57 protein-coding genes and 1 tRNA gene (2 of these 58 cut by a window edge) are annotated in these 56,570 nt (G+C 58.2%); 30 read left to right on the top strand and 28 right to left on the bottom strand.

The features are described from left to right. Positions 1-232: the 3' portion of a PfkB family carbohydrate kinase gene (locus G5193_RS15445; RefSeq protein ID WP_421206312.1), read on the top strand. 608 nt of this gene lie to the left of the window's left edge; 232 of the gene's 840 nt are visible here — the last part of the coding sequence; its start codon lies off the left edge, out of view; the stop codon is at positions 230-232. A gap of 333 nt (positions 233-565) precedes the next feature. Then, positions 566-1,018 (top strand): Rrf2 family transcriptional regulator, encoded by a 453-nt coding sequence (locus tag G5193_RS15450; protein WP_033114760.1) that lies wholly within the window; start codon positions 566-568, stop codon positions 1,016-1,018. A gap of 53 nt (positions 1,019-1,071) precedes the next feature. Here G5193_RS15450 and G5193_RS15455 read toward each other — a convergent pair whose 3' ends face one another. Then, the gene (locus tag G5193_RS15455; RefSeq protein ID WP_216952305.1) at positions 1,072-1,593 is read right to left on the bottom strand and encodes a ferredoxin-type protein NapF; all 522 of its coding nucleotides are present in this window, start codon (positions 1,591-1,593) and stop codon (positions 1,072-1,074) included. A 140-nt stretch (positions 1,594-1,733) separates the two neighbouring features. On the opposite strand from G5193_RS15455, the gene G5193_RS15460 reads away from it, so the two are divergent. Both G5193_RS15460 and rmuC read left to right on the top strand, forming a co-directional pair. Continuing rightward, complete coding sequence (locus G5193_RS15460; protein ID WP_033114762.1) at positions 1,734-1,949, top strand: hypothetical protein; 216 nt, start codon at positions 1,734-1,736, stop codon at positions 1,947-1,949. Further along, the gene (rmuC, locus tag G5193_RS15465; protein ID WP_236095644.1) at positions 1,946-3,286 is read left to right on the top strand and encodes a DNA recombination protein RmuC; all 1,341 of its coding nucleotides are present in this window, start codon (positions 1,946-1,948) and stop codon (positions 3,284-3,286) included. Before G5193_RS15460 ends, rmuC begins: the two co-directional genes overlap by 4 nt. Before the next feature lie 66 nt (positions 3,287-3,352). Here rmuC and G5193_RS15470 read toward each other — a convergent pair whose 3' ends face one another. The 6 genes from G5193_RS15470 to glnA form a co-directional block, all read right to left on the bottom strand. Beyond that, positions 3,353-3,649, bottom strand: coding sequence for a hypothetical protein (locus G5193_RS15470; RefSeq protein WP_421206314.1), 297 nt, complete (start codon positions 3,647-3,649; stop codon positions 3,353-3,355). Between the two features lie 204 nt (positions 3,650-3,853). Beyond that, positions 3,854-4,855 carry an adenosine deaminase gene (add, locus tag G5193_RS15475; protein ID WP_236095642.1) on the bottom strand — a complete coding sequence of 334 codons (1,002 nt, stop codon included), beginning with the start codon at positions 4,853-4,855 and terminating at the stop codon, positions 3,854-3,856. Between the two features lie 141 nt (positions 4,856-4,996). After that, entirely contained in the window at positions 4,997-6,415 is a 1,419-nt protein-coding gene (gene glnG / locus G5193_RS15480) for a nitrogen regulation protein NR(I) (protein WP_005339666.1), read from the bottom strand. 9 nt (positions 6,416-6,424) lie between these two features. Beyond that, positions 6,425-7,480, bottom strand: a complete 1,056-nt coding sequence (gene glnL, locus G5193_RS15485) for a nitrogen regulation protein NR(II) (RefSeq protein ID WP_005356202.1) — start codon at positions 7,478-7,480, stop codon at positions 6,425-6,427. Positions 7,481-7,560: 80 nt separating this feature from the next. Next, the gene (locus G5193_RS15490) at positions 7,561-8,142 is read right to left on the bottom strand and encodes a DUF4124 domain-containing protein (RefSeq protein WP_100647086.1); all 582 of its coding nucleotides are present in this window, start codon (positions 8,140-8,142) and stop codon (positions 7,561-7,563) included. Between the two features lie 115 nt (positions 8,143-8,257). Then, entirely contained in the window at positions 8,258-9,667 is a 1,410-nt protein-coding gene (gene glnA / locus G5193_RS15495; protein ID WP_005339672.1) for a glutamate--ammonia ligase, read from the bottom strand. A 351-nt stretch (positions 9,668-10,018) separates the two neighbouring features. Here glnA and typA point away from each other — a divergent pair, with 351 nt between their 5' ends. Beyond that, complete coding sequence (gene typA, locus G5193_RS15500) at positions 10,019-11,830, top strand: translational GTPase TypA (RefSeq protein WP_005339679.1); 1,812 nt, start codon at positions 10,019-10,021, stop codon at positions 11,828-11,830. Positions 11,831-12,069: 239 nt separating this feature from the next. Here typA and G5193_RS15505 read toward each other — a convergent pair whose 3' ends face one another. From G5193_RS15505 to def, 5 genes are all read right to left on the bottom strand, one after another. Beyond that, positions 12,070-13,512, bottom strand: coding sequence for a TrkH family potassium uptake protein (locus G5193_RS15505; RefSeq protein ID WP_421206315.1), 1,443 nt, complete (start codon positions 13,510-13,512; stop codon positions 12,070-12,072). 96 nt (positions 13,513-13,608) lie between these two features. Then, complete coding sequence (trkA, locus tag G5193_RS15510; RefSeq protein WP_005339689.1) at positions 13,609-14,985, bottom strand: Trk system potassium transporter TrkA; 1,377 nt, start codon at positions 14,983-14,985, stop codon at positions 13,609-13,611. Between the two features lie 87 nt (positions 14,986-15,072). Then, positions 15,073-16,365: a 16S rRNA (cytosine(967)-C(5))-methyltransferase RsmB gene (gene rsmB / locus G5193_RS15515; RefSeq protein ID WP_421206317.1), complete on the bottom strand. Its 1,293-nt coding sequence runs from the start codon at positions 16,363-16,365 to the stop codon at positions 15,073-15,075. A gap of 60 nt (positions 16,366-16,425) precedes the next feature. Beyond that, positions 16,426-17,370: a methionyl-tRNA formyltransferase gene (gene fmt / locus G5193_RS15520; protein ID WP_421206319.1), complete on the bottom strand. Its 945-nt coding sequence runs from the start codon at positions 17,368-17,370 to the stop codon at positions 16,426-16,428. 12 nt (positions 17,371-17,382) lie between these two features. Then, on the bottom strand, positions 17,383-17,895 hold the full coding sequence (def, locus tag G5193_RS15525; protein ID WP_216952294.1) for a peptide deformylase: 513 nt from the start codon (positions 17,893-17,895) through the stop codon (positions 17,383-17,385). A gap of 108 nt (positions 17,896-18,003) precedes the next feature. On the opposite strand from def, the gene G5193_RS15530 reads away from it, so the two are divergent. The 9 genes from G5193_RS15530 (at position 18,004) to G5193_RS15570 (ending at position 24,770) form a co-directional block, all read left to right on the top strand. After that, positions 18,004-19,098, top strand: coding sequence for a LysM peptidoglycan-binding domain-containing protein (locus tag G5193_RS15530; RefSeq protein WP_421206321.1), 1,095 nt, complete (start codon positions 18,004-18,006; stop codon positions 19,096-19,098). Position 19,099: 1 nt separating this feature from the next. Continuing rightward, on the top strand, positions 19,100-20,215 hold the full coding sequence (dprA, locus tag G5193_RS15535) for a DNA-processing protein DprA (RefSeq protein ID WP_227341764.1): 1,116 nt from the start codon (positions 19,100-19,102) through the stop codon (positions 20,213-20,215). Beyond that, positions 20,208-20,681, top strand: a complete 474-nt coding sequence (locus G5193_RS15540) for a DUF494 family protein (RefSeq protein ID WP_227341765.1) — start codon at positions 20,208-20,210, stop codon at positions 20,679-20,681. The genes dprA and G5193_RS15540 overlap by 8 nt, the downstream gene beginning before the upstream one ends. Before the next feature lie 55 nt (positions 20,682-20,736). Next, a complete protein-coding gene (locus G5193_RS15545) occupies positions 20,737-21,294 on the top strand; it encodes a type I DNA topoisomerase (protein WP_042054851.1) in 558 nt (185 codons plus the stop codon). A gap of 74 nt (positions 21,295-21,368) precedes the next feature. Then, the gene (gene purE / locus G5193_RS15550) at positions 21,369-21,872 is read left to right on the top strand and encodes a 5-(carboxyamino)imidazole ribonucleotide mutase (RefSeq protein ID WP_005339704.1); all 504 of its coding nucleotides are present in this window, start codon (positions 21,369-21,371) and stop codon (positions 21,870-21,872) included. A gap of 134 nt (positions 21,873-22,006) precedes the next feature. Further along, entirely contained in the window at positions 22,007-22,567 is a 561-nt protein-coding gene (locus G5193_RS15555; protein WP_421206323.1) for a Sua5/YciO/YrdC/YwlC family protein, read from the top strand. Positions 22,568-22,679: 112 nt separating this feature from the next. Next, complete coding sequence (gene hemF, locus G5193_RS15560; protein ID WP_005357520.1) at positions 22,680-23,588, top strand: oxygen-dependent coproporphyrinogen oxidase; 909 nt, start codon at positions 22,680-22,682, stop codon at positions 23,586-23,588. Between the two features lie 103 nt (positions 23,589-23,691). Further along, on the top strand, positions 23,692-24,513 hold the full coding sequence (gene aroE, locus G5193_RS15565; RefSeq protein WP_421206325.1) for a shikimate dehydrogenase: 822 nt from the start codon (positions 23,692-23,694) through the stop codon (positions 24,511-24,513). Then, positions 24,510-24,770, top strand: a complete 261-nt coding sequence (locus tag G5193_RS15570) for a DUF1488 domain-containing protein (protein ID WP_019445781.1) — start codon at positions 24,510-24,512, stop codon at positions 24,768-24,770. The genes aroE and G5193_RS15570 overlap by 4 nt, the downstream gene beginning before the upstream one ends. Before the next feature lie 775 nt (positions 24,771-25,545). On the opposite strand, the gene yihA is transcribed toward G5193_RS15570, so the two are convergent. Next, positions 25,546-26,202 (bottom strand): ribosome biogenesis GTP-binding protein YihA/YsxC, encoded by a 657-nt coding sequence (gene yihA / locus G5193_RS15575; protein WP_026034975.1) that lies wholly within the window; start codon positions 26,200-26,202, stop codon positions 25,546-25,548. 142 nt (positions 26,203-26,344) lie between these two features. On the opposite strand from yihA, the gene G5193_RS15580 reads away from it, so the two are divergent. The 4 genes from G5193_RS15580 to hemN all read left to right on the top strand — a co-directional run bounded on the left by G5193_RS15580 (position 26,345) and on the right by hemN (position 30,243). Continuing rightward, on the top strand, positions 26,345-26,962 hold the full coding sequence (locus tag G5193_RS15580; protein WP_005339710.1) for a c-type cytochrome: 618 nt from the start codon (positions 26,345-26,347) through the stop codon (positions 26,960-26,962). 836 nt (positions 26,963-27,798) lie between these two features. After that, positions 27,799-28,386 (top strand): Der GTPase-activating protein YihI, encoded by a 588-nt coding sequence (gene yihI, locus G5193_RS15585; protein WP_421206328.1) that lies wholly within the window; start codon positions 27,799-27,801, stop codon positions 28,384-28,386. An 11-nt stretch (positions 28,387-28,397) separates the two neighbouring features. Next, positions 28,398-28,838, top strand: a complete 441-nt coding sequence (locus G5193_RS15590) for a DUF2489 domain-containing protein (RefSeq protein WP_216954465.1) — start codon at positions 28,398-28,400, stop codon at positions 28,836-28,838. A gap of 31 nt (positions 28,839-28,869) precedes the next feature. Beyond that, positions 28,870-30,243, top strand: a complete 1,374-nt coding sequence (gene hemN, locus G5193_RS15595) for an oxygen-independent coproporphyrinogen III oxidase (RefSeq protein ID WP_204384669.1) — start codon at positions 28,870-28,872, stop codon at positions 30,241-30,243. Between the two features lie 734 nt (positions 30,244-30,977). Here the strand turns inward: hemN and G5193_RS15600 are convergent. From G5193_RS15600 to G5193_RS15610, 3 genes are all read right to left on the bottom strand, one after another. Next, the gene (locus G5193_RS15600) at positions 30,978-31,346 is read right to left on the bottom strand and encodes a CopG family transcriptional regulator (RefSeq protein WP_421206330.1); all 369 of its coding nucleotides are present in this window, start codon (positions 31,344-31,346) and stop codon (positions 30,978-30,980) included. Position 31,347: 1 nt separating this feature from the next. After that, positions 31,348-31,995 carry an AAA family ATPase gene (locus G5193_RS15605; protein ID WP_216952274.1) on the bottom strand — a complete coding sequence of 216 codons (648 nt, stop codon included), beginning with the start codon at positions 31,993-31,995 and terminating at the stop codon, positions 31,348-31,350. A gap of 97 nt (positions 31,996-32,092) precedes the next feature. Beyond that, a complete protein-coding gene (locus tag G5193_RS15610; protein WP_216952272.1) occupies positions 32,093-32,269 on the bottom strand; it encodes a hypothetical protein in 177 nt (58 codons plus the stop codon). Between the two features lie 747 nt (positions 32,270-33,016). Here G5193_RS15610 and arcA point away from each other — a divergent pair. The 4 genes from arcA (at position 33,017) to G5193_RS15630 (ending at position 37,840) form a co-directional block, all read left to right on the top strand. Next, the gene (gene arcA / locus G5193_RS15615; RefSeq protein WP_043850716.1) at positions 33,017-34,237 is read left to right on the top strand and encodes an arginine deiminase; all 1,221 of its coding nucleotides are present in this window, start codon (positions 33,017-33,019) and stop codon (positions 34,235-34,237) included. A 62-nt stretch (positions 34,238-34,299) separates the two neighbouring features. Then, a complete protein-coding gene (gene arcC / locus G5193_RS15620; protein ID WP_005339719.1) occupies positions 34,300-35,226 on the top strand; it encodes a carbamate kinase in 927 nt (308 codons plus the stop codon). A gap of 79 nt (positions 35,227-35,305) precedes the next feature. Beyond that, entirely contained in the window at positions 35,306-36,310 is a 1,005-nt protein-coding gene (gene argF, locus G5193_RS15625; RefSeq protein WP_040095168.1) for an ornithine carbamoyltransferase, read from the top strand. Between the two features lie 123 nt (positions 36,311-36,433). Then, entirely contained in the window at positions 36,434-37,840 is a 1,407-nt protein-coding gene (locus G5193_RS15630; RefSeq protein WP_120416203.1) for a YfcC family protein, read from the top strand. A 131-nt stretch (positions 37,841-37,971) separates the two neighbouring features. Here G5193_RS15630 and G5193_RS15635 read toward each other — a convergent pair whose 3' ends face one another. The 5 genes from G5193_RS15635 to G5193_RS15655 form a co-directional block, all read right to left on the bottom strand. Beyond that, positions 37,972-38,463 (bottom strand): arginine repressor, encoded by a 492-nt coding sequence (locus G5193_RS15635; protein ID WP_005339728.1) that lies wholly within the window; start codon positions 38,461-38,463, stop codon positions 37,972-37,974. 200 nt (positions 38,464-38,663) lie between these two features. Then, complete coding sequence (gene pyrI, locus G5193_RS15640) at positions 38,664-39,128, bottom strand: aspartate carbamoyltransferase regulatory subunit (protein WP_005339730.1); 465 nt, start codon at positions 39,126-39,128, stop codon at positions 38,664-38,666. A 15-nt stretch (positions 39,129-39,143) separates the two neighbouring features. After that, positions 39,144-40,064 (bottom strand): aspartate carbamoyltransferase, encoded by a 921-nt coding sequence (pyrB, locus tag G5193_RS15645; protein ID WP_005339735.1) that lies wholly within the window; start codon positions 40,062-40,064, stop codon positions 39,144-39,146. Next, the gene (locus G5193_RS15650) at positions 40,045-40,239 is read right to left on the bottom strand and encodes a hypothetical protein (RefSeq protein ID WP_133249581.1); all 195 of its coding nucleotides are present in this window, start codon (positions 40,237-40,239) and stop codon (positions 40,045-40,047) included. Before G5193_RS15650 ends, pyrB begins: the two co-directional genes overlap by 20 nt. Before the next feature lie 99 nt (positions 40,240-40,338). Further along, positions 40,339-40,881: a hypothetical protein gene (locus tag G5193_RS15655; protein ID WP_335865244.1), complete on the bottom strand. Its 543-nt coding sequence runs from the start codon at positions 40,879-40,881 to the stop codon at positions 40,339-40,341. Between the two features lie 201 nt (positions 40,882-41,082). Here G5193_RS15655 and G5193_RS15660 point away from each other — a divergent pair. After that, a tRNA-Trp gene (locus tag G5193_RS15660) sits at positions 41,083-41,159 on the top strand. 144 nt (positions 41,160-41,303) lie between these two features. Here the strand turns inward: G5193_RS15660 and G5193_RS15665 are convergent. Further along, a complete protein-coding gene (locus G5193_RS15665; protein ID WP_421206333.1) occupies positions 41,304-42,176 on the bottom strand; it encodes a LysR family transcriptional regulator in 873 nt (290 codons plus the stop codon). Positions 42,177-42,276: 100 nt separating this feature from the next. Here G5193_RS15665 and G5193_RS15670 point away from each other — a divergent pair, with 100 nt between their 5' ends. Together G5193_RS15670 and G5193_RS15675 are read left to right on the top strand one after the other, a co-directional pair. Next, entirely contained in the window at positions 42,277-42,774 is a 498-nt protein-coding gene (locus G5193_RS15670) for a lactoylglutathione lyase family protein (RefSeq protein ID WP_005339743.1), read from the top strand. A 207-nt stretch (positions 42,775-42,981) separates the two neighbouring features. Then, on the top strand, positions 42,982-44,874 hold the full coding sequence (locus G5193_RS15675; RefSeq protein WP_421206335.1) for a methyl-accepting chemotaxis protein: 1,893 nt from the start codon (positions 42,982-42,984) through the stop codon (positions 44,872-44,874). Between the two features lie 65 nt (positions 44,875-44,939). On the opposite strand, the gene G5193_RS15680 is transcribed toward G5193_RS15675, so the two are convergent. The 6 genes from G5193_RS15680 to G5193_RS15705 form a co-directional block, all read right to left on the bottom strand. Beyond that, a complete protein-coding gene (locus G5193_RS15680) occupies positions 44,940-45,404 on the bottom strand; it encodes a gamma-glutamylcyclotransferase family protein (RefSeq protein WP_042031904.1) in 465 nt (154 codons plus the stop codon). Beyond that, positions 45,401-46,048 (bottom strand): pyroglutamyl-peptidase I, encoded by a 648-nt coding sequence (gene pcp / locus G5193_RS15685; RefSeq protein WP_421206337.1) that lies wholly within the window; start codon positions 46,046-46,048, stop codon positions 45,401-45,403. Before pcp ends, G5193_RS15680 begins: the two co-directional genes overlap by 4 nt. Positions 46,049-46,062: 14 nt before the next feature. Next, positions 46,063-46,986, bottom strand: a complete 924-nt coding sequence (locus tag G5193_RS15690) for a DUF979 domain-containing protein (RefSeq protein ID WP_216952266.1) — start codon at positions 46,984-46,986, stop codon at positions 46,063-46,065. Next, positions 46,986-47,681 (bottom strand): DUF969 domain-containing protein, encoded by a 696-nt coding sequence (locus G5193_RS15695; protein WP_005341931.1) that lies wholly within the window; start codon positions 47,679-47,681, stop codon positions 46,986-46,988. Before G5193_RS15695 ends, G5193_RS15690 begins: the two co-directional genes overlap by 1 nt. A 417-nt stretch (positions 47,682-48,098) precedes the next feature. Beyond that, a complete protein-coding gene (locus G5193_RS15700; protein ID WP_005356301.1) occupies positions 48,099-48,611 on the bottom strand; it encodes a lipocalin family protein in 513 nt (170 codons plus the stop codon). Between the two features lie 17 nt (positions 48,612-48,628). Next, the gene (locus G5193_RS15705) at positions 48,629-49,531 is read right to left on the bottom strand and encodes an AraC family transcriptional regulator (protein ID WP_421206339.1); all 903 of its coding nucleotides are present in this window, start codon (positions 49,529-49,531) and stop codon (positions 48,629-48,631) included. A 157-nt stretch (positions 49,532-49,688) separates the two neighbouring features. Between G5193_RS15705 and yqhD the strand changes: the two genes are divergently transcribed. The 5 genes from yqhD to G5193_RS15730 all read left to right on the top strand — a co-directional run. After that, positions 49,689-50,852: an alcohol dehydrogenase gene (gene yqhD / locus G5193_RS15710; protein ID WP_040070066.1), complete on the top strand. Its 1,164-nt coding sequence runs from the start codon at positions 49,689-49,691 to the stop codon at positions 50,850-50,852. 507 nt (positions 50,853-51,359) lie between these two features. Continuing rightward, entirely contained in the window at positions 51,360-52,886 is a 1,527-nt protein-coding gene (pntA, locus tag G5193_RS15715) for a Re/Si-specific NAD(P)(+) transhydrogenase subunit alpha (protein ID WP_040070064.1), read from the top strand. Positions 52,887-52,897: 11 nt separating this feature from the next. Then, complete coding sequence (gene pntB / locus G5193_RS15720) at positions 52,898-54,382, top strand: Re/Si-specific NAD(P)(+) transhydrogenase subunit beta (protein WP_005339759.1); 1,485 nt, start codon at positions 52,898-52,900, stop codon at positions 54,380-54,382. 98 nt (positions 54,383-54,480) lie between these two features. Continuing rightward, entirely contained in the window at positions 54,481-55,260 is a 780-nt protein-coding gene (locus tag G5193_RS15725) for a substrate-binding periplasmic protein (RefSeq protein WP_421206341.1), read from the top strand. A 279-nt stretch (positions 55,261-55,539) separates the two neighbouring features. Continuing rightward, positions 55,540-56,570 carry the 5' portion of a serine dehydratase subunit alpha family protein gene (locus tag G5193_RS15730; RefSeq protein WP_421206343.1) on the top strand. It continues 256 nt past the right edge of the window, so the window shows 1,031 of its 1,287 coding nt (coding positions 1-1,031); it begins with the start codon at positions 55,540-55,542; the stop codon falls past the right edge of the window.

The raw sequence follows: 56,570 nt of genomic DNA on the forward strand, positions 1-56,570 counted from the left end.
GGTGGCCATCCACGGCGATGAGCAGATCCGGGTTGCCGCGCGGCCAGTCTCGGTGGTCGATACCACGGGAGCAGGGGATGCTTTCGCTGGCGGATTGATCCATGGCCTGGCGCGCGGCATGGCGATCAAGGATGCGCTACAGTGCGCGGTGGACTGGGGGGCGTTTGCCGTCGCCTCCGAGAGCTCCATCCCATCGGTCGCGCTGAAAAACTGGCTGAAACAGCCGCACTGACGCCCCGTTTATTCACTGTTCGAAGGGAGATTTCCCCTCTTGTCTGTTGGGTGCGGCGGTGAGGAATTTCGGGAAATTTAGCCGCCAGAATGGAGGTAAACGCCGGGCTAACCCGGCAAGTTTGCGATCAATCAAAGAAAGTGTCGATTTATGTGCATCTTCATCGACACCCGGTTGTGCTGCTCTTAACCTTGTCACTCCGCAACTCAGATTAAGAGACAGGCCCCTCCTCTGGCGAACCAATGGCGAACAGAGGCAAACCGGTTGTCTCCTGCCTCTTAGCTCAATGTTGTCGTCCTGATTCCTGGCTTGTAGTAAGAGGCAAGTGCGACCATGCAACTGACACGATTTACCGACTACGCCCTGCGTACCCTGACCTTCCTGGCGGTGCAGCCGGGCGATCGCCTGTCGACCATTACCGAAGTGGCCGATACCTTCGGCATCTCTCGCAACCACGTGGTCAAGATAGTGCACCAGCTCGGCATCAAGGGGTACATCGAGACGGTACGTGGCAAGCATGGCGGTATCCGCCTCGGTCGCTCCGCGGTCTCCATCAACCTGCGCGATGTGGTGATGGATATGGAGCACGTGCTCTGTCCGGTCGACTGCAAGCGCGAGAACTGCCGTCTCTCCGGTGGCTGCCGCATTCAGGGCATTTTGCGCCGCGCCATGAACGCCTTCCTCGAAGTGCTGGGTGAGTACACCCTGGCCGATGCGGTGCGCGATCCGAACCGTCTCTGCCATCTGCTGGGCATCGAGCAGGAGTCAATTCTGGCGATGGCCTGATGGGCAGGAAGCAAGAACAGATATAGAAGGGGCCTGATGGCCCCTTTTGTTTGTCAGCGATTGCCCGGCTGGCGGATCAGGGTGATGGCGCCGTGCAGACAGGCGAGGCCGCAGGCGCCGCAGCCATTGCAGGCATCCATGTTGACGTTGATGCCATCGGCTGTGGCCTTGATTGCCTGCTGGGGACAGGCATCTTCACAGAGCAGGCAGTAGAAGCCCTGCCGTGCCTGACAGCTCTCTTCAATCTGCACCCGGGTCTGCACCTGACGACCCAGCTGCAGGTCGAGGGCGCCGGTGGGACAGGCTCTGGCGCAGCTGCCGCAGTAGCTGCACTGGCCACAGGCGAGATCGAGTACCGGCGTACCGGCGATGGGGCTCCCCTCGTACTCCTCCTGGGTGGCCGGTTTGAGCAGACCGCGCGGGCAGGCCTTGAAACACTCGCCACAGCGGCTGCAGAGGGAGAGGTACTGGGACTCCTCGATGGCCCATGGCGGGCGCGCTTCATGGCAAACCACTGCGGGCTTGCGGGAAGCTTGCCAACCTTGTGTCAGCCAACGGAGGAAATAGTGAGTCATGCTCGCCCCTGATACCTATTAGGGGTTAATTTTATCGAAGTTTCGGGAAGCAGGCCAGAGAATAGCGGCCGTCAGGATCGCAAGCGCAGTTGCCCTTGTGTAAGCTAGGCGGGTCTTTTTACGTGGTTGAATGAAAACATATGTGGCTATTTCTCTGGCGTTCGTCCCTGCTCTATATCTTTCCCCTGCTGATGTGGGGCTACTGCCGCATCAAGGGCATCGAGTTCGTCGAGCTCGATACCGGGGTTAACAGCCACAAGTGGGTGGTGCTCGCCGCCTACCTCATCTACGTGCTGCTCTGGCTGCTGGCCAACCGCTATCTCGAACTCTTCCTGCGCCAGCGGAGCCGTAAATGATCGAGCCCGGGCTCTGGGTCATCCTGCTGCCAGCCGCCGTGCTGGCCCTCGGGCTTGGCTGGCTGATCGGGCGACGGGCCGCCACGGCACAGGCTCAGGAGCTGATGCTGGCGCAGGAGCGGCATCAAGCGTTGCAGGATCGTTTCGACGAGTTGCAGGATGAGCGCATGCAGGGCCAGCAGAAGCTGGATCAGCAGCAGACCCTGCTCATCAAACTCACCGCCCGACTCAAGGATGCGGAAGCGACCCTGCGCAGCGAGCGGCTGGCTGCCGCCGAGAAGCTGCAACTGCAACAGGAGGCGGAGCAGCGCCTCAGCCAGCAGTTCGAGAACCTTGCCAACCGGATCTTCGAGCAAAACTCCGGCAACTTCCGCGAATTGAACCAGAGCAGCCTCGATCTGCTGCTCACGCCACTCAAGGAGCAGCTCGAGGGCTTTCGTCGTCAGGTGGGGGAGACCCACGCCCAGGAGACGGCCCAGCGCCACAGCCTCAAGTTCGAGCTGGAGCGCCTCGCCGAGCTCAATGCTCGTATGACCGAAGAGGCTGCGGCCCTGACCCGCGCCCTCAAGGGCGACAGCAAGCAACAGGGCAATTGGGGGGAAGTGGTGTTGGCGCGGATCCTCAGCGAATGCGGCCTGCGCGAGGGCCACGAGTACCACACCCAGGTCAATATCGAGGTGGAGAAGGGCAAGCGCTACCAGCCCGATGTGATTGTCCACCTGCCGCAGGAAAAAGACATCATCATCGACGCCAAGGTGTCGCTGACCGCCTACGAGCGCTGGTATAACGCCGGGGACGAGCTGGAGAAGGCTGTGGCGCTCAAGGAGCACGTCGCCTCGGTGCGCAACCACATCCGCGAGCTGGGCCGCAAGGATTATCAGCAGTTGCCCGGGGTGCGCACCCTCGACTATGTGCTGATGTTCGTGGCGGTGGAGCCCGCCTTCCTCACCGCGATGGAGGCCGATCCCTCGCTGGTGCGTTACGGTCTCGACAACAATATCCTGCTGGTGAGCCCCACCAATCTCATGGTGGCTCTGCGCACCATCGAAAACCTGTGGCGCTACGAGCGGCAGAACCAGAATGCCCGCCAGATTGCCGAACGGGCCGGTCGCCTCTACGAGAAGCTGCGGCTGTTTGTCGAGGAGATGCAGCAGATGGGCGGCAGCCTGCACAAGGCGCAGGAGAGCTACGACAAGGCGATGGGACGGCTGGTCAACGGCCGTGGCAACCTGATTGCGCAGGTCGAGCGTTTCCGCGAGCTGGGGGTGGAGGTAACAAAGAGCCTACCCGAGCCGCTAGTTGAGCGCGCGCTGGAACGCGACAAGGAGCGGGAGTAGTTTTTCCCTGCATCGCCATCCGCAAAAGGTCCAACCCCGGTTTGGGCCTTTTGCCATTTAACTTTGTTAACAGGCGATGGCTCCCATTCCCACTCGTCTTCTGAGTTTTTGGTATTGCTGGCCAAAGCTGGTTGTTTTTAGAACTGCACTGGTTGGTTGAGTCAATATATGAGCTGCGAGATAAAACATCCCTCGTTGTTTTAATGTCTGCGATCCATATTCCCCCCAACGGCTACCCCCTGTCTCATAGCTCGCTTCTTGCAAGGCGAAGATAACTTTCTCGGTAGGGTATGTATCTTCCTTACCGAATTGACCGAAAAACGAAGCGCGGAAGTGCCCAACAATATCTGGTGTAATATCCATCAAAAACCCTCTTTGTAAGAAGTAACCTCACGGTTACGCAATTAGAATGAGGGAGTTTGGAGTATTGCTCAACTCATTGTTTATAATGGTTTTTCATTGGCGAATTCGTCATGTGAGGCTTTTGGTTTTATGTCTGACCATGTAACAGGCAAATAGAAACGGCCCACCGAAGTGGGCCGTTTCTATTTGCAGTGCCGGTGTGGATCAGCGGCTGGCGGCGCGGGCGCTCAGCTCGGCTTTCTCGCTATCGCTCAGGAAGGCCAGGGTCAGGCCGTTCTGCTGGGCGGTGCGGATTTCGCTCGCGGTCATGCCGGCGGCCGGAGCGGCCACTTCATATTCGTGGGGCAGGTCGATCCCTTCCACCGCCGGATCGTCGGTGTTGAGGCAAGCCAGCACGCCAGCGGCCAGGAACTGGCGGATCGGGTGTTCGGTCAGGCTCGCCACTGTGGTGGTCTGGACGTTGGAGGTGAGGCAGGATTCGATGCCGATGCGGTGCTCGGCCAGATAGGCCATCAGGGCCGGATCCTGAATCGCTTTGACGCCGTGGCCGATACGCTCGGCGCCCAGCTCGCGAATGGCTTGCCACATGCTCTCGGGGCCAGCGGCTTCACCTGCGTGTACGGTGACGCGCATGCCTGCATCGCGCACCTGACGGAAGTGATCGACAAAGAGTTCCCCCGGGAAACCCAGCTCGTCACCGGCCAGATCGATGGCGACCAGCTTGTCGCGGTGGGCCAGACAGGCGGCCAGCTCCCGATTGCACTGCTCGGTGCCGAAGGTGCGGCTCATGATGCCGATCAGGTTGGTCTTGATACCGAAATCGCGGCTGCCCGCGGCCACGCCGTCGATGATGGCTTCTACCACGCCCTGCGGGTGCAGCTTGTGGGCCATCGCCATATAGGCCGGACTGAAACGCAGTTCGGCATAGTCGATACCGGCGCGCAGCAGATCTTCCACGTTCTCGTAGGCGACCCGGCGGCAGGCATCATAGTCGGCCAGCACGGCAACACCCCAGTCCAGCTTCTTCAGGAAGGCGACCAGGCTCGGCTCGTTCTCGACAATCTGTACGTGGGGGCGCAGCGCCTCCAGCTCGAAGGCGGGCAACTGAATGTTGTGTTGGCGACCCAGCTCGAGGATGGTTTGCGGGCGGATGTTGCCGTCCAGATGGCGGTGCAGGTCGGTCAGGGGGAGAGATCTGTCAATCATGGGGGCGCCCTCGTCGAGTCAGGTTTGAAAGCCTGCCATTCTAGGCGGGGCTTTCAAAAAAGATACCCCGTTTATCGTTAAACGGGGTTCTGGCGGGCGGTGATTTGTCAGGGCGTGATGGGAATCGTTTTTCCCCGGGACTCAGGAGAGATCGAGTTCCTTCAGCTTGCGGGTCAGGGTGTTGCGACCCCAACCGAGCAGGCGCGCCGCCTCCTGCTTGTGGCCGTGGGTGTGTTCCAGCGCCGTTTCCAGCATGATCCGTTCGAACTGAGGCATGGCATCTGCCAGGATGTCTGTCTCTCCCAGCGCCAGCTTGCTGGCCACCCACTCTTGCAACTGTTGCTGCCAGCAACCGGGCAACGCCGGTTGGCCCGGTTCGGCGTTGTGGGTGATGGGAGTGAGCAGCTCGGCAGGCAGGTCGCCGACCAGCACTTCTTGCCCCGAGGCCATCACGGTAAGCCAGCGGCAGACGTTCTCCAGCTGGCGCACGTTGCCCGGCCAGGGCAGGCGGCTGATATAGGCCTGGGTATCCGGGTGCAGGCTCTTGGCCTCGACGTTCAGCTCTTTGGCGGCGCGCAGCAGGAAGTGACGTGCCAGCTGGGGGATGTCCTCACGGCGCTCCTTGAGGGCGGGGATGTGGATGCGGATGACGTTGAGACGGTGGAACAGATCCTCGCGAAACTCGCCATCGGCGACCCGTTTCTCCAGATTCTGGTGGGTGGCGGCGATGATCCGTACATCCACCTGCACCGGCTGGTGGCCACCGACCCGGTAGAACTGGCCATCGGCCAAGACCCGCAGCAGCCGAGTCTGCACATCCAGCGGCATGTCACCGATCTCGTCGAGAAACAGGGTGCCACCGTCGGCCTGCTCGAAGCGGCCGTGGCGGATGTTGTTGGCGCCGGTGAAGGCCCCCTTCTCGTGACCGAACAGCTCGGATTCGATGAGATCTTTCGGGATAGCCGCCATGTTGAGGGCGATAAAGTTCTTGTGGGCGCGCGGGCTGTGCTTGTGCAGGGCGTGGGCGACCAGCTCCTTGCCGGTACCGCTCTGACCGTTGATCAGCACCGAGATGCTGGAGCGTGACAGGCGGCCTATGGCGCGGAACACCTCCTGCATCGCCGGTGCCTCACCGATGATTTCGGGAGTGGCGGTGGCTTCTTGCTGACGAGACTTGCGCTTGGTGCGCTGCTCCTTGAGATGATTCTCGGCGCGGCGCACCAGGGTCACCGCTTCGTCGATGTCGAACGGTTTGGGCAGGTACTCGAAGGCGCCGCGCTGGTAGGCGTTGACCGCGCTGTCGAGATCCGAGTGGGCGGTCATGATGATGATGGGCAGATCGGCCTGACGGCGGTGGATCTGCTCCAGCAGGCTCAAACCATCGATGCCGGGCATCCGGATATCGGAGAGGATGACATCGGGCGATCGCAGCTCAAGGGCGTGCAGCAGGGCTTCGCCATCGGCAAAGCTCTCGCAGTTGAAGCCTTCGCTGCCGAGAGTGCGCTCCAGCACCCAGCGGATAGAACTGTCGTCATCGACGATCCACACTTTGGCGGTCATGGGGTTCCCTTACTTGCGAAGCGGTAGAAAAATGGTGAATTCGGTGTGACCCGGCCAGCTGATGCAGTCGATCCGCCCCTTGTGCTGGTCGATCAGGTTCTGGGCGATGGAGAGGCCGAGCCCGGTTCCCCCCTCCTTGCCGGTGATCATGGGGTAGAACAGGGTGTCGCGAATGGCATCGGGAATGCCGGGGCCGTTGTCGATGATCTTGATCTCCGCCGCCAGCCGGTAGCGCTGGCCGTGGATGGTGATCTGGAACGCGGTGCGGGTCTTGATACGGATAAGCCCGGTCTGATCGCCCAGTGCTTCGGCGGCGTTGCGCACTATGTTGAGAAACGCCTGCTGCAGCTGATCCGGCTCCATCTCGAATTCGGGGATGCTGGGATCGTAATCCCGCTCGATGCGAACAGAGGGAGGGAGTTCGAGCTCCACCAGTCGGCGTACCTGTTCCAGTACCGAATGGACATTGTGCATCTGGTGACGGCCGGGGCGCTGGGGGCCGAGCAGCCGATCGACCAGTACCCGCAGCCGATCGGCCTGTTCGATGATGATGCCGGTATATTCGCGCAGCGCCGGGTCGGGCAGCTCTTTTTGCAGCAGCTGGGCCGCGCCACGCAGGCCGCCGAGGGGATTCTTGATTTCGTGTGCCAGGCCGCGCACCAGCTCCTTGGCCGCCAGCTGCTGGGCATGTTGCTGCTGCTCCTGACTGATCTTCTTCTGCTGGTCGATCTTGCGCAGCTCCACGACCAGCAGACGCTGTTCGTGGTCGGCCATGGGGGTAGCGCTCAGCTCCACCAGTCGCGGTTCTCCCTCTACCACCAGAGTCACTTCGCTATCGGTAAAGCCTTGCCCTGAAACGAGGCACTGCTTGAGCCGTTGCAAATCGAGGGAGATATGTTCCAGCAGATGAGGCAGTTCGATGCCGATCAGCCGGCGTTCACTGAGGGAGAGCAGCTGTTCAGCCGCCGGGTTGACGAATTGGATGCAGAGCCGTTCATCCATCAGGATCACGGCGGTCAGCAAATTATCCAAGAGTGTTTTGGCGTTGTCCGAGCGGGTTGGCACAGGTTTCTCCCTAAAACGGTGCTACACACCTATTATGCACCGATATGGTGCATAGAGTTTACCCGCATCGGTGCGCTATATCACCCTTGGTTGGCTTTGGGGGTGGGTTTGGGAGCCGGAGTCACGGTCGCTCTATGCAGGTAAAAGGTGACTGGTGTAGATTTAGCAAGGATCGTACCGTCTTTGGCGAGCAGCTCGAGCTGAGCTTCGTGGGCACCGCGATCGACATTTTCGACCCGGATAGAGAGGCTGTTGCTGACGATGGGGGCTGCCTTGCCATCCAGAGTCAGGCGCACATCATACTGGGTTGGCGGTTTGGGGCTGATTTGACCCTGAAAGACGATATTGCCTGTGTTGTCGCGCAGGGTGCTGCCCTGTTCAGGGGAGAGCAGCTCGATCACCAGTTTGGCCGCCTCCTGCTCCTTCTTGGCATCGGCGCCAGTCAGGCTGTTGAAGTTGTCTACCTGTACCGAGCTGGGGGCGCTACCCAGCAGGGGAGCAGCCCGCAGATCCACCTCCTTTACGTTTTTGCCGGGAGGAGGGGCATCCGTGTAGTGGGTAATGCCATTGCCATCGACCCAGGAGTAGACCTTGGCCGCATGAGTACTGAATGAGGTCAGTAACAGGAGGGTAATTGCTCCTATGCCATGTATCTTGTTCATCCATCTCTCCTTGACGGTATCTTGCTTAATCCTATCAGAGAAAAAACCCGCCATCTGGCGGGTTTTGTCACGATTCGGCAAGCTGCCCCAATCTAAATGGGCTGTCTGCTGCGACTTAGACGGAGTAGTACAGTTCGAACTCCAGCGGGTGCGGGGTCATGCGAACACGGTCAACATCCTGCTGTTTCAGTTCCAGATAGGAGTTGATGAAGTCATCGCTGAACACGCCGCCACGGGTCAGGAACTCGCGGTCAGCATCCAGAGCTGCCAGGGCTTCGTCCAGAGAGCCAGCAACGGTCGGCACTTCTGCAGCCTCTTCCGGCGGCAGGTCGTACAAGTTCTTGTCCATGGCATCGCCCGGATGGATCTTGTTGATGATACCGTCCAGACCGGCCATCAGCTGGGCTGCGAAGGCCAGGTACGGGTTGGCAGCCGGATCCGGGAAGCGCACTTCGATACGACGAGCTTTCGGGCTCGGTACCACCGGGATACGGATGGAGGCAGAACGGTTGCGGGCAGAGTAGGCCAGCATGACCGGTGCTTCATAACCCGGAACCAGACGCTTGTAGGAGTTGGTGGTCGGGTTGGCGAAGGCGTTGATGGCCTTGGCGTGCTTGATGATACCGCCAATGTAGTGCAGCGCCATCTCGGACAGACCGCCATACAGGTCCCCGGCGAACAGGTTGACGCCGTTCTTGGCCAGAGACTGGTGGCAGTGCATGCCGGAGCCGTTGTCACCGAACATGGGTTTCGGCATGAAGGTGACGGTCTTGTTGTAGGCGTGGGCCACGTTGTGGATCACGTACTTCAGTACCTGTACTTCATCTGCTTTCAGCGTAAGAGTGTTGAAGCGGGTAGCGATCTCGTTCTGACCGGCAGTGGCCACTTCGTGGTGGTGAGCTTCAACGACCTGGCCCATCTCTTCCAGCACCAGACACATGGCGGCACGGATATCCTGGGAGGAGTCGACCGGTGCAACCGGGAAGTAACCGCCTTTCACGAACGGACGGTGACCCTTGTTGCCATGCTCATAGGCAGTGCCGGAGTTCCATGCGGCTTCTTCAGATTCGATTTTCACGAAGCTGTGGCCCATGGTGTTGGAGAAGGTGATGTTGTCGAACATGAAGAATTCCGGCTCCGGCCCGAACAGCACGGTGTCAGCGATGCCGCTGGACTTCAGGAAATCTTCTGCACGCTTGGCGATGGAGCGCGGATCGCGGTCGTAGCCCTGCATGGTGGCAGGCTCCAGTACGTCACAAACGATGTTCAGGGTGGTCTCTTCGGTGAACGGGTCCAGCTTGGCGGAGGCTGCGTCCGGCATCAGTACCATGTCGGATTCGTTGATGCCCTTCCAGCCGCCGATGGAGGAACCATCGAACATCTTGCCGTCTTCGAAGAAATCTTCATCAACCTGGTGAGCAGGGATGGATACATGCTGCTCTTTACCCTTGGTGTCGGTAAAGCGCAGATCAACAAACTTGACTTCGTGTTCCTGGATCAGGGCCAAAACGTTCTGGGCTGACATGCTAAGTAACCTCCGGTGTTAAAACTCTCTGGGTGAATGCGTCGTCGTATTCACATAAGCCAGTATCGTGCCAAGTTTGTGACAGCTTGATTTCAGGGCAATCTCGCTGAAGAGGCTCCCCAAAATCAGGCGATCTCGACTCGCGTTGCATCAATTTAGTGCGATGGCGGATCGTTTTGGTGCACTGTAATGGTGCGCGAAATACGGTCACCGCCCATCTAAGCAGGGTTTGTCAGAGAGGTCTATGATCCAGATCTGTTGTTATGCGCGAATGTACTGCAATTCTGCTAGGCAGATCACAAAGGCAAGAGTACAATTAGCGCCCAATTTTACCCGGTGATTGAGGCGAGAATGTTAGAGAATTTACGCAATATTGCGATTATTGCGCACGTTGACCACGGCAAAACGACTCTGGTTGATAAGCTGCTGCAGCAGTCCGGCACCCTGGACCGCTCCACGGAAGGCCAGGAACGGATCATGGACTCCAATGATCTGGAACGGGAACGTGGCATCACCATTCTCGCCAAGAACACTGCGATCCGCTGGAATGACTACCGCATCAACATCGTTGATACCCCGGGTCACGCCGACTTCGGTGGTGAAGTAGAGCGCGTACTGTCCATGGTTGACTCCGTGCTGCTGCTGGTTGACGCCGTAGACGGCCCGATGCCGCAAACCCGTTTCGTGACCCAGAAAGCGTTCGCTCAGGGTCTGAAGCCGATCGTGGTCATCAACAAGGTTGACCGTCCGGGTGCTCGTCCTGACTGGGTAATGGATCAGGTATTCGACCTGTTCGACAACCTGGGCGCGACTGACGAACAGCTGGATTTCAAAGTTGTTTACGCCTCTGCACTGAACGGTTGGGCCACCATGGATCAGGACGTCGAGTCCGAAAACATGGAGCCGCTGTTCCAGGCCATCGTTGACAACGTTGAAGCGCCGAAGGCTGATGCCGAAGGTGGTTTCCAGATGCAGATCTCCCAGCTGGACTACAACTCCTACGTGGGCGTTATCGGTATCGGCCGTATCACCCGTGGTCGCGTCAAGACCAACCAGCAAGTCACTATCGTTGGTGCTGACGGCAAGACCCGTAATGGTAAAGTCGGTCAGGTGCTCGGCTACCTGGGTCTGTCCCGTACTGAAGTTACCGACGCGCAAGCGGGTGACATCATCGCTATCACCGGTCTGGGCGAGCTGAAAATCTCCGACACCATCTGTGACAACGGTGCCGTTGAAGCCCTGCCGCCGCTCTCCGTTGACGAGCCGACCGTGAACATGACCTTCCAGGTCAACACTTCACCGTTCGCCGGTAAAGAGGGCAAGTTCGTGACCTCCCGCAACATTCTGGAGCGTCTGAACCAGGAGCTGGTCCACAACGTGGCCCTGCGCGTGGAAGAGACTGATGATCCGGACAAGTTCCGCGTATCCGGTCGTGGTGAACTGCACCTCTCCATCCTGATCGAAAACATGCGTCGCGAAGGTTACGAGCTGGCGGTATCCCGTCCGGAAGTAATCCTGCGTACTGTTGATGGTGTTCTGCAAGAACCGTTCGAAACTGTGACTGTGGACGTTGAAGAAGCGCACCAGGGTTCCGTGATGGAGCAACTGGGTCTGCGTAAAGGCGAAATGACCAACATGACCCCAGATGGCAAGGGTCGTGTCCGCCTGGACTTCATGATCCCGAGCCGTGGCCTGATCGGCTTCCAGACCGAGTTCATGACCATGACCTCAGGTACCGGTCTGCTCTACCACACCTTCGACCATTACGGTCCGCACAAGGGTGGCAGCATCGGCGAGCGTCAGAACGGCGTGCTGATCTCCAACGCAACCGGTAAGGCCCTGACCTACGCCCTGTTCGGTCTGCAAGACCGCGGTCGTCTGTTCATCGGTCACGCGACCGAAGTGTACGAAGGTCAGGTGATAGGTATCCACTCCCGTTCCAACGACCTGACTGTTAACTGCCTGAAAGGCAAACAGCTGACCAACATGCGTGCCTCCGGTACCGACGAAGCTCAGGTTCTGACTCCGCCGATCCGCATGACTCTGGAACAGGCTCTCGAGTTCATCGATAACGATGAACTGGTAGAAGTGACTCCGAAGAACATCCGTATCCGCAAGAAATTGCTGACCGAGCTGGATCGTAAGCGCTCTGGCCGTGGTTAATGCCATGTGCTGAGTCTCGGCAGCCCTCGCGGCCGCTGACGGCTCACTGATAAACGGACCCAAACCTCTGGTTTGGGTCCGTTTTTTTATGCTTGTGATCCGCTCTGGCCATGCCGATGAGGTCGTTCAGGCCACCGGTAATGGGGCTGATGAGCGTTGAGGGAAAGTCGTGGGGATGGACGAGATAAAAAAGCCGCAGCGGGTGAACGCTGCGGCTTTTTGCTTGCTTACGGTGAGCGTTACTGGCGCCAGAAGGAGGGGAAGAAGAGCACGGCGACCGTCAGGATCTCCAGTCGTCCCAGCAGCATGCCGAATGACAGCAGCCATTTGGCCGATTCCGGCAGGCTGGCAAAGTTGGTGCTGGGGCCGACCACCGGGCCCATGCCCGGGCCGACGTTGGCAACGGCGGTGATGGAGCTGGATATGGCTGTCAGGGGGTCAAGCCCGATGGCGCCCAGCAGTGCGGCTATCATCAGAATGATGGCGAAGTAGGCCAGCACGAAGGAGATCATTGAGCGGATGATGGCGTCATTGACTGTCCGGCCGTTGTACTTCTGGGGAAATACGCCGGAAGGGTGCATCAGTTGGCGCATCTGCTTCTTGAACAGGGCAAAGGCCACCTGTACCCGGAAGATCTTGAGGCCGCCCGCAGTGGAGCCAGAGCAGGCCCCAAGAGCCAGCAGCACGATGAAGACGATGCTGGCGAGCGGCCCCCAGGTGCCGAAGTCACCAAGACCATAGCCGGTGGTGGTGAGTACCGAGACGATGTTGAAGCAGCTGATGCGCAGGGCATCCCAGAAGCCGAACAGATCTCTCTCCCACAGATAGAAGGTCATGATGACTGTGACCCACACCACCAGCCAGAAGAAGCCGCGCACCTGGGCATCCTTGAGCAGGCTGTAGTCCCTGTGATTCAGGCTCTGCACATAGAGTAGAAAGGGCAGGCCGCCGAGGAACATGAACAGGGTGCCAATCCAGTGTGCCGAGTTGGAGAAGTGGGACATGGATTGATCGGAGGTGGAGTAGCCGCCGGTACTGAGGGTGGTCATGGCGTGGTTGATCGCCTCGAACATATTCATGCCGCTGGCCCAGTAGGCCATGAAGCAGAGCATGGAGAGCACCAGATAGACCACAACGATGTTGTTGGCGACCGTCTTGGCACGCGGGGCGCTTTTATCTGACCAGTCCGAGCTCTCGGTCTGGAACAGCTTCATGCCGCCGACGTTGAGATAGGGCAGTACGGCAACCGCCATCACGATAAAGCCGACCCCCCCCAGCCACTGTAGGATGGATCGCCACAACAGGATGCTGCGGGCCATGTTGTCGAGGCCGGATAGCACGGTAGAGCCCGTGGTGGTCACCCCCGACATGGTCTCGAAGTAGGCGTCGGTAAAGTTGATGTGGGTGATGAAGACAAAGGGCAGCGCCCCGAAGATACAGGCAACCACCCAGACCGAGGTGGTGAGCAGGAACATCTCCCGCACCCCCAGATGAAACTCCGCCTTGCGGCCGTAATGGAGGCAGAGCAGGGCGGCGCCGTGGGTGATCAGCACGGACTTGAGAAACTCGACAAATCCCTCTGACCCGGTGAGCAGTGCCAGCAAGGTGGGCAGCCACATGAAGAGCGCCAGCTTGGAGAGCACCAGCCCGAGGGTGAAGATAATGGGACGCAGTTTGATCATGTTCGATAACCTGGTCGTTGATTAACAAAAGACCCGGACCATCCCCTTGGAGGAGCTGAGCCGGGTCTGGTTTGACAGCCTGTGCGCATGAAGACGTTACAGGAAGAAGGGGCTTGGCTGGAACAGCCGCTCCACTTCCGGGATGTACTTCTTGTCCACCAGGAACATGACCACGTGGTCATCCTGCTGGATCTTGGTACGATCGTGGGCGATCAGCACCTCATCCCCGCGCACTACGGCACCGATAGTGGTACCCGGCGGCAGCTTGAGCTCGCCCACCGTCTTGCCGACCACCTTGGAGGTGTTCTCGTCACCGTGGGCAATTGCCTCGATCGCCTCGGCAGCGCCGCGGCGTAGGCTGTAGACGTTGGCGATATCGGCTCGGCGCACATGGGTCAGCAGGGCCGAGATGGTGGCCTGTTGGGGCGAGATGGCGATATCGATGGAGCCACCCTGCACCAGATCCACGTAAGCGCCGCGCTGGATCAGCACCATGGTCTTCTTGGCACCCATCTTCTTGGCGAGCAGCGCCGACATGATGTTGGCCTCATCCTCGTTGGTCACGGCGATGAAGACGTCGATTTGGTCGATGTGCTCCTCTGCCAGCAGCTCCTGATCCGCCGCATCGCCGCAGAAGACGATGGTGTTCTCCAGCAGTTCGGAGAGCTGCTCCGCCCGCTTCTGGTTGCGCTCGATGAGCTTGACGCTGTAGCGCTTCTCCAGCTGGCGGGCGAGACCCGCGCCGATGTTGCCACCACCGACGATCATGATGCGGCGGTAGGGGCTCTCGAGGCGCTGCAGCTCAGACATCACGGCACGGATATGGCCCGCGGCGGCGACGAAGAAGACCTCGTCATCCGCTTCGATGATGGTGGTACCTTGCGGGCGGATCGGGCGGCCCTGACGGAAGATGGCCGCTACCCGGGTCTCGATGTTGGGCATGTGCTCGCGCAGGGTGGAGAGGGCGTTACCTACCAGCGGGCCACCGTAGTAGGCCTTGACCGCCACGAGACCGACGCGGCCACCAGCGAAATCAACCACTTGCAGGGCACCCGGATACTCGATCAGGCGACGAACATAGTCGGTCACCAGCTGCTCCGGCGCGATCAGGTGATCCACCGGCACCGATTCCGGCAGGAACAGGCGATCCCGTTCGGTCAGATAGGCTGGTGAGCGGATCCGCGCCACCTTGTTCGGGGTGTTGAACAGGGAGTAGGCCACCTGACAGGCGATCATGTTGGTCTCGTCACTGTTGGTGACGGCGACCAGCATGTCGGCATCCTGAGCCCCCGCTTCGCGCAGCACCTTGGGGTGGGCGCCGTGCCCGTTGACTACCCGCAGGTCAAACTTGTCCTGCAGTTCGCGCAGGCGCTCGCTGTCGGTGTCGACGATGGTGATGTCGTTGTTCTCCCCGGCCAGGTTCTCGGCCAGGGTGCCGCCGACTTGGCCGGCTCCCAAAATGATGATTTTCATAGGGAACGTCTACTCACGTTGAGGCAGTAAAGGGGAGCGCCAGAACGGAGCTGGCGGCTCTCCCGAATGAGGTTTGTCATGCCCGGCTCAGAGCTTGACCAGTTTGGCGTAGTAGAAGCCATCCATCTCGGCTTCACCCGGCAGGAACTGGCGGCCCGGGCAGTCCGGGGTGTCATGTTCGTGCAGCGGTACCAATTTGGCATCTTTGGTCGCGGCAAGGAAGGCACGGATCTGTTCGCGGTTCTCTTCCGGCAGGACGGAGCAGGTAGCGTAGAGCAGGGTGCCACCGCTTTTCAGCTTGCCCCAGAGGGCATTGAGAATACGGCGCTGCAGCTCGGCCAGCTCGCGGATGTCCTGATCACGGCGCAACCACTTGATGTCGGGATGGCGACGGATGACGCCGGTGGCGGAGCAGGGGGCATCCAGCAGGATGCGGTCGAACTGACCCTCCGGCCACCACTGTTCCGGTGCCGCGGCATCGCCATGGATCACCTTGGCGGTGAGGCCGATGCGGTCCAGGTTCTCCTGCACTCGCTTGAGGCGGTTTTCGTCGGCATCGACGGCGACCACGCCAGCCAGCTTGGGCTGACGCTCCAGCAGGTGGGCAGTCTTGCCACCGGGTGCCGCGCAGGCATCCAGTACCCACTCACCCGGTTGTGGGTCGAGCAGTGCCGCGGCCTGTTGTGCGGCACCATCCTGTACCGAGCAGTCACCGACCTCGAAGCCGGGCAGCTTGGTCACATCGCAAGGTCGCTCCAGCAGGATGCAATCCTCGCCCTCTTCACCGGCCACGGCATTGATGCCGACTTCAGCCATGCGAGCCAGCATGGCATCGCGGCTCTGGCGCTGGCTGTTGTTGCGGATCCACATGGGAGGGCGTTGGTTGTTCGCCTCCATGATGAATTCCCACTCATCGTGATAGGCCTGACGCAGGCGCTTGGTGAGCCACTCCGGATGACCGAGGCGAATGCTGGGAACGCGGTCGATGCGCAGCAGAATGACTTCGGCGCTGCGCTGGAAGTTGCGCAGCACGCCGTTGATGAGGCCACGCAGTGAGGTGCCTTTGAGCAGTTTGACGGCGTTGACGGTCTCGGCCACCGCGGCGTGAGCCGGAATGCGGGTGTAGATGAGCTGATAGAGACCGACCAGGATGAGGTAGTGGAAAATGCGGCTCTTGTTCTTGAGCGGCTTGTCCATCATCTCGTTGACTGCCGCATCGAGGCGGGGCAGCCAGCGCAGGGTGCCGTAGCAGAGTTCTTGCAGGAGAGCACGATCGCGAGGCGCGACCTTCTCCTGGGCAGCAGGCAGAACAGCGGAGAGGGATTGACCCTGATCCAGCACCTGTTGAATAACGAGAGCGGCCTGTGCACGTGTTTTCATAGAGTTACCTTAGATGCGCAAGTCGGGGCCTGGGCCCCGCTTGTGTCAATTCAATCCAGTTCAATTCAATTGCGTGCCGGGTTCAAACCAGTCGCGGCGAGAGTTGAGCAGATCCGAAACGGACATCGCCTTCTTGCCGGGCGGTTGCAGGGTCAGCAGGCGCAGCACACCCTTGCCGGTGGCGATATCGATCCCCTGCTTGTCGGCCTTGAGCAGGGTACCGGCACTCTGGCCGTGTTCGTGCTCGATGACCTCGGCCTGCCACACCTTGATGGTCTGGCCGGCGACCTCGCACCAACTGATGGGCCAGGGATTGAAGGCGCGGATGCAGCGCTCGATGGCAACAGCCTCCATCGACCAGTCGATGCGGGCCTCTTCCTTGGAGAGCTTTTCGGCGTAGTTGGCCAGCGCATCATCTTGCGCCTCGGCAGCGGTTTCACCGGCAGCCATGGCATCGATGGTGTCGACCAGCGCCTGCGGACCCAGCTCTGCCAGCTTGTCATAGAGGCTGGCAGAGGTCTCGTCGGCGGCGATGGGGCAGCTTACCTTGCGGATCATGGCGCCGGTATCCAGCCCCACATCCATCTGCATGATGGTGACGCCGGTTTCGCTATCGCCCGCCCAGATTGAGCGCTGGATCGGTGCCGCGCCACGCCAGCGGGGCAGCAGGGAGCCATGCACATTGATGCAGCCCAGACGCGGGGTATCGAGTACCGCCTTGGGCAGGATCAGGCCATAGGCCACCACGACCATCAGGTCTGCGCCAAGGGCGGCCAGTTCGGCTTGCGCCTCTTCCTTGCGCAGGGTAGCGGGCTGGTAAACCGGCAGGTTGTGGGCCAGTGCCAGCTCTTTGACCGGGCTGGCGGTGAGCTTCTGGCCACGGCCGGCGGGCTTGTCGGGCTGGGTATAAACGGCAACGACCTCGTGGTCGGAAGACAACAACGCCGCCAGGTGACGGGCGGCGAAGTCGGGAGTACCGGCAAAAATCAGTTTCAGCTTATTCAATGGGGCAGATCCTCAGAGGACTTTGCGATCTTCACGGGCCATCTTTTCCAGCTTCTGGCGAATGCGCTGGCGCTTGAGCGGGGACAGGTAATCCACGAACAACTTGCCCATCAGGTGGTCCATCTCGTGCTGGATACAGATGGCGAGCAGGTCGTCCGCTTCCAGCTCGAACGGTTTGCCGTGGCGATCCAGAGCGCGGATCTTGATCTGCTCAGCGCGCGGTACCAGAGCGCGGCTGCCAGGCACGGAGAGACAACCCTCTTCAATGCCGGTGCTGCCACACTGGGAGATCACTTCCGGATTGATCAATACCAGAGGATCTTCACGGTTTTCAGAGACATCGATCACTATGATGCGTTGATGAATATCCACCTGCGTTGCGGCCAGGCCAATGCCTTCCTCCGCATACATGGTTTCGAACATATCATCTACAATTTGTTGTAACTCGGGTGTAAAGGTCTCGACAGGGGCTGCGATAGTACGCAGACGCTCATCGGGAAAACGCAATACATCTAGAATGGCCATAGTTTTTTCTTTAGTTTCGTATAAATGCAGTCAATATTGGCGTAATTCTAGTCATTTACGCCGACAAAAAACAGCAACACTTTGCGCGCAGAGGTAACAGGGAGTGTTATGTATCTGAAGCAAACCATCCTCACCTGCCTGCTGGTGACCATGAGCCAAGCTGCTCTGGCCGATCAGCTGAGGTTGAAAGCGGGTTATCCCGAAAGCTATGTAGTGCAAAAAGGCGATACCCTGTGGGATATCTCCGGCAAATATCTCTCTGAGCCATGGCTGTGGCCCCGGCTCTGGAACATCAATCCACAGATTGCCAATCCGCACTGGATCTACCCAGGGGACGTGCTGCACCTGAGCTGGGTCAATGGTGAGCCCCGGCTGGGCAAAGCGATGCAGGGGGACAAACAGGTCATCCGTCTCGGCCCGAAAACCCGTTATGAGAGCAAGGCAAATCCTATCCCTACTCTGCCCTTCAGCGAGATAGGTCCCTTTTTGCAGACGGACCATATTTTGGCCGACAGTCAGCAGCAGAAAATGCTGCCCTATTTGCTGGGTTCAGACGAAAAGCACATTGGAATGCTTGAGGGGGACACCCTCTATGTGCAGGGAGCTCTGATACCGGGCAAGATGTATGGCATCTATCATCCCGGGGTGGTCTACAAGGATCGCGAGACAGGTGAGCTTTTGGGTCAGGAGGCCATCTTTGCAGGCGTGGTGCGTGCGGTAGCGCTGCTGGATGGTGATCGGACCGAAGTTACTCTCACCCACAACCAGCGTGAAGTATTGCAGGGTGACAAGATTATGGAGCTGCCCCCTCAGGAGAACATGCCTGCGGTTTTCATGCCCAAGGCTGCCCCGGCGATTGCCCCTGGCTACATCATCGACTTGCCGAGCAAAGCCAGGGGAGGGGGCAAGTTTGATGTGGTCTTGATTAACAAAGGCGCTCGGGATCAACTCTCCGCGGGCGATGTGCTCGATGTTCGGCGTCCGGGGGCTGCGCTGGTCACCAAGAATGGTGCAGTGAAATACAAGGAGTTCTCCTCTGTCTACGACAAGGTGTTCTACAGTAGTGGCAACCAGAAGGCACCACTGCCCTCTGAAGCGATTGCCCGCGTCATGTTGTTCAAGGTGTATGACAAGCTGAGTTATGGCCTCATCATGCAGAGCAAGGACATGGTGAGCTCGGGTTATCAGGTCACTCACTTCTGACGTGAACTACCCCGATGAGCGCTTGGCGCTCTGGTTAACCCTCAATGCGGTTACCGGAATCGGCCCTGTAACCGCAGTTCGGCTGCTGGAGCAGATCGGCGGTTCGATTGATGCCCTGTTTCAGAGCGATGAAACACAGCTGCACGGTATGGGGCTGTCGTCAGAGCAGATCAAACAACTGCGCTGGCCCTCGCCGGTTGTTGAGCAGAGTCTGGCTTGGGCCGCGTTACCTGGCAATCTCCTTATTCCGCAAGATCACCCTGTTTATCCGCCCTTGTTGCGTGAAATTCCCGCGGCCCCCCTGTTGCTCTACTGCCGTGGCGATCTTGAAGCGCTGTCGCTACCCCAGCTGGCGATGGTGGGGACACGTCATCCCACCTATGCAGGCAAAGATAACGCGTCCCGTCTCTGTAGCGAACTGGTTAGATGCGGGTTCGCCATCACCTCGGGCCTTGCGCTCGGTATCGATGGTGTTTGCCATCAGCAGGCGCTGGCTTGTGGTGGTATCACCCTTGCCGTGTTGGGCTCCGGGCTGGATTGCCTCTACCCCAAACGCCATCAGGGACTGGCAGGTCAGATTCTGGAGAAAGGTGGTTTGCTTATCTCCGAGCTGGCGCCGGATAAAGGGCCGCTGGCTGAACATTTTCCTCGTCGCAACCGTATTATCAGTGGTCTGTCGTTGGGAACTCTGGTGGTGGAGGCGACCGAGCAGAGTGGTTCGCTGATCACCGCTCGCTATGCACTGGAGCAGGGGCGCGAAGTGTTTGCGGTACCCGGCGCCCCGCAAAACGCCCAGGCGATAGGGTGCAACAGATTAATTCAGCAGGGGGCCAAACTTGTGCTGAGTGCGGCCGATATAGTGGAAGAGTTGCCAGAGTGGTTCGCACGGCCAGATCCGTCGGCCATACCATCTGAGCAACAGCATAATAGCGAATTGCCTTATGCTGATTTGTTGGATAACGTAGATTACGAGACCACGAGCGTGGATACCGTTGCCGAGCGGACCCAGCTTCCTGTCGAAGTGGTATTGGGCAGGTTGGTAGAGCTGGAGTTGGTCGGTGCAGTGATGGCGGTAGCCGGTGGATACGTCAGAGCGAGGAGGGCGAATCATGTTTGATGTATTGATGTACCTTTTCGAGACCTACATCCACAGCGATGCAGATGTGATGGTCGAGCAGAATGAACTCACCGACGAGTTGAGCCGAGCCGGTTTTGACAAGGAAGAGATCGACAAGGCGCTCGACTGGTTGGAGCGACTTGCCAATCTGCATGATAGCGAGCGGGAGGTCTATGTGGCCGCCAGCGCGCAAGGCTCGATGCGTATCTATGCCCCGCAAGAGCTGGCACGCCTCAGCACCGAGTGCCGCGGCTTCCTGCTATTTCTGGAACAGGCCCAGGTACTGAATGCCGAAACCCGCGAGATCTGTATCGAGCGTCTGCTCGAGTTGGACAAACCGGATATCGAGCTGGATGACCTGAAGTGGGTCGTCATGATGGTGCTGTTCAACGTACCGGGCAGTGAAAATGCCTACCAGCAGATGGAAGAGCTGGTGTTTGATGAGTCAGACGGCGTCATTCACTGACAGTCCGGTGCCGCGCTGGTAGAATTCAGGCCATCTGGATTTCAAGGCGCGGCCCATGTCAAAAATCGATCATCACCTCTTTTCAGCCCACGAACATGCCTTCGAGCGCGAGCCGTGCCCGCAGTGCGGGGCCGAGCTGGTGATCCGCCAGGGCAAACATGGCCCCTTTCTCGGCTGTTCTGCCTATCCTGCCTGTGATTACATTCGCTCCCTGACGCCATCCGGCCGCGACATCGAAAAGGTGCTCGAAGGCTCTGCCTGTCCCGATTGCGGACAGCCGCTGGCGATCAAGAAGGGGCGTTACGGTCTGTTTGTCGGCTGCACTCAGTATCCGGCCTGTCAGCACATCGAATCCCTGCAGGAGAGCGATGATACCCAGATCCTCTGCCCCGAGTGCGGCAAGGGTCATCTGGTGAGCCGCACCTCCCGCTACGGCAAGCAGTTTTACTCCTGTGATGGCTATCCCCATTGCAAATATGTGGTGAACGACAAGCCGATCCCCATGCCTTGTCCCGCGTGTGGTTGGGGCATCATGGTAGAGAAAAAAGTGAGGGGAACTCTGCGTTGGGTCTGTCCGCAAAAGAAATGCGGCCACCAAAGTGAGCAGGTATAATCCCGCCGCCGCAACCGGATTGAAACGTTTTCGGTGAACTTCACCCCCCCACTTGGAGTAAGGAAATTCCCACCATGAATAAACCCTTTGTTGCCGTATTGATGGGCTCTGATTCTGATTTCCCCGTGATGCAGACCACCCTCGAGGTGCTCAAGTCATTTGATATCGCAGTGGAAGTCAAAGTCACCTCCGCGCACCGCACGCCGGCTGCGACCCATCAGTATGTGACCGATGCCGAGGCCCGTGGCTGCAAGGTCTTTATCTGTGCTGCCGGTCTGGCGGCGCATCTGGCGGGTGCCGTAGCCGGCATCACGACTCGTCCTGTGATCGGGGTGCCCATCGATGGTGGCCCGCTCAAGGGGCTGGATGCGTTGCTCTCCACCGTGCAGATGCCGGGTGGTGTACCGGTGGCGACCGTGGCGATCGGCAAAGCCGGTGCCAAGAACGCAGGTTATCTGGCAGCCCAGATGCTGGCAGTAGCCGATGATGAACTGGCGGCCAAGGTTCGGGCCGAACGCCAGAAGAATGCCGAAGAGGTGATGGCCAAGGATGCCGCCCTGCAGGCTCAACTCAAGTAAGTGAACGGGTGGCGATCCGGATGTGTCGTATTTTCCTGTGCAACAGCAAAACGTCACTTTGCCATGGTCGCCGCCGTATGGATTCAACTTGCTACTAAGTGACGAGACGGCAGCCTGGCTGCCGCATTTTTCCTATGCCAAATGAATTTGAACAGGCGGTTGCCGCCCTCCAACAGGAAGAGGTGATTGCTTATGCGACCGAGGCCGTGTTTGGTCTGGGTTGTGATCCCGACTCCGAAGTAGCGGTTCAGCGACTGCTGGCCATCAAACAGCGTCCGGTTGAGAAGGGGTTGATCCTGATTGCTGCCGACGTGGCGCAATTGCAGGATTACATCGATCTAAGCCAGCTTAGCGGTGAACAACTGGCTCGGGTTGAAGCCAGCTGGCCCGGCCCTTTTACCTGGATCATGCCTGCCCGTGCGACGACGCCAGCCTGGCTGACCGGGCAGTTCGAGACCCTGGCGGTGCGCGTGACGGCCCATCCTCAGGTACAGGCGTTGTGCCGTGCCTTTGGCAAGCCGCTGGTCTCTACCAGCGCCAACCTGACCGGTGAGGAGCCTGCCCGTCGGGTGGCCGATATCGGTGAGCGGCTGGCAAGCAAGTTAGCCTATATCCTGCCCGGTGAAGTGGGTGGTCAAGCCAATCCATCAGAGATCAAGGACGCCCGAACTGGCGCCATTATTCGCCCCTCCTGAGCTGGCGGATACGTCATGATTTGCTATCAATCCGCTGAGCGGTGAGCTCACCGGATTGATTCAACTATAAAAATGGACAGGACGTTCACGATCCTGCCTGACTGGAGACAAGATGAGCAAACCGGATGTGGCCCAGGTCAAGGCCTTCCTGTTGCAGTTGCAGGACGAGATCTGCCGTGGTCTGGAGCAGGCCGACGGCAGTGGACACTTTGTGGAAGATGCTTGGAGCCGTGAAGGCGGTGGTGGCGGACGCACCCGCGTGCTGCGCCACGGCGCGGTGATCGAGCAGGGGGGCGTCAACTTCTCCCATGTCTATGGCGATGCCATGCCTGCCTCTGCTACGGCCCATCGGCCAGAGTTGGCCGGTCGCAAGTTCGAGGCGATGGGCGTGTCGCTGGTGATCCATCCGCACAACCCCTATGTGCCGACCAGCCACGCCAACGTCCGTTTCTTCATCGCCGAGAAGGAAGGCGAAGAGCCCATTTGGTGGTTTGGCGGTGGCTTCGATTTGACGCCCTTCTATCCGTTTGCCGAGGATGTCCAGCACTGGCATCAGGTCTCCCGTGATCTCTGCCAGCCGTTCGGTGATGAGATCTACCCCGAGTTCAAATCCTGGTGCGATCGCTACTTCTTCCTCAAGCACCGCAACGAGACGCGAGGGGTGGGCGGCCTCTTCTTCGACGATCTGAATCGCTGGCCTTTTGCCGACTGCTTTGCCTTTATGCAGGCGGTAGGTCGGGGATATCTTGATGCTTACCTGCCGATCATCGAACGACGCAAGGCGCTGCCCTATGGCGAGCGGGAGCGGGAGTTCCAGCTCTATCGTCGCGGCCGTTATGTGGAGTTCAATCTGGTGTATGACCGTGGCACCCTGTTCGGGCTGCAGACCGGCGGACGTACCGAGTCGATCCTGATGTCGATGCCACCGCTGGCACGTTGGGAGTATGACTGGCAGCCGGAGGCGGGCACTCCTGAAGCCTTGCTCTACACCGATTACCTCACGCCGCGAGAGTGGCTGTGACCAGAGGGACCATGATGGTCCCTTTTTACTGGCCGTTATTCGGCTTGTTCCCGAGAGTGAAAACCCGTTAAATCGGAATATTGCCCTCTGATGGAACTCTTTGATGGATCGTTATCTGGTTTTTGGCCACCCTGTGCGCCACAGCAAGTCCCCCTTCATTCACACCCTGTTTGCCAGACAAACCCAGCAAGAGCTGGAGTATGGGCTGGCTGAACCTGCCGTCGACGAGTTTGCCCAAGCCCTGCGCACCTTCTTTGACCAAGGGGGCAAGGGATGCAATGTCACCGTTCCCTTCAAGGAGCAGGCATTCACTCTGGTCGATCGCTTGAGCCCGAGGGCCAAGCGGGCTCAAGCGGTCAATACCATCAAGCTGACCGATGATGGCGTGTTGCTGGGGGATAATACCGATGGCGCCGGTCTGGTCGCCGATCTCAAGTCCCATGGTGTGACGCTGGCTGATAGCCGGATCCTGCTGCTGGGTGCCGGTGGCGCGGCTCGTGGTGCATTGGCGCCGCTGCTGGCTGAGTTGCCGAGCGAGCTGGTGATCGCCAACCGCACCCACACAAAAGCGCAACAGTTGGCTGCCGAATTCTGCGATCTGGGGCCTGTGACTGCCCAGACCTATGAGCAGTTGGCAGGGCCATTCGATCTCGTCATCAATTCGACTTCTGCCAGCCTGCAAGGAGAGCTGCCGCCGTTGGCCCCCACCCTGATCCACACGGATATTGCTATCTACGACATGATGTATGGCGCCTCGGATACGGCGTTTATCAGTTGGGCCAAACAGCATGGGGCCCGTCAAACCATGGATGGACTCGGCATGCTGGTGGAACAGGCCGCCGAAGCGTTTACCGTGTGGCGCGGAATTCGTCCCGGGACTAAACAGGTATTGAGAGAGTTGAAGCGTAACTTGGGGGTGATATGAACCAGGGTATTCTGTTTCCTGACCTGATGGAGTGGCAGGCTGACGAACAGCGGGTGCGTTTTCCTGCCCAGCAGATGGGGGCGTTGATAGATTGTTACATCAGCCAGCGGCGACTGGAGAGAATGACAGGTCTGGCGCTGACGAGGGAGGATGACATCGTCAGAGCCTTCGAAAGTGTGCGTTTTGATATTGAAGATATGGCTGAAAAACTCATTGAAGAACAAGAGTTTGCTGAAGATGGCGCTATCTATCTCTGATTTTTCAAAGTTTTTTTGTTTTGTAGCGGAACTACTTTGAAATGGCGCTGACTAACTAGATAGTTGAGGAAGTGCTAGCTAGTCACCTTTATAACTCCCCGGTATTCGTACTGGGGATTTTTTTATCTACATGAAAATAAAAGATTTTTTCTTAATCTGTAAGTTGTGAAACTAAATTACATAAATTACTTTCACTTTCTGCTGCTTTGCTGTACAGTTGTCTGCGTAGGGTACAGAGGTAAGATGTTCTATCTTTCAGACCTTTTATTTCACGTAATTGAATGTGGCTGAATAGCTGCCCCGATGAGGTTCTCGTCGGGGTGTTTTTTTATGCGCATCATTTAGAGTAAATGCTTTAAATTGACGATGCATTTGATAGAATGAGGCTGCTTCTTGAGGAATACCTGTCGTCTGGTACTCAAGATTCAGCTTCTTCCCAATTTTTGAACTTATTATTTCAGGCTGGATGGCATCACTGTCGTCCGGCCTCATTTTTATCCCTTTTGGTTAGAGCTTGTAATTAAATTTCATTTTTGTCTCTTTTTGTAATTCTGGTTCGTTTTGAAAGAACGAATTTGAAAACGCTATCAACGCCTACTTAAGTTAATTCTTTGTGTGAATTAACTGCCTATCTATATGAACTGTAAGCGGTAATAGATATAGCAAGGGAGCCGAATGCGGGGTGTTCGTCGTGAGGCAGGTGAAAGCGGCAATCTGAAACCCTTTCAATCAGCGGAGGAGTGCTCCGCCAATTGCAAGGAGAGCGAGGAGTAGATTACTCCTCGGCAGGTTGCTGTTCGTCAGCGTCCAGCAGGTCGGTATCGTCACCACTGACGTACCATTCGGTCAGGGTTTGCGCCAGCTTCTCCACACCGATATTGGTGAGGGAGGAGAACGCTTCGACCTGGATCTGGGAACCGAGGTTGGCAACGGCCTGGCGCACCTTGATCACCTGGTTGTTGCGCGGGCCGGGGCTCAGTTTGTCAGCCTTGGTCAGCAGCAGCATGACGGGCAGCTGACGGTGTGAGCTCCATTCCAGCATGTTCATGTCGGTATCTTTGAGCGGGTGGCGGATGTCCATCAGGATCACTAGACCTTTCAATGACTCACGGCGCTGCAGATACTCTGCCAGTGACTTTTGCCACTTGAGCTTCATTTCCAGCGGAACTTGCGCATAACCATAACCCGGCAAGTCGACCAGACGCTTGCCCGGTTCCAGCTCAAACAGGTTGATCAGCTGGGTACGTCCGGGTGTCTTACTGGTGCGCGCCAGGTTCTTGTGTTTGGTTAAGGTGTTCAATGCAGATGACTTACCAGCGTTGGAACGGCCGGCAAACGCGATCTCGACACCCCCATCATTTGGCAGGTGACGGATGTCGGGTGCGCTGGTCACAAAATGCACCTTATTGAAATTCAGAGTTTGTGTATCCAACGTAAATTCCCCATGGAGATAGAGGGTTATAGAGTTACTTTTTTGTAAAATGGTGTAAAATAGCGTCGCTTAAACGCGTTTATTTTAACATGCCTTCAGCGGCATGGGATCTGGAAGCCTAATAACGAAAAGTTGGAACGCCATGAAGAACCTAGTCATTACTCTTGCTCTGATGGTTGGCGTAACGGGGATGGCACAAGCCAAGGGCGATGCCGCTGCGGGACAGACCAAGGCTGCCGTTTGTGCGGCTTGTCATGGACCGGACGGAAACAGCCTGGTTGATATGTACCCCAAAATTGCTGGTCAGCACGCATCATATATCAAAAAGCAGTTAGTTGAACTGAAGGCTGCCGCTTCTGGTCAAATTGGCCGGGTTGCGCCAGTGATGGGGCCGATGGCGTTACCTTTGTCGGAACAGGACATGGATGACCTGGCGGCTTATTTCTCCAGCCTGAAGGTTACCCCTATCGCTGTCCCTGACGACGTGGTCGAAGCGGGCAAGGCTCTCTATATGGGTGGTGACATGAGTCGCGGTCTGGCAGCTTGTACGGCTTGCCATGGTCCTCGTGGCTCGGGTGTCGAACAGGCGAAGTATCCCAACCTGTCCGGCCAGCATCCTGCCTATATCAAGGCTCAGCTCACCGCATTCCGTGCCGGGACGCGTGACAACGATCCGAATGGCATGATGCGGGATGTTGCCAAGAAACTGACTGATCAGGATATCGAAGCCCTCTCCAAATATGTGGCGGGTCTGCACTGATATAGTCGATACGGTCGATTTGAGTTGAAACGGGGAGCCTGGGCTCCCTGTTGTTTTTATGGCTTTCAGATAATTCTCGGTTTAATCCCCCCGTTCTGTAAGAGATCTCCCATTCTCAAGGCAGGCCAAGGCTCATAAAATTGCATAAAATATTAAATAATCATTATTTATCAGTGAATTATATAAATATTGATATTTTTCGACATGTTGAGAATGTTTTGAGTGGATTGAGCCGCTTTATAGAGTTGGTACAGTAGGCTTAATGGATTCACCCACGGATTGGGTGACGGTTTCACGACAGGGTGTTGTGAGCAGAGGATGGCTGGCGTGGCGGGATGCCATGGGCTCGGATGAGCTGGCAAAGGATTGAAGGATCAGGATGGTGACCATCTCCGGAGCGGGATGGGGTTGCGGGATGCAGACTCCCCGGCACGATGGCAGGATGCGGTCGAGACGGGTCAAACAGGCACACGCACATTCAGGAACGACCAATATAAGGTCAGGATGACCACACAACGATATGATGCGGCGACAAGTTGTCATGGAGAGGACGAAACAGACTGTTTTGCCATTCAGGATGGCGCACGCATGAACATATCAAGGCAGCTTCGGCTGCCTTTTTTCTTTTGGGTCATTAACCCGATTAGCCATTCTGTGTCAAAATACCAGCAACATGCCCAGAGGATACCGATCCTGCGGTGTTCAGTGGCCTGATTGGGCCTGATTGGTGCGGGATCCTGCTCTTGTTCCAGCCTTACTGTTCCTCGCATCGTATCCCACCGGGTGAAATCATCCCGGGTACGGGTCAAACCAGTTATTTTCGGAGTTAGCCATTCATGTCTGCCAAACAACCCACTCGCAAGCCTACTGGCAAGCGCAAAGAATCTGATGTCAGTGCTCAAGAAGGCCGTGAGCGTAAACGGGCTGCCAAGCGCAAAGGCCTGAAGGCTGGTTCTCGTCAGCAAGTTGAACAGCCGAAGAGCAAGTCTGGCAACAGCCAGTCCAAAGATCCGCGTATCGGTTCCCGCAAGCCGGTGGTACTGGTGGTGGATGACAAACAGAAGAAGCCGACAGCCCCCAAGGCGGTGAAAGAGAAGAAGCTGGTGATGACGCCCGAGCAGGAACTGGCTTCTATCGAAAACGATGACCGCTTGAATGATCTGCTGGATCGTCTGGATGCCGGTGAAACCCTGGAAGCGGCCGAGCAGGCCTGGGTTGATCAGCGCGTCGACCGTTATCAGGAGCTGATGGATGAGCTGGGCATCATCGACAACGACGATGATGAAGATGATGATCTGCCGTTTGATGATGGCGATGACGCCGAGTTCGACGAGCAGAAACCAGCCTCCGAAGAGGAGTTGTGGGACCGTTTCAACCAGGTCGATTTCAAGCCGGAACCCAAGCCTGAGCCGAAGAAAAAGTGATGAGTGGATGGATGCTGGCCGCCCTGTTGGGCGGCCTGATTTTGTCAGGGTTGGCCATCTATGCAGGCATGCTGCTGGCCAGGCTGAGACGACAGCAAGCGATGCAGTGGCAGGCGATTACCGCTCGCAATGAACGAATTCTGGAGAGCGTGCGGGTCATTGCCCATGCGGTGCGGGAGGGGCAGTGCGATTACTCCGAAGGCGCCATTCGGCTGACCAATCTGCTGGATGCGTTGCAGATCAAGGGGGGGCGAGCGTTCGTTGCCGAGTTCCCGGGTCTGTACGGGCTGTATGAGAAGGTGAAAGATATGCCGACTCATGAAGCCAGACGTGCCCTCAAGCGCAATGAAGTGATGAAGATGGATCTCGAACGAAGCGGCTACGAGGCCGAGCTGGAGGCTCAGATCCTCAAGGATGTGGCCCAGCTGAAGGATTTTCAGTTAGGTCGGTGAGCCAACAATAACAACAAGAGAGGAAGCGAGCGTGCAAGCAGAACAGATTGTGTGGGATCAGGCCCTGATCGAAAAATATAACTACAGTGGCCCGCGATACACCTCTTATCCCACTGCGCTGGAGTTCAACGAGAGCTTCGGCTATCCGGATTTTGTCCGCGCAGCCGGCCAGTATCCCGAGCGCAATCTGTCGCTCTACGTGCATATCCCTTTCTGTCACAAGCTCTGCTACTACTGCGGCTGCAACAAGGTCATTACCCGTCATCAGCACAAGGCTGACGAGTATCTCGACTACCTGGAGCAGGAGATCAAGGCGCAAGCCCCGCTCTTCAAGCATCGTCTGGTTACCCAGCTGCACTGGGGGGGCGGTACACCCACCTATCTGGATGAAGCGCAAACGCGCCGTCTGATGGCCATGCTGCGTGAGCACTTCCATTTCGCCGAAGAGGGGGAGTTCAGCATCGAGGTCGATCCGCGTGAGATTGCCATTACCATGCTGGATGTGCTGCGAGACGTCGGCTTCAACCGCATCAGCCTTGGGGTGCAGGACTTCAACAAGGATGTGCAGGTTGCGGTCAACCGCGAGCAGGACAACGACTTTATTAAAGCCATGTTGGAACGGGCCAGAGAACTGGGTTTCCGCTCGACCAACCTCGACCTTATCTATGGCCTGCCGCATCAGGATCGTGCCAGCTTCCACCATACGTTGGAAGAGGTGCTCAAGACGGATCCGGCGCGCCTTTCCATCTTCAACTATGCCCACTTGCCGAGCCGCTTTGCCGCCCAGCGCAAGCTGAAAGAAGACGACATGCCTGCTCCGCAGGAGAAGCTGGCCATGCTGCAGGACACCATCGCCTTCCTCACTGGTCAGGGTTACCAGTTCATCGGCATGGACCATTTTGCCAAACCCGATGACGAGCTGGCGGTGGCGCAGCGCGAGGGCAAGCTGCACCGCAATTTCCAGGGCTATACCACTCAAGGTGATTGCGATCTGCTGGGGCTGGGGGTCTCCTCCATCAGCATGATCGGTGATGCCTACTCCCAGAACCAGAAAGAGCTCAAGACCTATTACGCACAGGTTGCAGAGCTGGGTCATGCCCAGTGGAAAGGCTGCTCGCTCAATCAGGATGACCTGATCCGCCGTGAGGTGATCAAGCGGCTTATCTGTGATTTCCGTCTGAACTTTGCGTCTGTCGAGCAGGCGCACGGTCTCAATTTCAGAGAGTATTTTGCCGACGATCTCAAGCTGCTGCAGACCTTCATCAACGATGGATTGGTGCGTATGACGGAGGATGGTCTGGAGGTATCCTCCACGGGGCAGCTGCTGATCCGCAATATCTGCATGTGTTTCGACGTGTACTTGCGCAACAAGGCGCGCCAGCAACAGTTCTCTCGCGTGATATAAGCTTGTTTGCCGATTAGAGAACAGAGAAGGGCGCTATCGTGGCGCCCCTTTCATATGTATTTTTGCTTAGGCTGCGGGTCGCGAAGGTTCTGGTAAGAAGTCTCTGCGCTGAGGCAAGCAATTGGGAATCAAGCAATGGTCGGTGAAACGCAGCTAAAAAGATGGGGGCGACTTGCGTCGCCCCCGGTAGTCGTATCGCTCAGATCCTTGAACGAAGTTGCTCCCTGCAATCCCTGACTGTTTACCTCTTCCTTTAGGTTTCCCCTTCCCAATCCTTTGGGGTGTCCTTTAGCCATCTTGGCCTGACGAGTCATCCTGTCCCGTCGCACTTTCTCCGTCCCGGGAGGTGTCCTTTACCACATCCTGTGGTGAGTCCATTTGCCCAACCCTGGCAGCCAGTCTTCCTGACCGACTTCATTGCGTCCGTGCATGAGTAACTATAAGGATTTTCTAACCAGCTACAACGCCAGATTGGAAAACGTTTTTGTTATTAACGCTTTCGAAAACGGTGTGTTTCTATTTATTCATTTATAAACATGGAGTTAAGTTAGTCGCCTTCATGTTTTAAGATCCTATCTTCCGATTATCTCGAGGATCTTTTCGGCTTTTGGCTTACATGTGGAATGGCGGATCTCTTACACGGAATTTTGGTTACTTTGGAAACAGATTCTGTGCTCTGATGGTGATCACCCAATGTGGGTGTGATGGCAGGAAAAGAGCAGTTAATGGGGTATTTATAGGTGCTGGTTAAGGCGCTCATAGATGGTCTGGCGCTCTTCAGGGGTGAGCGAAGAGAAGTAGTGGGTAAAGAGACGCAGTAGCAGGGACTTGTTCATGCCGTCTTGTTGGGTCAGATTACCCAGCTCATCGATGGCCACTGTACTCATGGAGAAGGTGGCTTTTTTGTAGCTGGGCTTCAGATGCTCACCACTCTCGATAAAGGCCAGTGCCGACAAGGCTTCATCCCTATGCAGAGTCAACTCAAGGCTGACCACCTTGGGTTTACCCTTGGCGTAGAACTCAGCATCTTCGATAAATTCATCGACAGTGAACTTCTTCTGGTGATGCAGCTGATGCTTTTTCTTCAGGTCCGCCAAGCCCATCTCATACCCCCACTTTCAGGAACTCTTTGGCGATGGCCCGGATCTCTTCGGCAGATTTGCCATCCGGTTCTATCTCCATCACCGATAATCCCTTTTCCTCACTATCGTCGTAGACGTTGCGGCCATAGGTGATGGAATTCAGTACGTCGACTCCGAACGAGGCACATACCTCTTTGGCCTCGAGAATCCGCTTTACCTGATTGGGCAAAGATGGACATTGGGTCAATACAACGGCTGCATTGAGGGTCGGATTGACCATCTTGCAGGTGGTGATCAGATCTTCCATGTGGGGTAGGGTCTTGAGGTCGCGGCGTTTCGGGCGCAAGGGGATCAGGGCGTGGGTGGCGACAGCCATGGTGGAGCGCAGTGCCCGGTTGTCTTGCCCGCCGCAATCGACGATGACGTAGTCATAGCGATTTTTCAGGCTAAGCAGATCGTTGCGAATATTGCCATAGAGCTGAACGCAGTTGATTTGTGGCAGATCCGGGTTGTCATTGCGTTCCTGAATCCAGTCCGAGGTAGTGCGTTGCGGGTCGCAGTCGACCAGTAACACCTCTCCCTGAAATTGGGATCTGAGGTAGACCGCCAGATTTTGCGCCAGGCAGCTCTTGCCACTGCCACCCTTCTCCCCACCGACCAACAAGATCATGACGTTCCCCTATCCATGAGAAAACCGTTGATTTCAGTATAGGAGGGGGTTGGCTCATCACAAGGCGAGAGGAGTGATGCTCCTCTCGTTCTGCAGGTTAATAGTGAACACTGCCGCCATGCCAGCGGCAGACATAGTCGGGCACCAGCATCTGGGGGGTCTTGTCGACATGGCATACCACCATGGGTATGGCAGGGGCTCCTTCAGCCTGACTGAGGGTGGGGAGCGCAGAGAGCAGCAAAGTCGCGAGCAACAGCATGGGTTTCATCTTCATAACAACTCCTTGGTAGTGCCATTCCTGTGTGATCCGGATCACTTTCTGAGTTAAGTCGAGGTTGGCGCCAGCGCAAGGTGAGGTGAATAAATTCAATTAATGAAAAAAGTATCAAAAGGCGTTGTGGTGACCGACGAGGATGGCTGCCCACCTTGATGCGGACTTTGTGCATATTAAGTTGAACCGCAAAAAGAGGTGGTGACTTATGAGGCTGGGCCTGATGGGGTTGGCATCAATGCCATGATCTGGAACAAGAAAAGATTTATGCAGTGAATGTGGTCGATGTGAGTATTTATTTCTCCCGCGTTCCTCTCGTTACGGCGATGTATTCAATACACAGGTAGTAATATTCAGATATTATTTTAGTTGTCGCCCATTTCATTGTTTTTTAATGTTTTTTTGTTTTTTCTTTTAATCTTTCCAGTGAGTTGGCATGAATAAAAGTTGAATCAACCTGAAATATATCGGGGTGGTTTTGCATGAAGATTCAGGGTTTGCTGGGAGGAAAATGCGTAAATTGCTACTGGAGTCATAGATTGAAAGGTGAATATATTCAGTTCAAAGCGAATGTGATCAATGTCTAAGTTTGTCGTGATTCGCAGGGCTAACCTCGGTCTCGAAAGGCAAGGGCAGGATAGAACATAAGCCGATTACCCTACATAAAGAATATCCCGCCTTAGCCACGAGCATGAATAGAAGGAATCTATTCAATCACTCGCAGGGACCACTGCTAGACGGAATATAATCATGAGCAAATTTTATGTAGGTTCTGAAGTTGGCCAATTGCGCCGTGTCATGTTGCACCGCCCCAACCTCAGTCTGAAGCGTCTGACTCCTTCCAACTGCCAGGATCTGCTGTTCGATGACGTCCTGTCTGTTGAACGTGCCGGTCAGGAGCACGACAAATTCGCTCAGGTACTGCGCGATCAGAATGTCGAAGTTTTCCTGCTGACCAATCTGCTGGCGGAAACCCTGGATGTGCCGGAAGCCAAAACCTGGCTGCTGCAACATCAGGTCTCCGACTATCGCCTCGGCTCTTCTTTTGCCAACGACGTGCGCTGCTTCCTGGCTGACATGCCGCATCGCGAATTGGCCCGCATTCTCTCCGGCGGCCTGACTTACTCCGAGATGCCCTACAGCGGTGTCAACATGGTAGTGGGCATGCACGCTCCGACCGATTTCATCATCGAGCCGCTGCCCAACCACCTCTTTACCCGTGACACCTCCTGCTGGGTTTATGGCGGCGTCTCCATCAACCCGATGGCCAAGCCGGCTCGTCGCCGCGAAACCAACCATGTGAAGGCCATCTACCGCTGGCACCCGATGTTTGCCGGTCAGGACTTCATCAAGTACTTCGGTGACGAGGAGCGTGACTACGACAACTCCACTATCGAGGGTGGCGACGTACTGGTGATCGGCCGCGGTGCCGTGCTGATCGGTATGTCCGAGCGCACCACCCCGCAAGGTGTCGAGCATCTGGCTCGCAGCCTGTTCAAACACGGTCAGGCTAAACAGGTCATCGCCATGGAGCTGCCGAAGCACCGCAGTTGCATGCATCTCGATACCGTCATGACCCATATGGATGTCGATACTTTCTCCGTCTATCCGGAAGTCATCCGCAAGGACGTGCAGTGCTGGAGCCTGACTCCGGGCGGCGCCACCGGCATGAACATCAAGGAAGAGGGTTACTTCGTCACCGCTATCGAGAAAGCACTGGGCGTGGATCAGCTGAAGATCATCACCACTGGCGGTGACAGCTTCGAAGCAGAACGCGAGCAGTGGAACGACGCCAACAACGTGCTAACCGTACGTCCCGGCGTGGTGGTGGGTTACGAGCGCAATACCTACACCAACGAGAAATATGACAAAGCCGGTATCACAGTTCTCTCCATCCCGGGTGATGAACTGGGCCGTGGCCGCGGCGGCGCCCGCTGCATGAGCTGCCCGATGGAACGCGACAGCATCTGATGAGACGGCGTGGCGCCGGCAGAAGCTGGCGCCACACAGAACCAAACTCGAGATTAACCACTATGAAAAAACCAACTGTCGTCGTCGCTCTGGGTGGCAATGCACTGCTCCGTCGTGGTGAGCCACTGGAAGCGGATATCCAGCGCAAGAACATCGCAACTGCCGCCAAGACCATCGCCCTGATCGCTCAGGAGTACAACGTGGTGCTGGTGCATGGCAACGGCCCGCAAGTCGGCCTGCTGGCTCTGCAAAACAGCGCCTACACCAAGGTATCCCCTTATCCGCTGGATGTGCTGGGTGCCGAGTCCCAGGGCATGATCGGCTACATGCTGATCCAGGAGCTGAAAAACCTGATGCCGAGCCGCAATGTCACCGCGCTGCTGACTCAGGTGCAGGTTGATCCCAAGGATCCGGCGTTTGCCAATCCGACCAAATTTATCGGCCCCGTCTACGAAGAGGCTGAAGCCCGCACCCTGGCAGAAGAGAAGCACTGGGTGGTCAAGGCTGACGGCAAGTTCTTCCGCCGCGTAGTGCCCTCCCCGCTGCCCCAGCGCATCGTTGAAGGCGACGCCATCGAAACTCTGATTGCCCAGGGCCACCTCATCATCTGTACCGGTGGTGGTGGCATCCCTGTGACCTGGGATGGCCAGAGCCTGACCGGTATCGAAGCCGTCATCGACAAGGACATGTCTGCCGCCTACCTGGCCAAGCAGATCAAGGCCGACGCCCTGCTGATCCTGACTGATGCCGATGCCGTCTATCTGGATTGGGGTAAACCGACCCAGCGTCCGCTGCGAGTCACCAGCCCGGACGAGCTGGCCGGAGTCAAGTTCGACGCAGGTTCCATGGGACCGAAAGTCGAAGCCTCTTGTGAATTTGTCAAAGCGACCGGCGGCATGGTCGGCATCGGCTCTCTGGAAGATGGCCTCGCCATCCTCAAGGGGGAAGCCGGCACCAATATCGTCGCCACCCGCACCGTACATGCGTAATTACCGATATCTGTACTGAGAATGCGTAGTCAACACTACTGCCCGAACTGGTCTGAAACATATATAGAGAGAACTCATCATGGCTTTTAATCTGCGTAACCGTAACTTCCTGAAACTGCTGGACTTCACCCCGCGCGAAATCCAATACATGATCGACCTGGCCATCGACCTGAAGAAAGCCAAATACGGTGGCTACGAGCGCAAACACCTGACCGGCAAAAACATTGCCCTGATTTTCGAGAAGACCTCCACCCGTACCCGCTGTGCGTTTGAAGTAGCGGCCTTCGACCAGGGCGCGCAAGTCTCCTACCTTGGCCCAAGCGGTTCCCAAATCGGTCACAAGGAGTCCATGAAGGACACCGCCCGTGTACTGGGCCGCATGTATGACGGTATCGAATACCGCGGCTACGGTCAGGAGATCGTGGAAGAGCTGGGCGCCTACGCCGGTGTTCCGGTCTGGAACGGCCTGACCAACGAATTCCACCCGACCCAGATCCTGGCCGATTTCATGACCATGCTGGAGCACGGCAAGGGCAAGCGTCTGGATCAAATCAAGTTCGCCTACTTGGGTGATGCCCGCAACAACATGGGTAACTCCCTGATGGTCGGCGCCGCCAAAATGGGCATGGACATCCGTCTGGTCGCGCCGAAAGCCTTCTGGCCGGAAGAGGAGTTGGTTGCCAAGTGCCGCCTGATCGCCGAAGAGACCGGCGCACGCATCACCCTGACCGAAGATGTGAAAGAGGGTGTGCTGGGTGCGGACTTCCTCTACACCGACGTCTGGGTATCCATGGGTGAAGCGAAAGAAGCCTGGGATCAGCGCGTCAAACTGATGACCCCGTATCAGGTCAACATGGATGTCATCAACGCCACCAAGAATCCTGATGTGAAGTTCATGCACTGCCTGCCGGCGTTCCACAACGACGAGACCACCATGGGCAAGGAAGTAGCTGACAAATATGGCATGAAAGGCCTGGAAGTGACCGAGGACGTGTTCGAATCCGAGCACAGCATCGTGTTCGACGAGGCCGAAAACCGGATGCACACCATCAAGGCAGTGATGGTTGCTACGCTGGGCGACTAAGGTCGCAGTAGTGGTGCCGGGGGGCGACCCCCGGCTTTTCGACCATGTGACAGCGGCATAATACCTCTAACCCTACAACCCGCAGCCTGCATGGATACCACACCCACAGAAGGAAGCTGGACCATGACCAAATTCAAGTTCCCGTCAGCCTACACGATACTGTTTGTGCTGATCGCCCTGGTGGCCGCCCTGAGCTGGATAGTGCCGGCCGGCAAATATGAGATGACCATGAACGAAGCCCTCGGCAAAGAAGTGCCGGTGGCGGGTACCTACAAACTGGTGGAGGGGAATCCCCAGGGGATCGTCGACGTGCTGCTGGCACCTATCGATGGCCTCTACAACCACGACACCTATGAGGCAGGCGCCATCGACGTCTCCCTCTTTATCCTGATCATCGGTGGTTTTCTTGGCATTGTGACCAAGACCGGTGCCATCGATGCCGGTATTGAGCGTGTGACCGACCGCCTGCGCGGCCGGGAAGAGTGGATGATCCCGATCCTGATGGCGCTGTTCGCCGCAGGGGGCACCATCTACGGGATGGCCGAAGAGTCGCTGCCGTTCTACACCCTGCTAGTGCCGGTGATGATGGCCGCCCGCTTCGACCCCGTGGTGGCAGCGGCAACCGTATTGCTGGGTGCCGGTATCGGTACTCTCGGCTCCACCATCAACCCGTTTGCGACCGTTATTGCGGCCAACGCCGCGGGTATCTCCTTCACCGACGGTATCTGGCTGCGCGTCGCCATGCTGGTGGCTGGTTGGCTGCTCTGCGTCGCCTACGTCATGCGTTACGCCAAGATGGTGCGCAGCGATCCGAGCAAATCGCTGGTGGCTGACAAGTGGGAAGAGAACCGTGCCCACTTCCTTGGCAACAAGAGCGACCAGATGCTGGAGTTCACCCTGACCCGTAAAATCGTACTGGGTATCTTCGTCGCCGCCTTTGCCGTGATGATCTACGGTGTGGCCGTGCTGGGCTGGTGGATGGCGCAGATCTCCGGTGTGTTCCTGGCAGCCGCCATCATCGTTGGTCTCATCTCCCGCATGAGCGAGGAGGAGCTGACCTCCAACTTTATCGATGGTGCTCGCGACCTGCTGGGGGTGGCGCTGATTATCGGTATCGCCCGCGGTATCGTGGTAGTGATGGATAACGGCATGATCACTCACACCATTTTGCACAGTGCAGAAGGGATCGTGACCGGCCTCTCCACCATCGTCTTTATCAACGTGATGTTCGTGCTGGAAGTGGTGCTCTCCTTCCTGGTGCCGTCCTCCTCCGGTCTGGCCGTACTGACCATGCCGATCATGGCGCCGCTGGCCGACTTCGCCAACGTGGGCCGCGATCTGGTGGTGACGGCTTACCAGTCTGCCTCCGGTCTGGTGAACCTGGTGACCCCGACTTCCGCCGTGGTCATGGGCGGCCTGGCCATCGCCAAAGTGCCTTATGTGCGCTGGCTGAAGTGGGTGGCTCCGCTGCTCGGTATCCTGACTGTGCTGATCGTGATCTGCCTGAGCCTGGGCGCCGTGCTCTCCTGAGGGATAACAAGCAAGATGAGACGGGAGCCTGATGGCTCCCGTTTTTTATGGGCGCAAGAAGTGATGGGTACAACATAACTGGCAACAAAAAGGCGACCCGCAGGTCGCCTCGATGCATTCGATGGAAGGGGTTAGCGGGCCTGCGCCAGCGTGCGCACCACGGCGGCATGGGCCTGACGGGTGCGGCTGATATGGCGCGGCGCGACCAGCACTACATCATTGCCCGCGACGGCGCCCATGATCTCGGGATTGGCGTTGCGGTCCAGCAGGCGAGCCACCACGGTGGCGGCCCCCGGAGTGGTGTGGATCAGCACCATCTGCTGGTTGTGTACCACTTCGCGCACCATGTCGTGGATCGAGCGGGTACTGCCGGCGGGTTCCAGCTGCTCATCGACCAGGGTGTAGACCTTCTTGCCGTTGGCATTCTGCGCCTTGGCGACGCCGAGGCGGCGCAACAGACGGGAGATGGTGGACTGGCTGATGTCGGCAAAGCCGCGCTCCGACAGCTCGCGACGGATCTCTTCCTGGGTGCTGTAGCAGTGCTGACCGATGATCTGGCGACAGGCATCCAGCTGGGCCAGATCGGGCTCTTGGGCAACGGGACGACTGAGGGTTTTGACCACGGCGAATTCCTTTGATGATGACCGGAGGTAAACGCGCGATATCTGCCATAGCAGTCAGTTATCAGGTAAAAACACTGATAATCCATCTATATGCAGGGAATGAGCGGGCATTACCATCTTGCGATGGCAAATTATAGCTGACTGGAAATTCGGTGATGTGACAGGGTTCAAAAATGGGCCCCGCGGGGCCCAATCAGATATCAGTAACGCTCGCTGACGATGTCCTGAGTGAAGGACTTCTCGCAATATTTGCACTTCATCCGCACCACGCCTTTCACTTCGCGCACCCGGAAGTAGCTGTCCACCGGCTCGTTGTGGGAGATGCAGTTGGAGTTGGGGCAGTGGAACACCCCGGCGATGAACTCCGGCAGCTCCAGCTGGTGCTTCTTCACCACATTGAAGTCTTCGATGATGTTGACGGTCGCTTTAGGGGCGAACAGCGCCAGCTGGTTGGCTTGTTGCTCGGTCAGGCGGGTGTTCTCAATCTTGATGAGATCCTTCTTGCCCAGTGCGCCGGATTTCAGGTTGAAGCCGACGGTGATCCGCTCCTGGGTTTCGACCAGCTGGAACAGCTTGAGGATCTTGATGCCCTGGCCAGCGGGGATGTGATCGATGACGGAGCCGTGACGGATGGCTTCGACTTGCAGTTGGTTCTTGTCAGACATGATATTCCCCTAAGCTCAGACAGTTTCGTTCAGTACCAGTGCCAGCAGCGCCTGGCGTGCATAGACCCCGTTCTCCGCCTGCTGGAAGTAGCAAGCGTGGGGAGTCTTGTCGACCGCCACATCGATCTCGTCGACGCGGGGCAGGGGATGCAGGATCTTCATGGTGGGCTTGGCCCCTTCCAGGGTTGCCAGCTCCAGAATGAACTTGGCGGCCATGTGCTTGTATTCGGTCTCGTCGAAGCGCTCTTTCTGGACGCGGGTCATGTAGAGGATGTCCAGCTCCGGCATCACCTCTTCCATGGTCTGGTGGACGCTGAACTGGATACCCTTCTCTTCCAGCTCTTCGCAGATGTAGTCCGGCATCGCCAGCGCTTCCGGGGAGATGAAGAAGAAGCGGCAGTTGAACAGGCTGAGGGCCTGGGCCAGCGAGTGCACGGTGCGGCCATATTTCAGGTCACCGACGAAGGCGACGTTGAGGTTGTCCAGACGACCCTGGGTCTCATGGATGGTGAACAGGTCGAGCAGGGTCTGGCTCGGATGCTGGTTGGAGCCGTCGCCGCCGTTGATGACCGGCACGCGGGAGAATTCGGAGGCTAGACGGGCCGCACCCTCTTTCGGGTGGCGCATCACCACCGCATCCGAGTAGGAGCCGATGATCTTGATGGAGTCAGCCAGCGTCTCGCCCTTCTTGGCGCTGGTGTTGCCACCGTCGGCGAAGCCGATGATGTTGCCGCCAAGGCGCTGTACCGCGGTCTCGAAGGAGAGGCGGGTGCGGGTGGAGGCTTCGAAGAAGCAGCTGGCAACCAGCTTGTCTTTCAACAGGCTGGTGTCAGGTTCAGCCTTCAACCGTTGTGCGGTTGAGACTACCAGTTCCATTTCTGACCGGGTCAGGTCCGAAATGGAGATGACATGTTTCTTATAGAGTGGATTGGTCATCGTCTGCATTCCCTTTGACATCATTGGAGGTTTTTCGGGCACAAAAAAAAGCCCCTGAAACAGGGGCTTTTTTTAAAAATAACTGGGGATCTTTGGGGTGGGAACCGGAAACAACGGGGCCGCTCTGGTGCGCACCACCCGTCTGCAAGGCTGTTTTCTGAATCAAAAACTGCATCGTTTCGTCCCGACCTTTTTCAAAACCGGACAGATTATAGGGCCGCTTTTTTAATTGTCAAAATTTTATTTACGATGCCAATTTCAGCATGAAAAACGTTTAAGTGACGGAAACATGACGACAAATCCACACCTTGTGCGTCTCTTGCAGCGATTCCCCATCGCGGGCCATGGCGCGCAAATAACCGAGTCTGTGGTGTCCTTCCAGCAGGCAGTAGGGGCGGGGTAGGGGATGACCGTTCGGGTAGCTGGCTCCCTCTTCCGGCACCAGCACGATGACAGGTTCGGGCCAGGTGCCGTCGTTTAGCATCTTCTCGCCGAGCCAGGAGCGGCGGACATAGCGGTTGCTGCGCAGCATCTCGCCCCAGCGCTCGATCACCTCCATATGGCGGGAGTCTATCTGCTCGATAATCTGCGCGGTGGGCCAGCTTTCGCATGCGAACTGGTGGCTGGCGAGATCGATAAAGCTCCAGTTGGACTCAAAACCGCGCCAATGACGGTAAATCCACTGGGAAAGCACATTTTCGGGGATGAAGGGCACCAGCGGGGCGACCCGGGCCAGGTAGTCGGGCAGGGACTCTGTTTTGCGTTCGTCCCTGAAGTTGAGGGGCGCAAGTTGTTGGAGCAGTCGGTAATTGAGCATAAGTGGCCTCCCGGTACCTGCTTTCACCCTACCCCCATTTATGCCCCATTCCTACCCCGCTGAGTCTGGAAATACAGCAAGTTACCCCTCGTTGCTGCACAAATCGGCGCGACTTGTTCGGGATTTGTGCAATCGCATTAAAAGTGTGAAAAAAGCCTTTACCTTTGAAACCCGCTTTGTATACTACGCCTCGTTTGTTGCAGGGGCGTAGTTCCAATTGGTAGAACAGCGGTCTCCAAAACCGATGGTTGCGGGTTCGAGTCCTGCCGCCCCTGCCATTTTCAGAAAGGCCAGCTCATTGAGCTGGCCTTTCGCATTTCCGGCGTTCGCCAATTTATCCCTCTCTCCTTTCTCTTCTCCTTCTTGCCGCTAGCTCTCGGTGACTGTGGCCACATTGATCTCTATGTCTGCCGCAAGAGCGTTCAATGTGCAGCAACCCGCTGTTTCAGGACGGTGACCAGCCGCTGGTGGCGGGCGGGGAGCGGCCACTCGGCGCGGTAGATCAGCCAGAGGGTGTCGATCACCTCAATACTGCTCTGGATCACCCGGATTTTCTCCTGTTGGGCAAAGGCGGTGACGGCGAAGCGGGGCAGCACGGTAAAGCCGAGGCCGCGGGCGACCGGCTCCAGGATCAGGCCGATCTGGTTGGTAAAGCCGCGCTGCGGGATCTCGTCAACGCGCTGGCCGGGGTAGCGTCGTCCCAACAGGCGTTGTGCCATGCTGCGGCCATCCGGGTGGTCGATAAAGCCGAGCTGACAGAGGTACTGCCAGCTCGGCTCCTTGCCATCGTTGGGCACCACCAGACAGAGGGGTTCGCGGGCGAAGGGCTCGGCGGCGATGCTGAGGTGTTCAGGCGGCTGATCCACCAGTCCCAGATCGCTGCGCCCCGCCAGTACCGCCTGCACTATGTCGGGGGTGGGGGCAAAGCGGTGCTGGATGGTGAGTCCGGGGTGCTCTTGTTGCTGGTCGAGCAGCAGGGGATAGAGCAGCAGACCAATGCTACCCGGGGTGGACAGGGTGATGGCGCCGTGGTGAGGGTCGTCGTCCGAGAGGCGTGCCCGCAGCTGTTCGGCGGCCTGCTCCTGCTGGCGGGCGAAGTCGAGCAGCACCAGCCCGCGCGGGGTGAGCTCCAGCAGACGAGGCTTGCGCAGCAGCAGGGGGCCAAATTCGGCCTCGAGGCGCGAGATATGCTGACTGACGGCGGCCTGAGTGAGATCCAGCCGATCGGCGGCACGGGTAAAACTGCCGGTTTCATGCACCACCACCAGGGTGTGGAGCCAGAGTGGATTAACCATAAATTTAATTTATGCCTTCCATTAGTTTGACCTTATTTTTCATTATGGCTCTCCTTCCTATCATGTCACCTGTTTCCCACACACAATTTCAAGGTGACTTATGACTTACCCACGCAACTTCTCCCACATCGGCATCACGGTGACTGACCTCGACAAAGCGGTCGAGTTCTATACCAAGGTGATGGGCTGGTATCTCATCATGCCGGCGACCACCATCACCGAGGATGACTCCGCCATCGGCGTGATGTGCAACGACGTGTTTGGCCCGGGTTGGGGCTCCTTCCGCATCGCCCACCTCTCCACCGGCGACAAGATCGGCATCGAGCTGTTCGAGTTTCCCAACAGCGAGCGCCGTGAGAACAACTTCGAATTCTGGAAGACCGGAGTGTTCCACTTCAGCGTGCAGGATCCGGATGTCGAGGGGCTGGCGGCGCGCATCGTCGCGGCGGGCGGCAAGCAGCGGATGCCGGTGCGCGAGTACTACCCGGGCGAGAAGCCCTACCGCATGGTCTACATGGAAGATCCCTTCGGCAATATCGTCGAGATCTACAGCCACAGCTATGAGCTGACCTACTCCGCCGGTGCATATCAGGGGTAAGTAACAGGCCGCCTTAGGGCGGCCTGCTGCTTTGTTGTTACAAGAGTCAGTAGCATGGAATAGCGATCTGGTTCACACGAATAGCGCGTTCTGTTGTTGATAGATGGGAAAATATACAGATTCACTAAAGTCTGTTCATATTGCGGCCGATAGCCTTTGATACATCAGGGTTTTCCCTGCCTGACACAACAACAAGGATTCGTCGTCATGACCCTCTCTCTGCGCGGCAAGCTGCTGGCCACCAGTCTTGGCGTAGTGCTGCTGATGGCATCACTGCTCGGCATCGTTGCCTTTCACACCCTAAAATCCCGCACCATGAGCGCCATCCAGAGCGAGGCGGTCAACTATGGCCACGCCTACTCGGTCGCCATCGGCGAATGGATGACGGATCGCAAGAACACCGTCCATGCGCTGGTCAACCTGATCAGCGATAACCCCCAAGCCGAGCTGGTGCCGCACCTGAAGCAGGCCTACACCTCCGGCGGCTTCGGCCTCACCTATTTTGGCTCCGCGCAGGGGGTGATGACCCGGCAGGATCCCTCCCTCAACACCGGCAACTATGACCCGCGCGAGCGCCCCTGGTATCAGGATGCGGTGAAGGCGGGGCAGCTGATCGTCACTGCCCCCTATGTCAGCGTCACCATGCAGAAGCTGGTGGTTACTCTCTCCGAGCCGGTGCGCCATCAGGGCGAGCTGGTCGGCGCCGTGGGGGCCAACCTGGCGCTCGACAAGCTGATCGATGAAGTACTGGCGATGAAGGTGCAGGGTGAGGGCTACGCCATGCTGCTCGACAGCAGCGGCCTCATCGTCGGCCATCCGCAGAAGGATCTGGCACTCAAGCCCATCGCCGAGCTGGCGCCGGGACTCTCTGCCGCCACCTTCCAGCAGTGGGGCCGCGAAAACAGCGAGCTGCACGCCGCCACCCTCGACGGGCGGGATGTGCTGCTGGCGGTACAACCGGTGCCGGGCACCGACTGGCTGCTGGCCATGGTGATGTATCGCGATGTGCTGGAGGCGCCGCTCAGCAGCCTGCTGTGGGAGCTGGTGGGGCTGACCCTGGTGCTGATGCTGGTATTCAGCGCTCTGCTCACCGCCACCTTCAAATACCTGTTCGCCGATCTCGGTCGGGTCGCGCACGCCCTGCACGACATTGCCCACGGCGAGGGGGATCTCACAGTTCACATCAACACCCACAGCAAGGATGAGGTGGGCCAGCTGGCCCAGAACTTCAACCAGTTCGTGGCGCGGCTGCATGGCATCGTCAGTCGGTTGCGGGATGTGACCATCGAGCTGGCGGCACAGTCCCGTGCCCAGGCGGCCGGGGCGCAGGCCCGCAGTCAGCGGGTACGCCAGCAGCAGGACGAGATCGTGATGGTGGCGACCGCGGTGACCGAGATGGCTTCCGCTACCCAGGAGATCGCCGGTAACGCCGAGTTTGCCGCCACTACCGCCACCGATGCGGTTGCACTGGCGGTCGCCGGTCAATCCCAGGTTGGCCAGAGTCAGCGCAGCATTACCGGTCTGGCGGACGAAGTGGCCGATGCCAGCCAGATCATCAATGAGCTCGACAACCATGCCCAGAAGATCAGCGGCATTCTGGCGACCATCAGCGGCATCGCCGAGCAGACCAATCTGCTGGCGCTCAACGCCGCCATCGAGGCTGCCCGGGCCGGTGAGCAGGGCCGCGGTTTTGCGGTAGTCGCGGACGAGGTACGGGTGCTGTCACGCCGCACCCACGACTCCACCGACGAGATCCAGCAGATGATCGAGACCCTGCAGCAGACCACCCGTCGCGCCGTGGGTGGTATGGAGACCAGCCGTCAGCTGGCGGGTACCAGCGTCGAGGATGCGGAAGCGGCCAACCAGAGCCTTGCCCGGATCAACGAGGCGATCGGCTCCATCAGCGACATGGCGACCCAGATCGCCGCAGCGGCCGAGGAGCAGACCTCGGTGACCGGCGAGATCAGCCGCAATACCGAGAATATCCGCCACGTCTCGCAAGAGCTGGCCGAGCAGGCGGGCAACGAGGCGGCTCAGGCGGCCGAACTCAAGTCGCTGACCGAGCGGCTGGAGCAGGAGATCGGCCGCTTCCGGCTCTGATCCTCAGGCCATCTTCCATGAAAAAGGGCAGCCCGCGGGCTGCCCTTTGTTATTGTCGCTGACCGTCAGGCGGCGCTCTCCAGTTGCGCCAGATGGAAAGCGCGCCAGTTGCCGTCGGGCAGGTAGTGCTTGCCCTGTTGCCACTTGGGATCGTGCTGCACTACGTAGCGGTAGTGGTAGGCCTGCTGTTGGCCGACATAACGCCCCTGCGCCGGGTCGAAGATCTCCACCTCGATGAGCTGGCGCAGATATTCGCTCTGGGGATCATCCTCGCCGTGGAAGTTCTCCATCTCGTCGAGCGCCGCGATGGCGGCAGGGAAGTCGTCCAGCACAAACAGCTCGCCATAGACCCAGTCATCCCCCTGCAGCAGGGCGGGGTAGCCCTTGTGCTGCAGGTGATAGAGAGCGCCGCGCACCCGGGCGCGCCGGGGCGTCTGGCTCACGTGGTGAGCCAGATAGCGGCGGTAGTTGAACAGCCCGTCCATCAGGCTGCCGTAGACGAACAGCGGGCGTGGCTGGCAAAGGCTCATGAGATCTCGCCGCCCACGACTTTGATATCGCCATCCTGCTGCAGCACCACCGCCTCGATGGCCAGCGCCAGCGCGCGGGTAATCTCGCTCATGGCGAGGCAGGGCTGGTTCACCTTGTCCGCTACCTGCTCGGTGATGTAGGGAACGTGAATAAAGCCGCCGCGCACCGCCGGGAACTCTTTTTCAATCAGGTAGTGCAGCTGGTACATGATGTGGTTGCAGACGAAGGTGCCGGCAGTGTTGGAGAGCGCCGCCGGAATGCCGTTCTCCTTGATGCGCTGCACCATTCCCTTGAGGGGCAGACGGGAGAAGTAGGCCGGTGCGCCATCGGCCTGAATCACTTCATCGATGGGTTGCTGCTGCTCGTTGTCGGGGATACGGGCATCGTCGATGTTGATGGCGATGCGCTCCGGGGTAATGGCGAAGCGACCGCCCGCCTGTCCGACGTTGATCACCACGTCGGGCTGGTGCTGACGCATCAGCTCCGCCAGCAGGGTGGCTGACTTGCCAAAGACGGTGGGGAGCTGCGCCTTGATCACGGTGGCGTCCAGAATGGTCTCTGGCAGGCGTTTGACCGCCTCCCATGCCGGGTTGATGGGCTCGCCGCCGAAGGGGTCAAAACCGGTAATCAGTACTTTCATCATCTTCTCCCGAATGGTCAGAATGCCCAGAAATACATGAGGGCGATATGGATCAGCACCAGCGTCAGCGCCATCGGTACCTGCACCTTGATCACCTTGTTGAGATCCTTCATCTCCAGCAGGGCGGCGGGCAGGGCGTTGAAGTTGGCGGCCATGGGGGTCATCAGGGTGCCGCAGAAGCCGGCGGTCATCGCCAGCGCACCGGCCACCACCGGGTCACCGCCCTGGGCGATGACGAAGGGGATGCCGATGCCGGCGGTGATGACCGTGAAGGCGGCATAGGCGTTGCCCATGATCATGGTGAAGACCATCATGCCGAGGCAGTAGGCCACCACCCCGACGAAGGGGCTGCCGACCGGCACTACGGTGGAGATGCCGTGGGAGATGACATCGCCGACGCCGGACTTGTTGAAGATCACCCCGAGCGCGGCCAGCAGTTGCGGCAGAATGCCGGTAATGCCGACCTGCTGGATCATCCGGTCGGAGTCACCCACTACGGTAGAGGGGGTGGCACGAGTCAGCAGTACCGTGATGACGAAGGCGATGACCGCCGCCAGACCGATACCGACCTGACCGCCAAGGGGGGTGAACTGGGCGATCACCACCGCCAGCACGGCCAGCAGGATGCAGGGGAGGAAGATCCGGTTGCCGATGCGGCTGGCGTGGCGCTGGGACTCCTCCTCGCTCGCCTGCTCCAGCTTGCCGATCTTCACCTGCTTGAGCAGGGTGATGACCCCCATGGCGAGGATCAGCACGCCATTGATGACATTGGGGATATAGCTGCCGAAGGCAAACAGTACACCCAGAATGGTCCAGAACAGGGCGGTACCGATTTTGGCCGGGTGGCTGGGGTCACGCAGGACGCGCCAGGCGCTGCTGAACAGGATGACGCCGATCAGCACATAAAAGAATTCGAGCATGTTGGGGATGAGGGTCGCCATTATTGTTGCCCCTCCTTGTCGCTGCTCACGGTATATGTCTTGGCCATCTGACGGTCAAACCACATATTGGAAATAGCCACCATCAGCAGGGCGATAATGGCGATCGGCATGGATGCCTTGGCAATATCGACGGCAGAGACGCTATATCCAAGAGATTCAAATGTGCCGACGATCAGCAATACCCCGGCTGAGGCGACGAAGGTATTCTGGGCAAAGAAGTTGCCGTAGTTTTCGGTGGCGGAAACCCGCGCCTTGATATATTCCTCGTCCTCTTCGCTTAATTTGCCGTGCACCTTGGTGGCGGCTGCCTGAGTCATGGGGTTGACCAGCGGACGAATAAATTGGGTGTGACCCTGAACCCGCACCGAGAAGAGACCGGCCAGTTCGCGGATAAACATATAGAGGGTCATGAACTTGCCCGGGGTGAGCTTCTTGATCCGTTCGATCAGGGTGACCGCCTGCTGTTTGAGGCCGTAGCGTTCACAGATGCCGATCATCGGCAGGGTCAGCAGAAACAGTGTCACCATGCGGTTGGAGACGAAGGCTTCCCCCAGCAGGGAGAGGCAATCGGTCATGGAGAGACCGGAGACCAGCGCCGTGGTGACGGCGGCCACCAGTACGACGGCCAGAGTGTCGAGTTTGAAATAAAATCCCAATAAAATAATAAGAATTCCGCTTAATTTAATAAATTCCAATTAATCACCTCGTTAAAGTGAATATTTATATGCATTTTGGGGTGGCCGAGCTGTTTATCATCTGGTTACTGCGATGGCAACAAAAAATCCCCAAAAAGGGATTCGATTGGTTTTCTATTGGGGGTTTTTGCCGGTTTATTGTTCGCTGGTAAATGGTGAGTCCTGCACCGTCCAGGCTATTTTTTGCCCCCTAATCAGTCATTCAGATTATTTTGGGGTGCCTGGCGACAATATTGGGCTGACAATATGATCGCTATTCTCTTCCGTTGGTGGGTGATGGGGATTGTTGCGCAATGTCTATCTGGCAACCGTCAGCGAATGGCTGGGTATGACTGTGGTTGTGCGGAGCTGGGGTGAGGAAAGTGAAAGGGAGAGGCGAAGAGAACCGGTGGCGACGGCATCGCCACCGGTGCTGTCTCAGGGGGTCTGCTTGACCCAAATCAGCTGGTCGGTGGCAAAGCCCAGCGACTTCGCTTTGGCGACCAGCGCATCCACTTTCGCCTTGGGCGGGTTGGGTGAGCGGGAGAGGATCCAGAGGTAGTCGTGGTTGTAGCTGGTCACCAGCGAGAGCTGGTAATCGGGGTCGAGGTCGATGACGTTGTAGCCGCCGTAGAAGGGGCCGAAGAAGCTCACCTTGAGCCGCGCCTCGTCCGGGTTGCCGACGAAGTAGGCCTTGCCCTCCGCCTCACGCCAGCTGCCATCGCTCTGCTTGCCGCGGTTGAGCACCTTGACGCCGCCGTCATCGCGCAGGCTGTAGGTGGCGCTCACCTGCTCCAGCCCCCGTTCGAAGCTGTGGTCGAGGCGGGCGATTTCGTACCAGGTGCCAAGATAACGATCGAGCTGGAAGCCGGTAACGGGGCGGATGCCATCGGCAATCCCGGTACAGGCCGTCAGCAGCAAAGCGGTGAACAGGCAAAGCAGTGAACGCATAAGTAATCCCTCTCTTGTTATCCCTCGATGATGCGCAGCTGGCCATCCCGAAAGCGGGAGGCCTGATCCGTCGGCGTGCTGCCGAAGAAGCGCTTGTACTCCCGACTGAACTGGGAGTTGCTCTCGTAACCGACTCTGGCCGCCGCGGTGCCCGCCTTGATGCCGTCGTGCAACATCATCATCCGCGCCTTGTGCAGGCGAAACGACTTGATGTACTGCAGCGGCGAGGTAGCGGTGACCGCCTTGAAGTGGTGGTGAAAGGCGGAGACGCTCATGTTCACCTCCCGCGCCAGCTCCTCCATGGTGAGGTTGTCGGCATAACGGGACTCTATCATACGCAGCACCCGGGCGATCTGGCCCACATGGTTGTGGCGATTGGCGAGCGCCTGCAGCGCCGGGCCGCCCCCCTCGGTGAGGGCGTGGAACAGCATCTCCCGCACCGTCTGCGGCCCCAGCACCCTGGCGTGCAGCGGGTTGTCCATCAGCTCGATCAGTCGCTCGGCGGCGCAGAACATGGTTTCCGACAGGGGGACCGAGTGGACGCCGCTCTTTTGCGGCGCGGGGGCGGGCAGGGCATCGCCCAGCTCCAGCAACAGCTCCTGCAGGATGACCAGATCGATCTCGATGGAGAAACCGATCAGGGGCTGCTCGGGGGAGGCGAAACACTCGCACTCGCAGGGCAGCGGCAGGGTCATCAGCAGGTAGTGGTTGGGGTCGTAGCGAAATACCTGATCCGCCAGATAACCCACCTTGTGTCCCTGCAGAATAACGATCATCCGCGGTTGGTAGAGCACCGGGGTGCGGCCATGGTGCTCGGTGGTATAGATGAGGTTGACCTGTTTCACCGGTGATGGGGTGATGCCGGGGGCGGTGACGTGGCGGGTCAATCTGGTTGCGAGGTCGCTGTAACGGTTTTGCATGGGCGCTCTTTGATTCGACAGTTCCGGTTTTCGCTGCTTTGTAGAAATAGGCAAGAATAAAGCAGGATGTTGTCTTGATGGTAGGGTGGTTCTGGAGAAAAATGCAATCACGATTTCGCGGCCAGGCCGCCCTGACTATCAGAAGAAGGCAATGTCGATGAACAACTTTACTCTCCATACCCCGACCAAAATCCTGTTCGGCCAAGGGCAGATCGCCCAGCTGCGCGAGCAGCTTCCGAGCGATGCCCGCGTCATGATCACCTACGGTGGCGGCAGCGTGGTACGCAGCGGCCTGCTGGAACAGATCCGCAACGAGCTGGCTGGCATGACTCTGTTTGAATTTGGCGGCATCGAGCCGAACCCGGCCTACGAGACCCTGATGGGCGCCGTGGAGCTGGCCCGTGCCGAGCGGGTCGACTTCCTGCTCGCCGTTGGCGGTGGCTCCGTGCTCGATGGCACCAAGTTTATCGCCGCTGCTGCGCACTACGATCTGGCCAAGGATCCCTGGCACATTCTCGAGACCGTCGGCAGCGAAGTGCGCTCCGCCATCCCGCTCGGTTCCGTGCTGACCCTGCCGGCGACCGGTTCCGAAATGAACATGGGCGCCGTCATCACTCGTCGCAGCAGTGGCGACAAGGTGCACTTCTTCTCGCCGTTCGTGATGCCGCGCTTCGCCGTGCTGGATCCGGTGCTCACCTACACCCTACCCGAGCGTCAGGTGGCGAACGGGGTGGTGGATGCTTTCGTCCACATCGTGGAGCAGTACCTCACCTATCCGGTCAATGCCAAGGTGCAGGATCGCTTCGCTGAAGGCTTGCTGCTGACCCTGATCGAAGAGGGCCCCAAGGCGCTGGCCGAGCCGCACAATTACGAGGTGCGCGCCAACATCATGTGGAGCGCCACCATGGCGCTGAACGGCCTGATCGGTGCCGGTGTGCCGCAGGATTGGGCCACCCATATGCTGGGTCACGAGCTGACTGCCCTGCACGGCCTCGACCACGCCCAGACTCTGGCGGTGGTGCTGCCTGCCCTGCTGCAGGCCAAGCGCAAACAGAAACATGCCAAGCTGCTGCAATACGCAGAGCGGGTGTGGGGCTTGAACAGCGGCAGCGAAGCGGAGCGCATCGACGATGCCATCGCCGCGACCCGCGACTTCTTCGAGCGGATGGGGGTCAAGACCCGACTGCGCGACTACGGTCTGAAAGATCTGGGTATCGACACCCTGATCGGCAAGCTGGGTGAGCACGGCATGACCCGTCTGGGCGAGCACGGCGACATCGATCTGGTGCAGAGCCAGCATATTTATGAAGCGGCCTGGTAAGGGCCGCCAATCGGTGCCAAACGGGCGAAACGATTGAATTGCCGGGGCCATCTCCCGCCATATGGCGGCTGAGCGGCCCCGCTTTTGTTGGGAAAATGTTACTTTTCGGCGTTTTGCTGCGTGAAGTGAGACGAAAGCGGATTTCGTAAGAACAAAAAACGCTAAGATAGAGGGCCGGTAAAACATTTTTTTTGACTGGTTGGATCACTTTTTTCAGCCGTTTTTACTGGTATAAGCCTCTAATTTGGTTTGTTTTTTTTAATCGTAGCCAGGGATGGGCTGAATTCTGTACGAGTGCCGTCGGGACTGCGGTTGTAATAAAACTCCAAAATTTGATACTAATCACCTTCGCGCCTGAAAAGCGGGGGCCTGACCATGACAGGAGGTTGAGGTAAAGCCTACTGATTTTCATAACAAAGAGCCCTGGACCTGCACTTTGGTCATGTCTTGTTTCGTCAGAAGTGAGACACTGGGCAGCGATTGTTTATTAACCATCAGGGAATAGTCATGCAGATTGGAATACCGAGAGAGAGTCTCGCCGGTGAGACCCGGGTCGCAGCGACCCCGGCTACCGTCGAGCAGCTGAAAAAGCTCGGCTTCGAGGTCGCCATCGAGACCGGCGCAGGCCTGTCGGCCAGCTTCGATGATGCCGCCTTCGAGGCTGCCGGTGCCAGCGTGGTGCCGAATGTCTGGCAAGCCGACCTTATCTTCAAGGTCAATGCGCCGACCGATGCCGAGATCGCACAAATTAAAGATGGCGCCACTCTGGTGAGCTTCATCTGGCCTGCCCAGAACCCTGAGCTGGTCAAGAAGCTGTCCGAGCGAAACATCAATGTGATGGCGATGGATATGGTGCCGCGGATCTCCCGTGCCCAGTCCCTCGATGCCCTCTCCTCCATGGCCAACATCGGTGGCTATCGTGCCGTGGTTGAAGCTGCGCACCAGTTCGGTCGCTTCTTCACCGGTCAAATCACTGCAGCCGGTAAAGTGCCGCCTGCCAAGGTACTGGTGATCGGTGCCGGTGTGGCCGGTCTGGCCGCCATTGGTACGGCCGGTTCCCTCGGTGCCATCGTGCGTGCGTTCGATACCCGTCTGGAAGTGGCCGAGCAGATCGAATCCATGGGGGGGGAATTCCTCAAGCTGGACTTCGGTGGCGAAGACGGTGCATCCAGCGATGGTTACGCCAAAGTCATGTCCGATGAGTTCATCAAGGCCGAGATGGAGCTGTTCGCCCAGCAGGCCAAAGAGGTGGATATCATCATCACCACCGCCCTGATCCCGGGCAAGCCGGCTCCGAAGCTGATCACCAAAGAGATGGTGGACAGCATGAAGCCGGGCTCCGTCATCGTGGACATGGCCGCTCAGGCTGGCGGTAACTGTGAATACACAGTGCCGGGTGAGCTGCATGTCACTGCCAACGGCGTCAAGGTGATTGGTTACACCGATCTGCCGGGTCGTCTGCCTGCCCAATCCTCCCAGCTCTACGGTACCAACCTGGTCAACCTGATGAAGCTGATGTGCAAGGAGAAGGACGGCAACGTTGCCATCGACTTCGAAGATGTGGTTCAGCGCAACATGACGGTGATCCAGGCCGGTGAAGTGACCTTCCCGCCGCCCGCCATCTCCGTCTCTGCTGCCCCGCAGAAACCGGCCGCCGCCAAACCGGCAGCCAAGAAGGAAGAGGCCAAGCCTTCCAACAAGAAGTTCGTGTTCGGTGCCCTCGGCATCGCCGCCTTCGGCTGGATCGCCTCCGTTGCCCCGGCAGCCTTCCTCTCCCACTTCACCGTATTCATCCTGGCCTGTGTGGTCGGTTACTACGTGGTGTGGAACGTCTCTCACGCTCTGCACACGCCGCTGATGTCGGTCACCAATGCCATCTCCGGCATTATCGTGGTCGGTGCCCTGCTGCAGATCGGGCAAGGGTCGACCCTGGTCACCGCGCTGGCGTTCATCGCCGTGCTGATTGCCAGTATCAACATCTTCGGCGGCTTCACCGTCACTCAGCGCATGCTGAAGATGTTCCGTAAGGATTAAGGGGGTTTAACGTGTCTCAAGGACTGGTAACAGCATCCTATATCGTTGCCGCCGTGCTCTTCATCCTCAGTCTCGCGGGACTGTCGAAGCAAGAAACGGCCAAGCATGGCAACCTGTTCGGTATCGCGGGTATGGCTATCGCCCTGCTCGCCACCGTATTCAACCCGGAGACCAGTGGCGTTCACTGGATCATCCTGGCCATGGTGATTGGCGGTGCCATCGGCGTGCGTCTGGCACTCAAGGTCGAGATGACCGAGATGCCCGAGCTGGTGGCCGTGCTGCACAGCTTCGTGGGTATGGCGGCAGTGCTGGTGGGCTTCAACAGCTTCATCGATCTGCACCCCTCTGCACCTGCTGAGGTGGTCGTCTCCGTCGGTTCCAACCTGGATGCCACTCTGGCAGCCGCTCGTGCGGCGTTCGAGCAGGCCAACAGCGTTGCTCAGGTCGAGCACCTGACCGGCGCTATGCTGAACATTCATCTGGTCGAGATCTTCTTGGGCGTCTTCATCGGTGCCGTAACCTTCACCGGTTCCGTGGTTGCCTTCGGCAAACTGCGTGGTCTCATCTCCTCCAAGCCGCTGATGCTGCCGCACCGCCACAAGCTGAACCTGCTGGCCGTGGTCGCCTCGTTGGCGCTGATGGTCTACTTCGTCAACGCGGGCGGCTCTACCTTCGCCCTGCTGGTGATGACCCTGATCGCCTTCGCCTTCGGCTGGCATCTGGTTGCCTCCATCGGTGGCGCAGACATGCCGGTCGTGGTCTCCATGCTGAACTCCTACTCCGGTTGGGCGGCAGCGGCGGCGGGCTTCATGCTCTCCAACGACCTGCTGATCGTCACCGGTGCCCTGGTGGGTTCCTCCGGTGCGATCCTCTCTTACATCATGTGTAAGGCGATGAACCGCTCCTTTATCTCCGTGATCGCCGGTGGCTTCGGCTCCGACGGCGTAGCCTCCACGGCTGATCAGGAGATGGGCGAATACCGCGAAACCAGCGCCGAGGAAGTGGCTGACCTGCTGAAAAACTCCAGCTCCGTCATCATCACCCCGGGCTACGGTATGGCGGTGGCGCAGGCCCAGTATCCGGTGGCTGAAATCACCCAGAAGCTGCGTGACCGCGGCGTCAAGGTGCGCTTCGGTATCCACCCGGTTGCCGGTCGTCTGCCTGGCCACATGAACGTGCTGCTGGCGGAAGCGAAAGTTCCGTATGACATCGTGCTGGAAATGGACGAGATCAACGACGACTTCGCCGATACCGACACCGTGCTGGTGATCGGTGCCAACGACACCGTCAACCCGGCCGCGATGGAAGATCCGGGCAGCCCGATCGCCGGTATGCCGGTACTGGAAGTGTGGAAAGCGCAGAACGTCATCGGCTTCAAGCGTTCCATGAATACTGGCTACGCCGGTGTCCAGAACCCGCTGTTCTTCAAGGAAAATACCCAGATGCTGTTTGGCGATGCCAAGGCCAGCGTCGAGGCAATCCTGAAAGCGCTGTAAGTGCCATTCAGAGATGGGATCTCAAGGAGGCTTCGGCCTCCTTTTTTATTGCTCATCCCTTGTATATCCTCAATCCATACGGACCATGAGGGATCTCCATGATGTGGTGTCAGGGTTGGCGAAGGATCGGGTTGTACGGCTGGCTGCTGGCCTCCCTGTTTGGTGCCGGTTTGGCGGCTGCGGCGGACAAATCGCCGACTCTGACGCTGCTGACCGAGCTGTGGCCCCCTTATGTGATGCGTGGTGACAATGGCGAGCTGGCCGGCGCCGATCTCGATCTGGCCTGTACCGTGTTGCGCCAGATGGGTTATCGCACTGAAATCAGGGTGCTGCCCTGGAAGCGGGTTCTGCAGCAGGCCCGTCTCAGGCAGGGGGATGCGGTGCTCGATGTCTTCTTTGAACCTTCCCGCCAGCACTGGCTCCACTACCCCGAAGAGCCGCTCTCTTACAGCGGTGAAGTGCTCTTCTATCCGACGGTTCGTCCGGTGGATTTCAGGCAGCTCTCCGACCTCAAGGGTCTGCGGATAGGTATTCAGGAAGATTATGCCTACAGCCCCGATTTTCTGACCGATCCCGGGGTGATCCGGATGCCGATGACGGGGGAGGGGAATGCCATCAAACAGCTGCATCTGATGATGGCAGGTCGGCTGGACGGGGTGGTGCTCAACGAGCGGGTCGGTCGTTATCTGCTGCATACCCAGGGGTTGCAGGATCAGGTGAACCACGGCTCGCGCCTGCTGACCGACGACAACCGCAACTTCCTCGCGTTTACCCACAAGCCCGGCCATGACCAGTTGGCGAGGCGCTTCTCGGCCGCCTTGAAACAGTTCAAGCAGACCCCGGCCTACCAGCAGCTGCTGGCCCGCTATCATCTCTAGGTGACTCCATCGTCTGTGCGTTGCATCACAAATTGTCGCGCTTTGTTAAAAGACGGGCATAATGGCGCTAAAAAAGCGATGTTGCGCAACTTAATTTGATTTTATTGATATTAGAATCAAATTAAGTTGATTTGCATGGGGCAGTCATCAGACGGCCACCTCTCTCGCGACGCCTTGGCGACGCGCTCCTGCTTGATGTTGATCCCGTGTCACCCTTTTTTGCCATGCTGTTGCCTGTGGCGATGACAGGCATTGCGCCACCAAGATGAGAATGCACAGATGAAACCACAATGGACCGACTTTATTACCCTGCTCAAGCGTGAAGTGGTGCCGGCCCTGGGCTGTACCGAGCCGATGTCGGTGGCGCTGGCGGCGGCCAACTGCCGCAAGCTGCTGGGGGAGACTCCGACCCGCATCAGCGTCTGGGTCAGTGGCAATCTGTTCAAGAACGGCATGGGGGTCGGAGTGCCGGGCACCGGCATGATCGGTCTTCCGGTGGCCGCTGCGGTCGGCATCACCGGCGGCAACCCGGATGCCGGGCTGGAGGTGCTCAAGACCCTTACACCAGAACAGGTGGAAGCGGCCAAGACGTTGCTGCCGGTCATCAAGGTGGATGTGAAGGATGTGCCGGACGTGCTCTATGCCGAGGTGCTGGCCGAAGTTGAAGGGCACAGTGCCCGGGTGGTGATCTGTACCGACCACACTCGCATCATCCTGATGGAGAAGGATGGCGAGGTGCTGATGGCGCAGGCCAGCGCTCCCGGCGTGCAGATCCAGTCGGCCAAATCCGCCAAACCGGCCATGACCCTGCGGGAGATCGTCGATTTTGCATTGGAAGTGCCGCTGGCGGAGATCGACTTTATCCGCGATGCCGCCACCATGAATCAGGCGCTGGCAGATGAAGGGTTGCAGGGTTACGGCCTGAAGATCGGCAAGATCCTCACCGAGCAGGTGGAGCGCAAGCTGCTCTCCGACGATCTGATGACCCTGGCCATGCGCCTCTCCTCCGCTGCCTCCGATGCGCGGATGGATGGCGCCATGCTGCCCGCCATGTCCAACTCCGGTTCCGGCAATCAGGGCATTGCCGCCACCATGCCGGTGGTCGCGGCCGCCCGCTTCCTCAAGGCGAGCGACGAGCCGCTGACCCGGGCGTTGGTGATGAGCCATCTGGTGGCCATCTACATCAAGACCTATCAGAACAAGCTGTCGGCCCTCTGTGCCGCCAGTACCGCCGCCATGGGGGCCGGTGCCGCCATCACCTGGCTGCTGGGCGGCCAGTATCAGCAGATCAGCCACTGCATCAACAACAT

Origin of the sequence: Aeromonas sp. 601027 (assembly GCF_049174455.1) — a bacterium.
Classification (GTDB): Bacteria; Pseudomonadota; Gammaproteobacteria; order Enterobacterales; family Aeromonadaceae; genus Aeromonas; species Aeromonas veronii_A.

Bases quoted from the DNA above. Each gene is read 5' to 3' on its own strand.
- pyrB (WP_005339735.1), bottom strand. From the start codon at position 40,064: ATGACCAATCCACTCTATAAGAAACATGTCATCTCCATTTCGGACCTG.
- G5193_RS15580 (WP_005339710.1), top strand. From the start codon at position 26,345: ATGAAGAACCTAGTCATTACTCTTGCTCTGATGGTTGGCGTAACGGGG.
- G5193_RS15505 (WP_421206315.1), bottom strand. From the start codon at position 13,512: ATGATCAAACTGCGTCCCATTATCTTCACCCTCGGGCTGGTGCTCTCC.
- G5193_RS15705 (WP_421206339.1), bottom strand. From the start codon at position 49,531: ATGCAAAACCGTTACAGCGACCTCGCAACCAGATTGACCCGCCACGTC.
- G5193_RS15655 (WP_335865244.1), bottom strand. From the start codon at position 40,881: ATGCTCAATTACCGACTGCTCCAACAACTTGCGCCCCTCAACTTCAGG.
- G5193_RS15670 (WP_005339743.1), top strand. From the start codon at position 42,277: ATGACTTACCCACGCAACTTCTCCCACATCGGCATCACGGTGACTGAC.
- G5193_RS15690 (WP_216952266.1), bottom strand. From the start codon at position 46,986: ATGGCGACCCTCATCCCCAACATGCTCGAATTCTTTTATGTGCTGATC.
- G5193_RS15650 (WP_133249581.1), bottom strand. From the start codon at position 40,239: ATGCAGTTTTTGATTCAGAAAACAGCCTTGCAGACGGGTGGTGCGCAC.
- G5193_RS15570 (WP_019445781.1), top strand. From the start codon at position 24,510: ATGAACCAGGGTATTCTGTTTCCTGACCTGATGGAGTGGCAGGCTGAC.
- G5193_RS15610 (WP_216952272.1), bottom strand. From the start codon at position 32,269: ATGAAGATGAAACCCATGCTGTTGCTCGCGACTTTGCTGCTCTCTGCG.
- G5193_RS15555 (WP_421206323.1), top strand. From the start codon at position 22,007: ATGCCAAATGAATTTGAACAGGCGGTTGCCGCCCTCCAACAGGAAGAG.
- arcC (WP_005339719.1), top strand. From the start codon at position 34,300: ATGAAAAAACCAACTGTCGTCGTCGCTCTGGGTGGCAATGCACTGCTC.
- G5193_RS15455 (WP_216952305.1), bottom strand. From the start codon at position 1,593: ATGACTCACTATTTCCTCCGTTGGCTGACACAAGGTTGGCAAGCTTCC.
- G5193_RS15490 (WP_100647086.1), bottom strand. From the start codon at position 8,142: ATGAACAAGATACATGGCATAGGAGCAATTACCCTCCTGTTACTGACC.
- G5193_RS15630 (WP_120416203.1), top strand. From the start codon at position 36,434: ATGACCAAATTCAAGTTCCCGTCAGCCTACACGATACTGTTTGTGCTG.
- glnG (WP_005339666.1), bottom strand. From the start codon at position 6,415: ATGACCGCCAAAGTGTGGATCGTCGATGACGACAGTTCTATCCGCTGG.
- G5193_RS15540 (WP_227341765.1), top strand. From the start codon at position 20,208: ATGTTTGATGTATTGATGTACCTTTTCGAGACCTACATCCACAGCGAT.
- G5193_RS15700 (WP_005356301.1), bottom strand. From the start codon at position 48,611: ATGCGTTCACTGCTTTGCCTGTTCACCGCTTTGCTGCTGACGGCCTGT.
- G5193_RS15605 (WP_216952274.1), bottom strand. From the start codon at position 31,995: ATGATCTTGTTGGTCGGTGGGGAGAAGGGTGGCAGTGGCAAGAGCTGC.
- G5193_RS15590 (WP_216954465.1), top strand. From the start codon at position 28,398: ATGCTGGCCGCCCTGTTGGGCGGCCTGATTTTGTCAGGGTTGGCCATC.
- argF (WP_040095168.1), top strand. From the start codon at position 35,306: ATGGCTTTTAATCTGCGTAACCGTAACTTCCTGAAACTGCTGGACTTC.
- G5193_RS15600 (WP_421206330.1), bottom strand. From the start codon at position 31,346: ATGGGCTTGGCGGACCTGAAGAAAAAGCATCAGCTGCATCACCAGAAG.
- G5193_RS15450 (WP_033114760.1), top strand. From the start codon at position 566: ATGCAACTGACACGATTTACCGACTACGCCCTGCGTACCCTGACCTTC.
- def (WP_216952294.1), bottom strand. From the start codon at position 17,895: ATGGCCATTCTAGATGTATTGCGTTTTCCCGATGAGCGTCTGCGTACT.
- G5193_RS15470 (WP_421206314.1), bottom strand. From the start codon at position 3,649: ATGGATATTACACCAGATATTGTTGGGCACTTCCGCGCTTCGTTTTTC.
- G5193_RS15725 (WP_421206341.1), top strand. From the start codon at position 54,481: ATGATGTGGTGTCAGGGTTGGCGAAGGATCGGGTTGTACGGCTGGCTG.
- G5193_RS15545 (WP_042054851.1), top strand. From the start codon at position 20,737: ATGTCAAAAATCGATCATCACCTCTTTTCAGCCCACGAACATGCCTTC.
- G5193_RS15680 (WP_042031904.1), bottom strand. From the start codon at position 45,404: ATGAGCCTTTGCCAGCCACGCCCGCTGTTCGTCTACGGCAGCCTGATG.
- rsmB (WP_421206317.1), bottom strand. From the start codon at position 16,365: ATGAAAACACGTGCACAGGCCGCTCTCGTTATTCAACAGGTGCTGGAT.
- hemF (WP_005357520.1), top strand. From the start codon at position 22,680: ATGAGCAAACCGGATGTGGCCCAGGTCAAGGCCTTCCTGTTGCAGTTG.
- pcp (WP_421206337.1), bottom strand. From the start codon at position 46,048: ATGATGAAAGTACTGATTACCGGTTTTGACCCCTTCGGCGGCGAGCCC.
- pntA (WP_040070064.1), top strand. From the start codon at position 51,360: ATGCAGATTGGAATACCGAGAGAGAGTCTCGCCGGTGAGACCCGGGTC.
- pyrI (WP_005339730.1), bottom strand. From the start codon at position 39,128: ATGTCTGACAAGAACCAACTGCAAGTCGAAGCCATCCGTCACGGCTCC.
- trkA (WP_005339689.1), bottom strand. From the start codon at position 14,985: ATGAAAATCATCATTTTGGGAGCCGGCCAAGTCGGCGGCACCCTGGCC.
- yihI (WP_421206328.1), top strand. From the start codon at position 27,799: ATGTCTGCCAAACAACCCACTCGCAAGCCTACTGGCAAGCGCAAAGAA.
- G5193_RS15665 (WP_421206333.1), bottom strand. From the start codon at position 42,176: ATGGTTAATCCACTCTGGCTCCACACCCTGGTGGTGGTGCATGAAACC.
- G5193_RS15530 (WP_421206321.1), top strand. From the start codon at position 18,004: ATGTATCTGAAGCAAACCATCCTCACCTGCCTGCTGGTGACCATGAGC.
- rmuC (WP_236095644.1), top strand. From the start codon at position 1,946: ATGATCGAGCCCGGGCTCTGGGTCATCCTGCTGCCAGCCGCCGTGCTG.
- typA (WP_005339679.1), top strand. From the start codon at position 10,019: ATGTTAGAGAATTTACGCAATATTGCGATTATTGCGCACGTTGACCAC.
- G5193_RS15675 (WP_421206335.1), top strand. From the start codon at position 42,982: ATGACCCTCTCTCTGCGCGGCAAGCTGCTGGCCACCAGTCTTGGCGTA.
- G5193_RS15460 (WP_033114762.1), top strand. From the start codon at position 1,734: ATGTGGCTATTTCTCTGGCGTTCGTCCCTGCTCTATATCTTTCCCCTG.
- arcA (WP_043850716.1), top strand. From the start codon at position 33,017: ATGAGCAAATTTTATGTAGGTTCTGAAGTTGGCCAATTGCGCCGTGTC.
- purE (WP_005339704.1), top strand. From the start codon at position 21,369: ATGAATAAACCCTTTGTTGCCGTATTGATGGGCTCTGATTCTGATTTC.
- yqhD (WP_040070066.1), top strand. From the start codon at position 49,689: ATGAACAACTTTACTCTCCATACCCCGACCAAAATCCTGTTCGGCCAA.
- add (WP_236095642.1), bottom strand. From the start codon at position 4,855: ATGATTGACAGATCTCTCCCCCTGACCGACCTGCACCGCCATCTGGAC.
- glnA (WP_005339672.1), bottom strand. From the start codon at position 9,667: ATGTCAGCCCAGAACGTTTTGGCCCTGATCCAGGAACACGAAGTCAAG.
- aroE (WP_421206325.1), top strand. From the start codon at position 23,692: ATGGATCGTTATCTGGTTTTTGGCCACCCTGTGCGCCACAGCAAGTCC.